At 40.8% G+C, this 57671-nt stretch carries 51 protein-coding genes (1 of these 51 only partly in view); 24 read left to right on the top strand and 27 right to left on the bottom strand.

What is annotated here, in order from left to right:
• Positions 1-576, top strand: partial view of a hypothetical protein gene (locus PQ461_RS14125; protein ID WP_274206171.1) — the 3' portion only. The gene continues 174 nt to the left of window position 1, outside the view; 576 of the gene's 750 nt are visible here — the last part of the coding sequence; the start codon falls outside the window, past its left edge; it ends in the stop codon at positions 574-576.
• 3 nt (positions 577-579) lie between these two features.
• On the opposite strand, the gene PQ461_RS14120 is transcribed toward PQ461_RS14125, so the two are convergent.
• Positions 580-1590, bottom strand: coding sequence for a chitinase (locus PQ461_RS14120; protein ID WP_274206170.1), 1011 nt, complete (start codon positions 1588-1590; stop codon positions 580-582).
• A gap of 123 nt (positions 1591-1713) precedes the next feature.
• Between PQ461_RS14120 and PQ461_RS14115 the strand changes: the two genes are divergently transcribed.
• The 3 genes from PQ461_RS14115 to PQ461_RS14105 all read left to right on the top strand — a co-directional run bounded on the left by PQ461_RS14115 (position 1714) and on the right by PQ461_RS14105 (position 2835).
• Entirely contained in the window at positions 1714-2262 is a 549-nt protein-coding gene (locus PQ461_RS14115) for a cob(I)yrinic acid a,c-diamide adenosyltransferase (RefSeq protein WP_274206169.1), read from the top strand.
• A gap of 85 nt (positions 2263-2347) precedes the next feature.
• Positions 2348-2569, top strand: coding sequence for a DUF2795 domain-containing protein (locus PQ461_RS14110; RefSeq protein WP_002996718.1), 222 nt, complete (start codon positions 2348-2350; stop codon positions 2567-2569).
• Between the two features lie 119 nt (positions 2570-2688).
• Complete coding sequence (locus tag PQ461_RS14105; protein ID WP_274206168.1) at positions 2689-2835, top strand: lmo0937 family membrane protein; 147 nt, start codon at positions 2689-2691, stop codon at positions 2833-2835.
• 28 nt (positions 2836-2863) lie between these two features.
• Here PQ461_RS14105 and PQ461_RS14100 read toward each other — a convergent pair whose 3' ends face one another.
• The gene (locus PQ461_RS14100) at positions 2864-3556 is read right to left on the bottom strand and encodes a 2-C-methyl-D-erythritol 4-phosphate cytidylyltransferase (protein WP_274206167.1); all 693 of its coding nucleotides are present in this window, start codon (positions 3554-3556) and stop codon (positions 2864-2866) included.
• A gap of 291 nt (positions 3557-3847) precedes the next feature.
• Positions 3848-4897, bottom strand: coding sequence for a tRNA preQ1(34) S-adenosylmethionine ribosyltransferase-isomerase QueA (gene queA / locus PQ461_RS14095; RefSeq protein ID WP_274206166.1), 1050 nt, complete (start codon positions 4895-4897; stop codon positions 3848-3850).
• Positions 4898-5046: 149 nt separating this feature from the next.
• Here queA and PQ461_RS14090 point away from each other — a divergent pair, with 149 nt between their 5' ends.
• Positions 5047-6294 carry an ABC transporter permease gene (locus PQ461_RS14090; protein ID WP_274206165.1) on the top strand — a complete coding sequence of 416 codons (1248 nt, stop codon included), beginning with the start codon at positions 5047-5049 and terminating at the stop codon, positions 6292-6294.
• A gap of 245 nt (positions 6295-6539) precedes the next feature.
• On the top strand, positions 6540-7826 hold the full coding sequence (locus tag PQ461_RS14085; RefSeq protein ID WP_274206164.1) for a citrate synthase: 1287 nt from the start codon (positions 6540-6542) through the stop codon (positions 7824-7826).
• Positions 7827-7954: 128 nt separating this feature from the next.
• On the opposite strand, the gene PQ461_RS14080 is transcribed toward PQ461_RS14085, so the two are convergent.
• From PQ461_RS14080 to PQ461_RS14070, 3 genes are read right to left on the bottom strand one after another with little or no spacing between them, the layout of a single operon-like run.
• Positions 7955-9022 carry a SusE domain-containing protein gene (locus PQ461_RS14080; RefSeq protein WP_274206163.1) on the bottom strand — a complete coding sequence of 356 codons (1068 nt, stop codon included), beginning with the start codon at positions 9020-9022 and terminating at the stop codon, positions 7955-7957.
• A 14-nt stretch (positions 9023-9036) separates the two neighbouring features.
• Positions 9037-10626 carry a RagB/SusD family nutrient uptake outer membrane protein gene (locus tag PQ461_RS14075; RefSeq protein WP_274206162.1) on the bottom strand — a complete coding sequence of 530 codons (1590 nt, stop codon included), beginning with the start codon at positions 10624-10626 and terminating at the stop codon, positions 9037-9039.
• 26 nt (positions 10627-10652) lie between these two features.
• Positions 10653-13640 (bottom strand): SusC/RagA family TonB-linked outer membrane protein, encoded by a 2988-nt coding sequence (locus tag PQ461_RS14070; RefSeq protein ID WP_274206161.1) that lies wholly within the window; start codon positions 13638-13640, stop codon positions 10653-10655.
• A gap of 546 nt (positions 13641-14186) precedes the next feature.
• On the opposite strand from PQ461_RS14070, the gene PQ461_RS14065 reads away from it, so the two are divergent.
• The 3 genes from PQ461_RS14065 (at position 14187) to PQ461_RS14055 (ending at position 17847) form a co-directional block, all read left to right on the top strand.
• Positions 14187-16079: a RecQ family ATP-dependent DNA helicase gene (locus PQ461_RS14065; RefSeq protein WP_274206160.1), complete on the top strand. Its 1893-nt coding sequence runs from the start codon at positions 14187-14189 to the stop codon at positions 16077-16079.
• Between the two features lie 326 nt (positions 16080-16405).
• On the top strand, positions 16406-17008 hold the full coding sequence (locus tag PQ461_RS14060; RefSeq protein WP_274206159.1) for a GIN domain-containing protein: 603 nt from the start codon (positions 16406-16408) through the stop codon (positions 17006-17008).
• A gap of 119 nt (positions 17009-17127) precedes the next feature.
• Entirely contained in the window at positions 17128-17847 is a 720-nt protein-coding gene (locus PQ461_RS14055) for a head GIN domain-containing protein (protein ID WP_274206158.1), read from the top strand.
• 158 nt (positions 17848-18005) lie between these two features.
• Here the strand turns inward: PQ461_RS14055 and PQ461_RS14050 are convergent, their stop codons facing one another.
• Together PQ461_RS14050 and PQ461_RS14045 are read right to left on the bottom strand one after the other, a co-directional pair.
• Positions 18006-18242 (bottom strand): hypothetical protein, encoded by a 237-nt coding sequence (locus PQ461_RS14050; RefSeq protein ID WP_274206157.1) that lies wholly within the window; start codon positions 18240-18242, stop codon positions 18006-18008.
• A gap of 47 nt (positions 18243-18289) precedes the next feature.
• Positions 18290-19132: an NAD-dependent epimerase/dehydratase family protein gene (locus PQ461_RS14045; protein WP_274206156.1), complete on the bottom strand. Its 843-nt coding sequence runs from the start codon at positions 19130-19132 to the stop codon at positions 18290-18292.
• Between the two features lie 160 nt (positions 19133-19292).
• Here PQ461_RS14045 and tig point away from each other — a divergent pair, with 160 nt between their 5' ends.
• From tig to PQ461_RS14015, 6 genes are all read left to right on the top strand, one after another.
• Positions 19293-20645: a trigger factor gene (gene tig, locus PQ461_RS14040; RefSeq protein WP_274206155.1), complete on the top strand. Its 1353-nt coding sequence runs from the start codon at positions 19293-19295 to the stop codon at positions 20643-20645.
• 71 nt (positions 20646-20716) lie between these two features.
• Complete coding sequence (locus PQ461_RS14035) at positions 20717-21082, top strand: four helix bundle protein (RefSeq protein WP_274206154.1); 366 nt, start codon at positions 20717-20719, stop codon at positions 21080-21082.
• Between the two features lie 97 nt (positions 21083-21179).
• Entirely contained in the window at positions 21180-21899 is a 720-nt protein-coding gene (clpP, locus tag PQ461_RS14030; protein WP_274206153.1) for an ATP-dependent Clp endopeptidase proteolytic subunit ClpP, read from the top strand.
• A 106-nt stretch (positions 21900-22005) separates the two neighbouring features.
• Positions 22006-23244 carry an ATP-dependent Clp protease ATP-binding subunit ClpX gene (clpX, locus tag PQ461_RS14025; RefSeq protein WP_274206152.1) on the top strand — a complete coding sequence of 413 codons (1239 nt, stop codon included), beginning with the start codon at positions 22006-22008 and terminating at the stop codon, positions 23242-23244.
• 174 nt (positions 23245-23418) lie between these two features.
• Entirely contained in the window at positions 23419-24282 is an 864-nt protein-coding gene (locus tag PQ461_RS14020) for an AMP nucleosidase (RefSeq protein ID WP_274206151.1), read from the top strand.
• An 80-nt stretch (positions 24283-24362) separates the two neighbouring features.
• Positions 24363-25724: a pyridoxal-phosphate dependent enzyme gene (locus tag PQ461_RS14015; RefSeq protein WP_274206150.1), complete on the top strand. Its 1362-nt coding sequence runs from the start codon at positions 24363-24365 to the stop codon at positions 25722-25724.
• A gap of 71 nt (positions 25725-25795) precedes the next feature.
• Here the strand turns inward: PQ461_RS14015 and PQ461_RS14010 are convergent, their stop codons facing one another.
• Positions 25796-27349, bottom strand: a complete 1554-nt coding sequence (locus PQ461_RS14010) for an ArnT family glycosyltransferase (RefSeq protein WP_274206149.1) — start codon at positions 27347-27349, stop codon at positions 25796-25798.
• A gap of 115 nt (positions 27350-27464) precedes the next feature.
• On the opposite strand from PQ461_RS14010, the gene PQ461_RS14005 reads away from it, so the two are divergent.
• Together PQ461_RS14005 and PQ461_RS14000 are read left to right on the top strand one after the other, a co-directional pair.
• Positions 27465-27983, top strand: coding sequence for a helix-turn-helix domain-containing protein (locus tag PQ461_RS14005; RefSeq protein ID WP_274206148.1), 519 nt, complete (start codon positions 27465-27467; stop codon positions 27981-27983).
• A gap of 76 nt (positions 27984-28059) precedes the next feature.
• Entirely contained in the window at positions 28060-28797 is a 738-nt protein-coding gene (locus PQ461_RS14000) for a heavy-metal-associated domain-containing protein (RefSeq protein WP_274206147.1), read from the top strand.
• A 126-nt stretch (positions 28798-28923) separates the two neighbouring features.
• Here PQ461_RS14000 and murA read toward each other — a convergent pair whose 3' ends face one another.
• Together murA and PQ461_RS13990 are read right to left on the bottom strand one after the other, a co-directional pair.
• On the bottom strand, positions 28924-30231 hold the full coding sequence (gene murA / locus PQ461_RS13995; RefSeq protein ID WP_274206146.1) for a UDP-N-acetylglucosamine 1-carboxyvinyltransferase: 1308 nt from the start codon (positions 30229-30231) through the stop codon (positions 28924-28926).
• A gap of 121 nt (positions 30232-30352) precedes the next feature.
• Complete coding sequence (locus tag PQ461_RS13990) at positions 30353-31066, bottom strand: DUF4290 domain-containing protein (RefSeq protein ID WP_274206145.1); 714 nt, start codon at positions 31064-31066, stop codon at positions 30353-30355.
• Positions 31067-31253: 187 nt separating this feature from the next.
• Here PQ461_RS13990 and PQ461_RS13985 point away from each other — a divergent pair, with 187 nt between their 5' ends.
• Positions 31254-32372: a mandelate racemase/muconate lactonizing enzyme family protein gene (locus PQ461_RS13985; RefSeq protein WP_274206144.1), complete on the top strand. Its 1119-nt coding sequence runs from the start codon at positions 31254-31256 to the stop codon at positions 32370-32372.
• A 21-nt stretch (positions 32373-32393) separates the two neighbouring features.
• Here the strand turns inward: PQ461_RS13985 and PQ461_RS13980 are convergent, their stop codons facing one another.
• The 4 genes from PQ461_RS13980 to PQ461_RS13965 form a co-directional block, all read right to left on the bottom strand.
• Complete coding sequence (locus tag PQ461_RS13980) at positions 32394-33554, bottom strand: M23 family metallopeptidase (protein WP_274206143.1); 1161 nt, start codon at positions 33552-33554, stop codon at positions 32394-32396.
• Positions 33555-34212: 658 nt separating this feature from the next.
• On the bottom strand, positions 34213-34638 hold the full coding sequence (locus PQ461_RS13975) for a DUF3828 domain-containing protein (protein WP_274206142.1): 426 nt from the start codon (positions 34636-34638) through the stop codon (positions 34213-34215).
• A gap of 139 nt (positions 34639-34777) precedes the next feature.
• Positions 34778-34909, bottom strand: a complete 132-nt coding sequence (locus tag PQ461_RS13970; RefSeq protein ID WP_274206141.1) for a hypothetical protein — start codon at positions 34907-34909, stop codon at positions 34778-34780.
• A 64-nt stretch (positions 34910-34973) separates the two neighbouring features.
• Positions 34974-36344, bottom strand: coding sequence for a dipeptidase (locus PQ461_RS13965; protein ID WP_274206140.1), 1371 nt, complete (start codon positions 36342-36344; stop codon positions 34974-34976).
• Positions 36345-36662: 318 nt separating this feature from the next.
• On the opposite strand from PQ461_RS13965, the gene PQ461_RS13960 reads away from it, so the two are divergent.
• Positions 36663-37619, top strand: coding sequence for an SGNH/GDSL hydrolase family protein (locus tag PQ461_RS13960; RefSeq protein ID WP_274206139.1), 957 nt, complete (start codon positions 36663-36665; stop codon positions 37617-37619).
• 11 nt (positions 37620-37630) lie between these two features.
• Here the strand turns inward: PQ461_RS13960 and PQ461_RS13955 are convergent, their stop codons facing one another.
• Genes PQ461_RS13955 through PQ461_RS13940 form a run of 4 tightly spaced genes read right to left on the bottom strand, consistent with a single transcriptional unit; the run spans position 37631 to position 38627 of the window.
• Positions 37631-37798: a hypothetical protein gene (locus tag PQ461_RS13955; RefSeq protein WP_274206138.1), complete on the bottom strand. Its 168-nt coding sequence runs from the start codon at positions 37796-37798 to the stop codon at positions 37631-37633.
• A 30-nt stretch (positions 37799-37828) separates the two neighbouring features.
• Complete coding sequence (locus PQ461_RS13950; protein ID WP_274206137.1) at positions 37829-38092, bottom strand: hypothetical protein; 264 nt, start codon at positions 38090-38092, stop codon at positions 37829-37831.
• A gap of 45 nt (positions 38093-38137) precedes the next feature.
• A complete protein-coding gene (locus PQ461_RS13945; protein WP_274206136.1) occupies positions 38138-38395 on the bottom strand; it encodes a hypothetical protein in 258 nt (85 codons plus the stop codon).
• A gap of 46 nt (positions 38396-38441) precedes the next feature.
• Complete coding sequence (locus PQ461_RS13940; protein WP_274206135.1) at positions 38442-38627, bottom strand: hypothetical protein; 186 nt, start codon at positions 38625-38627, stop codon at positions 38442-38444.
• 176 nt (positions 38628-38803) lie between these two features.
• Between PQ461_RS13940 and PQ461_RS13935 the strand changes: the two genes are divergently transcribed.
• Positions 38804-40237, top strand: coding sequence for a tetratricopeptide repeat protein (locus PQ461_RS13935; protein WP_274206134.1), 1434 nt, complete (start codon positions 38804-38806; stop codon positions 40235-40237).
• A gap of 6 nt (positions 40238-40243) precedes the next feature.
• Here the strand turns inward: PQ461_RS13935 and PQ461_RS13930 are convergent, their stop codons facing one another.
• The 3 genes from PQ461_RS13930 to PQ461_RS13920 form a co-directional block, all read right to left on the bottom strand.
• A complete protein-coding gene (locus tag PQ461_RS13930; RefSeq protein WP_274206133.1) occupies positions 40244-40531 on the bottom strand; it encodes a hypothetical protein in 288 nt (95 codons plus the stop codon).
• A 221-nt stretch (positions 40532-40752) separates the two neighbouring features.
• On the bottom strand, positions 40753-41118 hold the full coding sequence (locus PQ461_RS13925) for a helix-turn-helix domain-containing protein (protein WP_274206132.1): 366 nt from the start codon (positions 41116-41118) through the stop codon (positions 40753-40755).
• Between the two features lie 136 nt (positions 41119-41254).
• Positions 41255-43540 (bottom strand): ATP-dependent helicase, encoded by a 2286-nt coding sequence (locus PQ461_RS13920; protein WP_274206131.1) that lies wholly within the window; start codon positions 43538-43540, stop codon positions 41255-41257.
• A 161-nt stretch (positions 43541-43701) separates the two neighbouring features.
• On the opposite strand from PQ461_RS13920, the gene PQ461_RS13915 reads away from it, so the two are divergent.
• Together PQ461_RS13915 and PQ461_RS13910 are read left to right on the top strand one after the other, a co-directional pair.
• Entirely contained in the window at positions 43702-45696 is a 1995-nt protein-coding gene (locus PQ461_RS13915) for a thioredoxin domain-containing protein (RefSeq protein WP_274206130.1), read from the top strand.
• A gap of 34 nt (positions 45697-45730) precedes the next feature.
• Positions 45731-46228, top strand: a complete 498-nt coding sequence (locus PQ461_RS13910; RefSeq protein ID WP_274206129.1) for an FKBP-type peptidyl-prolyl cis-trans isomerase — start codon at positions 45731-45733, stop codon at positions 46226-46228.
• Positions 46229-46267: 39 nt separating this feature from the next.
• Here PQ461_RS13910 and PQ461_RS13905 read toward each other — a convergent pair whose 3' ends face one another.
• Positions 46268-46954 carry a toxin-antitoxin system YwqK family antitoxin gene (locus PQ461_RS13905; RefSeq protein ID WP_274206128.1) on the bottom strand — a complete coding sequence of 229 codons (687 nt, stop codon included), beginning with the start codon at positions 46952-46954 and terminating at the stop codon, positions 46268-46270.
• A gap of 19 nt (positions 46955-46973) precedes the next feature.
• A complete protein-coding gene (locus PQ461_RS13900) occupies positions 46974-47390 on the bottom strand; it encodes a PH domain-containing protein (protein WP_274206127.1) in 417 nt (138 codons plus the stop codon).
• Positions 47391-47433: 43 nt separating this feature from the next.
• On the opposite strand from PQ461_RS13900, the gene PQ461_RS13895 reads away from it, so the two are divergent.
• The gene (locus PQ461_RS13895; RefSeq protein WP_274206126.1) at positions 47434-48000 is read left to right on the top strand and encodes an acyl-CoA thioesterase; all 567 of its coding nucleotides are present in this window, start codon (positions 47434-47436) and stop codon (positions 47998-48000) included.
• A gap of 152 nt (positions 48001-48152) precedes the next feature.
• Entirely contained in the window at positions 48153-49214 is a 1062-nt protein-coding gene (locus PQ461_RS13890; protein WP_274206125.1) for a fatty acid desaturase, read from the top strand.
• A gap of 110 nt (positions 49215-49324) precedes the next feature.
• Here PQ461_RS13890 and treY read toward each other — a convergent pair whose 3' ends face one another.
• The 3 genes from treY to glgX are packed head-to-tail and all read right to left on the bottom strand — an operon-like array spanning position 49325 to position 57501.
• Complete coding sequence (gene treY, locus PQ461_RS13885) at positions 49325-53524, bottom strand: malto-oligosyltrehalose synthase (RefSeq protein ID WP_274206124.1); 4200 nt, start codon at positions 53522-53524, stop codon at positions 49325-49327.
• 11 nt (positions 53525-53535) lie between these two features.
• Positions 53536-55368, bottom strand: coding sequence for a malto-oligosyltrehalose trehalohydrolase (gene treZ / locus PQ461_RS13880; RefSeq protein ID WP_274206123.1), 1833 nt, complete (start codon positions 55366-55368; stop codon positions 53536-53538).
• A 3-nt stretch (positions 55369-55371) separates the two neighbouring features.
• On the bottom strand, positions 55372-57501 hold the full coding sequence (glgX, locus tag PQ461_RS13875; RefSeq protein WP_274206122.1) for a glycogen debranching protein GlgX: 2130 nt from the start codon (positions 57499-57501) through the stop codon (positions 55372-55374).
• Between the last annotated feature and the right edge of the window lie 170 nt (positions 57502-57671).

The following is a 57671-nucleotide window of genomic DNA, read 5'->3' as shown; positions in this document are numbered from 1 at the left end:
GGCACTGATACCATTCGTAAAAAGGCAACCCGCGGCGGTAGTTTCTTCAGCATTTCTTTAGACGGCCTTAAAACGCAGACCTATCAAATCCAGAACCGAATTTATACAGCTGCAGACAGTAGCGGAGCTAAGCACATGTGGTATTATCAAACATCGGTTAAAGCCAGTGCAGACGCCACTTTAACGGGGCCAACAAATAACCAGTTTAATACCTGGCTCGAAAATTATTTTTACCACAACGATGAATACAACATTACTTTTGTAATGGCAAAGTTTCCGAACAGCCCTTACTTTGAATTGAATGTCCCCAAATCCTCAAACATACCTTACAAATACATTTTTATAGACCGTAATCTTTACAAAACCGTTGATAAGGTTAAGTATGGTATTGGTTATGCTAATTTGCTTTTAAAAACAGCCGACTATCGCGGTAACCATATAGATATCAAATCATTCGCCAGCTTTGCAAATAGCTCTGCCAGCCAAAGTTTTAATGCAGCTGATTTTTCCCTTCAGCTGTATAATGAAACCAATAACGATTATAAGGTATTGGTGAAGCAAGATATTAAATTTTGATCACTAATATTGATATGGCTTCATTGATCCGCATGAACATGCACAGTTAGGATCAGATACGCCAAGTTTCTTTAAAAAGTATTGATAAAAGCCTATACGGTCGGTCATGTTATACATGTTTTCGCCGTGGTTGCACTCTACTTCGCCATTTATAATGTTTATCGTCATACCGAAACCCGGTTTGCGGCCTTTGGCTATATCAGCAGCGGTAGGCTGCCACTTACCCGTCATCACATCATGCGCAGAAGGTTTTTTGGTTTGTGAGGTCATCCAGAAATAAATGGCAGTTTTAAAGGCCACAACCGGATCAGTTTCAACCAGCGACGGCTTGTTTAACAGTACTTTTTCATCGCCAAAGATACAGTCAGACGCATAACCATAATTGCCGTTGTAGCTGATCTGCATGGGGCCGCGGCCATAATATTTTTGCCCTTTTACAGGTGGGTATTCATCGTTTTCAGCTATGTAGGGTAAACTGGTGTTGTTTTCATGGATCAGCATCAGGCCGTCGTTATAAGCGCCGTTTTCTCCGTGGCGTGTTTCATGTGCTATCTGGGCAAAAAAGGCTGCCAGCTCTTTTTTATTAGTAGTGGCATCCTTTTCGGTGCAAAACTGCCCGTAGTCAATAGTATAAGTGCTATCTGGTTTCTGCTTTGCCCAGTCTTCGTTCCAATCCGCATCCTGACGCACAATGGTAGTTTTTCCTGTCGACTTATCAGTACGCGTAAGCTGGTATACGGAAACAGAGCGGCGAATAACCTTTACTTTAATATTTGCCAGCTCGTCGGCTGCTCTAATAAAAGCCGCATAGCTATAAAATTTATCTCTTTGAGGAAAAAGATCGTTAAATTGTTTTTCAGTTAAAATACGGGATACCGACTTTTTTTCGGATTGGACGTTAGTAGCTGCTGCTACTGTATTTTTTTTACCGGTATTGCCACAGCTTACTAATATAATCAGTAAGGATCCTAAAACTAACGAATTAAACTTAACGGCTAAAGCAAATGGTTTCATCACTTAAAATTTGTTCTTAAAGTATGGCGAAGCTATTTATGTTTTGTTTAAGAACGTAAACATTTAAATAAATTATTCACATCTGCTAAAAACAAATGCAAAATTATTTAATTGCGCCTGCTTATGAAGATTTATACCAAAACCGGAGATAAAGGCTATACATCGCTTATTGGCGGTACGCGTGTACCCAAATATGATATCCGTATCGATAGCTACGGCACTGTAGATGAATTGAACTCTTATATCGGGTTGATCCGTGATCAGGAAATTACTGAACATGATAAGAGTGTATTGAAAGAAATACAAGATCGTTTGTTTACCATAGGCTCATCTTTAGCTGCCGATCCTGAACGGTCGAGAATGCAAATACCCGACCTGCACCAGGGAGATGTTGAACTGCTTGAGCAGGAGATGGATAAAATGAATGAAATTTTACCAGAACTAAAACATTTTATATTGCCCGGGGGTAATAACACCATCTCGTATTGCCATATTGCGCGTTGTGTATGCCGGCGTGCAGAGCGCCTGGTTGTACACCTTGCGCAGGAAAGCCAGGTAGACGAGAAGGTGATTATTTACCTGAACAGGCTTAGCGATTACCTGTTCACCCTTGCCAGGAAAGTAGGGTATGAACAGCAAATAGCTGAAAATCAATGGATACCAAGGGTTTAAAACTTTGATAAAAAATATTTGATAATCAATTTAGAATTATTATACTTTTGCGAAAAAATTAAATTTGGAAATTAAAATATAAAATATGTACTGGACACTCGAACTTGCATCGCATCTTGAAGATGCTCCATGGCCTGCAACCAAAGACGAATTAATTGACTATGCAATACGCTCTGGCGCTCCTGTTGAAGTTATTGAGAATCTGCAGGCGCTTGAAGATGACGGCGAACCGTATGAAAACATAGAAGAAATATGGCCAGATTACCCTACAAAAGACGATTTCTTTTTTAACGAAGACGAGTACTAAAAAGACTTTAAAATAAAAGCCCTGCAAAATGCAGGGTTTTTTATTTTTATGACAACCTTTTGGAATGGTTTTGGTTATTGACTGAAATAACATTTATCATTAACTAAAACATTCAACTCATGAGAGGCTTACTTTACATTATTGCCGTTATTCTGATCATAGGATGGGCATTAGGCGTATTCGTTTATTCAGCTACAGGCTTAATCCACGTATTATTAGTAATTGCAATTATTGCTTTGTTACTTGGCATTATCCGCCGGGCATAAAGCAAATTGGAGATTAATATGAAGCTGCCTATTTATCAGGTAGCTTTTTTTGTATCAGTGCGGCAATGGCAATATCTTCCGGATAAGTAATTTTAATATTTTCCTGGCTGCCTTCTACCAAATTGATGTCTACTCCGCTATGCTCAACCACGCTGGCATCATCAGTAAAGGTGGCCATATATGATGCATCATAAGCATTTTTGAGCACTGGCATTAAGAACGTCTGCGGCGTTTGTACCAGGTAAATCTCGCTGCGGTCCAGATGTTGTGATACACCGTTTTTTAATTGCCTTACTGAGTCGCGGCTTTGTATAGCCACAACTGCATTTCCCTTTTCAATAGCCTTGCTGTAAGCATTATCAATTACTTCGATGGGGGTAAGCGGCCTAACGGCATCTTGTATGGCTACAACGGCATTTAATTCTTTAACAGCCGATAGCCCGTTTCTTACAGAATGAAAGCGAGTTTCGCCACCCAGCACCAGTTGGTGTTCTGTGGTAAAGTTATATTCCTCACAAAGTGATTTCCAGTGGTCATGAAAATCCGGGTTCATGACTACAATAATGTCGGGCTGGTAGCTGCTGTTTTTAAATGCCGTTATGGTATGCATCATTACAGGTAAGCCATTAAGCAGCAAAAACTGCTTAGGTACTGTGCTTTGCATGCGTGTGCCTGTGCCGCCGGCAACAATTATAGCATAAGATTTTATTTGTGATTGCACAAAACGAAGGTAAGAATATGATACTTAATCACCCGGTGTATGTAAAATTTTATGGATGCTACTTGTCTTAACCACAAAGTAGCCAAAAGGCCAAGACAGCAAAAGGCTTCTTTGCCGCACAATCATCCCTACAAAGCCGTCCGATCGCGGAATCGCTGCATGGCCTTTGCCCGAGATCTCCCGTCTTTCATCCGAAGCTGCTTGCTGTCTATTTTCAGTAAGATATGATAAAACGCAAAAAAGCCACTGCATTGCAGCGGCTTTTATAGTAAGATTTGATGTCTGATATAATTAGATAATTAACATGGCGTCGCCATAGCTGTAGAAACGGTATTTTTCTTTAACAGCAATTTCGTAAGCATTCATTACGTTTTCATAACCGCCAAAAGCACAGATCATCATCAATAAAGTTGATTCCGGCGTATGGAAGTTGGTTACCATTGAATTGGCAATGCTGAAATCGTAAGGAGGGAAAATAAACTTACTGGTCCAGTCGTTAGCAGCTTTTAACGTTTTGTTAGCTGATACAGCCGATTCGATAGTACGCATTGAAGTAGTACCTACCGCGCAAACACGTTTTTTAGCTTCAATAGCCCTGTTTACAATATCAGCTTGTTTTTGCTCAATGATGAATTGCTCAGAGTCCATTTTATGTTTGGTTAAATCTTCAACCTCAACCGGGCGGAAGGTTCCTAAACCAACGTGCAAAGTAACCTCGGCAAATTCCACACCTTTAAGTTCAAGGCGTTTCATCAGCTCACGGCTAAAGTGTAAACCCGCAGTAGGGGCAGCAACCGCACCTTCATTTTTAGCAAAAATGGTTTGGTAACGCTCTTTATCTTCAGCAGTAGCCTTACGTTTAATATATTTTGGAAGCGGTGTTTCACCCAAAATTTCAATATTCTGGCGAAACTCTTCGTCGGTGCCGTCAAATAGGAAACGGATAGTACGGCCGCGTGATGTAGTGTTATCTACAACCTCGGCAACCAACAGGTCGTCATCACCAAAATAAAGTTTGTTGCCAACGCGTATTTTACGTGCAGGGTCAACTAATACGTCCCACAAACGCAGCTCTTTGTTAAGCTCGCGCAGTAAAAATACTTCGATGGTAGCACCGGTTTTCTCTTTGTTGCCATACATACGGGCAGGGAAAACTTTGGTATTGTTAAGGATCATTACGTCTTTATTGTCGAAATAATCCAGTACGTCTTTAAAAATTTTATGTTCGATTTTACCAGAATCACGATGTAGCACCATTAAACGTGCCTCATCACGAGCTTCAGCCGGAGTGTGAGCTATCAGTGAATCAGGCAAATTAAATTTAAACTGGGATAGTTTCATTATGGGTATAATTTAAGCGCGCAAATTTATGAAAATTTCAGTAATATTAAACGCATTAAAAATCAGATGGTTTGCAGATGCTGTTATGAAATTATTTTAGCAGAAATTGTAACCAAATACATAGGCCATAGTCTAATCAGCAAATCACTATGCTATTTTTAAAACTTTTCAGGGAAAGCTTTTTATTTGCTTTTGACGCGTTGCGCCAAAACAAGCTTCGTACGTTGCTCTCATTGCTGGGGGTAACCATCGGTATATTTACCATTATTGCGGTGTTCTCAGCCGTTGATACTTTGCGTAATAACCTGCAGCAAAGCGTTAATAAACTGGGGAGCAATAGTATTTATGTACAAAAGTGGCCCTGGATTGCCGGCGGCGATTACCCGTGGTGGAAATTTATGCAGCGCCCTGTACCAAACCTGCGCGACTTTGCGGAATTGCAACGCCGCAGCCAAACTGCCGATGGCATATCATACGAAGCAAGTGTGGATAACCGGACCATTAAATACGGCAGTAATACCATTAACGGTGTATCTATATATGCGGTAACGCAAGACCATGACAAAACCTGGAACTTTGATTTTTCTGAAGGCCGGTATTTTACCGATATGGAATCGAAAACCGGAGCGCCCGTTGCCAACATCGGCCACGATATTGCCGAGGCGCTATTTCCGGAAGGCAATGCCATAGGTAAGCAGATAAAGATCATGGGTCGTTATGTAACGGTAATAGGCGTGTTTAATAAAGAAGGAGATGACATTTTAGGTATATCAGACGACAAGGTGGTGCAAATACCGCTAAATTTTGCACGCAATGTTATTGATGTACAAAACGAAAAATATAATCCTCAGATTGTAGTAAAAGGCAAACCGGGCTTAAGCGACGTGGAAGTTGAAAGTGAGCTGAAGGGCTTAATGCGTAATATCCGCAGGCTGCAGCCAAGAGAGGATGATAATTTTGCTCTCAATAAAACTACTATTTTATCCAACCAGCTTGATAGCTTGTTTACAGTGGTAAACGTCGCAGGCCTAATCATAGGTGGTTTCTCGGTTGTTGTGGGCGGCTTTGGTATTGCCAACATTATGTTTGTATCCGTAAAGGAGCGTACGCCAATTATCGGTATACAAAAATCACTTGGCGCTAAAAATTACTTTATCATGCTTCAGTTCCTTGTCGAGGCGGTGGTATTGTGCCTTATGGGCGGTTTAATAGGCCTTTTCTTTGTTTACCTGGGCACGTTTGCCGTTAAAGCAGTTGCCGACCTTAATATTGTGCTTGATATGAAGAATATCATCGTGGGTATAGGTACTTCGGTAGCAATAGGCATAATTTCGGGCATTATACCGGCCTATTCCGCTTCAAAACTTGATCCGGTAGAGGCGATCAGGTCTAATTGATGTTATAATAAGCTTTCTGTTTCTGAGGTTTCGGTGCGGGTATAATATTGGATATCCGTTGTAACAAACAAATTTGCTAACGGGAACCAACTTATCATATTAACAGGAATAGTGTATTTGTGTCTCTGTGACACCGCCCCGTAATTTTTAACGAAAAAAACATGAACAATTTACAAACCACAGTTATATTTGACGGTTAACAATAGGCAGATTTATTACATTTGCCTGAATACAATTCAACTTCTATGTCAGAAACAGCACAACTAACCATAGGCGACAAGGTTATTGATCTTCCCGTTATTGAAGGTACCGAACACGAAAAAGCAGTAGATATTTCAAAATTGCGCGATCAGTCGGGCTATGTCACCTTAGATATTGGTTACAAAAATACCGGCGCTACTAAAAGTGCTATCACATTTCTCGACGGCGAGCAGGGGATACTTAAATACAGGGGATACCCAATTGAGCAATTAGCCGAAAAATCAACTTTTATTGAGGTTGCATACCTTTTAATATACGGCGATCTTCCTACAGAACAGCAGTTAAAAGATTTCCAGTATCAGATCAACCGCCACACACTGGTACACGAGGATATGAAGAAGTTTTTTGATGGTTTCCCGTCAAAATCACACCCAATGGGCCAACTGTCTTCTTTGATCGGTGCGCTTGCTGCATTTAATCCTGAATCATTAAAACAAGGTTTGAGCGCTGAAGAAGTAAACCTTGAGATTATCAGGCTGCTGGCTAAAATGAGCACGCTGGTATCATGGATCCATAAAAAGTCACTTGGCCATCCTGTGGTTTATCCGCAAAACAAGTACGACTATGTTACTAACTTTATGTACATGACCTTTGGTGAGCGTACAGAAGAGTATCAGATTGATCCGGTTGTGGTTGATGCCATGAACAAACTTTTGATCCTGCATGCTGATCACGAGCAAAACTGTTCTACCTCAACTGTGCGTATAGTAGGTTCATCTGATGCTAATCTTTATGCATCTATTTCGGCAGGTATATCTGCACTATGGGGCCCGCTGCATGGTGGCGCTAACCAGGCAGTGATAGAGATGCTGGAGAAGATCAAAAATGATGGCGGCGATACCGATAAATGGATTGCTAAAGCAAAAGATAAAAACGATCCTTTCAGATTAATGGGCTTTGGTCATCGCGTTTACAAAAACTTCGACCCGCGCGCCAAGATCATTAAAAAGGCTTGCGACGATATCCTTGAAAAATTAGGCGTACAAGATGAGGTGCTTGAAATTGCCAAGAAACTGGAAGAGCATGCCCTGAAAGACCCTTATTTTGTAGAGCGTAAGCTGTATCCAAACGTAGATTTCTATTCAGGTATCATTTACCGTGCATTAGGTTTCCCTACCGAAATGTTTACCGTATTGTTTGCCTTAGGCCGTTTACCTGGATGGATTGCTCAATGGAAAGAAATGAAAGAAAATAAAGAGCCTATTGGCCGTCCGCGCCAGATCTATACCGGTGTTGCAGACAGGGATTATACGCCAATAAATAATCGTTAAGATTTAAAATATCTATTACATAAACCCGCACATAGCGGGTTTTTTTATACTCCGATTTTTGCTCAAAAACAAAAACCCGCCTCTTTTCAGAGCGCGGGTTTCATCAATCAACTTAACCAATATAAAACCTACTGTTTTGTAAGCGTATAAGTAGCTTTTGTAGCATCCGTTGCATTAACAGCGAATGTTATTTTGTAAGTACCTGTGGCTGTAATCGCAATGTTACCACCATTAGCAGATGTAAGAGAAGCACCATCAGGAGTCGCTATAAGACCATAGCTGGTACCCCAGTCGTGGTTTTTGCGCACTTTAAATGCGCCACCAGCTGTTAAATTGGTAGTAACGGTCCACCACTCGTTGCCGTTATCATACTTCATATCAGTATCGCTTCCCCAGCCGCCGGCAGTAGCATCACCAATAATGCTGTAGTAAGCAGGAGCAGGCACCATAGTAATGGTATTAGCATTCAGGTCAAGCGTAATTAAGTATAAACCAGTTCCAGGCGCTTTAAGGTTGCCTCCGCTGGATGTGCTTACTTTTCCAGAACCTGCGTCTCCGTAAGAAACATCCCATTTCTTAGCAGGCGTAATTTTAAACTCAAGGTTTCCGGCGGTGAAATTAATTATACCGGTATATACACCGTTACCTGTAGCTGATTTTAAACTGTCAGCAGTAGAGGGGTTCCAGCCCTGATAAGCACCCGGTACATATACATAAGATGTAAGTGCAAACGGAGTAGCTGTTAACGTAAGTACGTTTGAATAAGCCAAAGGAGCTGTGGCGTTTGTTGAAATGGTATATTTCATACGCGCTTCAATTTGTCCTGCAACGCCTGTAGGCATGTTTAAACCTAAAAGGATATTATTAAAATCTTGAACGTTATAGCTTTGAGATACGTTTTTACCGGTTAATGCAACCTCTTTGGGAGCCGAAAAATTGGTGCCTTTTACAGCTATTTGCAGCGTTGATGTTACAGCTGCATTGTAGCCGAAATTAGCATTGGTTGAAGTAAAAGTAACTGCATTGCCAGTAAGCGTAGCTTTTGACAGGTTTATGGTTGTAGCTGATGCCGTTAAGGCACCGGCCGTAGGCGTGCTACTTGCAGTAACTAAATCTCCATCTTTTTTACAAGATGCAAATACCATCAGCAGCGCTGCACTGCATAAAAATAGTATTCGGGTAAATTTAAATTTCATAATGGTTTATATTTTTAATAACCTGTATTCTGTTTTAAATTAGGATTTGCAAGCAAATCTGTTGATGGAATAGGGTAGATGGTTCTATATGAATCCACTCCACGGCCTGCAATTAATCCACCTTTCCATGGCCATTTATAGCTGTCTGATGTAAATACGCCAAAACGGATCAGATCGGTACGTCTTTGAGCTTCGAAGTAAAACTCGCGGCCACGCTCATTTAAAATGTCATTTAAACCGATAGCTGCTGCATTTCCATTAGCATTACCATAAGCCCTGGTACGTACAAGGTTATAATATTGCAGTGCAGTTGCGGTACTTCCTGTACCACCTCTTAAAACAGCCTCCGCATAGGTTAAATACATTTCAGCCAAACGGAATATAGGAAAGTCTGTCGAAGCAAATACACCATTTGATGACGCACCTGCTGCACCTGTTGAGGTGATGTTTTTCCATTTGGTAACGGCTAAACCATCAGTAAAGGTCGACTCGTCATCGTTGGTAATTTTGCTGCCGGTAAACATGGCACGCTTATCAGTATTGCCGCTGTAATCGCCAAAAGTTTGTTGCGGAAGTGTGCTCACAGCACGGTTACCGCCCCAGCCACCACTTGGTACACCAAATGAGGTTGGGTTCATGCTACCATTAATACATGAGTTAATAATAAAAGTAGTACCACCATAATTCTGGCCGCTAATACCATCATAATTAATAGATAATATTACCTCAGGGTTGCTAACATTGTTATCGGCTAAAAACAGGTTACGGTAATTTGTAGCCAAAGTATAACCTGAATTAATTACTTTCTGAGCATAAGCAGCAGCATCTGTATAACGGCCTTTACCTGCGCCTAAATAAACTTCGGCATTAAGGTACATGCGTGATAGTAATGCCCATTCTGCTGCCTGGTCTGCACGGCCATATTCCGCAGTGTGTGCAGGCAATAAAGAGCCATCAATTGCTTTTAATTCAGATTCAACATAGGTAAACAAAGCGGCACGGCTGGTTTGAGTAGGGTAGGACTTTCCGATAGGGAAGTTCTCGTCAACAAATGGCGGGTTTGCAAACAGATCCATCAGCACCCAATACTGAAAAGCACGAAGGAAACGTGCTTCTGCACGGTAATGCCTTACATTATCAGCATCGGCACCGGTAATACCACGGCTGGCTAATTTATCATCAGTTGATTCTGCAATGAATGAATTAGCTACAGTGATCTGGTAAATAGACCGGGTGTACAAGCCTTGAAGGAATGTATTGCCAGCTGTCCAGTTCATGTCATGAAAGTCATGCAAACCCACGTCATTCCAGGCACAAATTGCCTCATCAGTTGGAAGCTCCTGTGCATTCCAGTATAAGCGAAGAAAATCAGAAGTACCGGCATCAATACCACCAAGGTCAGAACTGCCCGAACCACTGCTTCCGGTTAGCGCATATGCACCGTATACTTTAGCAAGGGCAGATTTATAACCAGTAGCCGAATTGTAAACCACATCAGCGGTAGCTGTGTTGATCGGGGTACGGTCCAGGTCTTTCTTACAGGAAGATAATCCTCCGGTAATTAAAGCTGCCAGTATAAAGGTTTTTATAAGATTATTTTTCATCTCTCTTAATTAATATCGTCAATAAATTATAGGCCCAGGTTAAATCCGATAGTGTAAGTACGAGGGCGTGGATAGAAACTGTTATCAATACCGCTAAATATTTCAGGATCTATGCCTTTGTATTTTGTTACAACGAATACATTTTGCACGTTGGCATTAAGGCGCAGGTTTACGTGTTTGGCAATTCGGCCAAAATTATATCCAAGGCCTAAGTTATCCATACGTAAAAAGGAAGCGTTCTGAACGTAGTAATCAGACAGATACTGATTGTTAGAGAACAAAGTGTTATAGTAATCAGTACTTGCGTTATTGATCGTGTTTTGTACCGTGATAATATTACGTGCTACACCAAGGTTTGATGCCGTGTTGTTATAAGCATAGTTACCTAAGTTAGCGCGTAGTACTGCGTTAAGGCTCCATTTTTTATAATCAAACTGTGTTGAAAAGCCCATAGTAACTTTAGGGAAAGGACTTTTATATAAATAACGGTCCTGATCATTAATTACACCATCACCGTTCAAGTCAGCATAAACACCTTCAAGCGGTTTGCCATTGGCACCATATACTTGTTTGTACACATAGAAAGAGTTCGGGGTTGAACCTACACTTTGTAACTCTACGTTTGTACCTGTAGCGCCACTGATACCGCCTGTTGGAACGGTTACCACTAAACCTTTGATTGCGCTTAGATTGGTGATGGTATTCTTGTTATATGCAACGTTATAATTCAATGTCCATGAGAAATCTTTGGTTTTAACAGGGATAGCATTAAGCGAGAACTCGATACCTTTTGTTTCGGTGTTACCTACGTTGGTGGTTAGTAAGTTGGTAAAGTTAGCACCTACCGGAAGATAAACAGTGCCTAATAAGTTCTTGGTTTTTTTGTAGTAAACATCAATTGCACCGCTTAAGCGTTGATCAAAAAATCCGTAGTCTAAGCCGGCATTATATGATGATGTTTGTTCCCACCTTAAGCTTGTATCGTATGCACTTGGCGTGTACATATTATAAAATGAATTGCCAAGCTGGTATTTTGATGTATTATCGCTCAGGTAGTAGCTCGGGATATAACCATAGTAACCTATACCGTCTTGCTGACCGGTGATACCATAGCTCAAGCGTAATTTAAGATCAGAAAGATCTTTAGAGTTTTTAAGGAAATCCTCGTCGCTCATTCTCCAGGTAAATGCTACTGATGGGAAGGTTGCATTACGAAGGTTAGGGGCGAATTTTGATGAACCATCACGACGGATTGAACCTGCAAGGATGTACTTAGAATCATAAGTGTAAATTAAACGGGCGTAATATGATTCAATCGTATAACGGCCTTCGCCATAAGGATAAAGAGGAGCAGAGTTAGCAACTAAAGCACCGCTTGCAGTATAGTTTGCATAATTACGGGTAACAGTTCTGAAATCATAGTAACCGTAACCGGCAGTAGCATTAATATTACTGTTGATAGATTTAAACGTGTTATTGTAGTTTAAATAAAACTCCCCTACAGTATTATAGTTCTTTTGGTGATACTCGGTATTAGCCCCACCTGTGTTGAACGAATTGGTAGAGTTGCCATTATTAAACGATTGCGCTGCATTTGCGGGAACAAAAACGCTGCCTCCGCCTTTTGATAAATCGTAGCCTAAATTTAAGTTAGCATGTAGTTGAGGCAAAAACCTGAAACGGTAATCTGTTTGTAGGTTGCCAAAGCTTCTGTAAGTATTACCTGTATTGTGGTAATCATTTAACATGCCTACAGGGTTACGCGGTGCATTTGGATTTAATGTGCCATCAGCGTTTAACCATTCGTAGTAGCCATTATATTTTGAACCGGCTGCGTATACTGCCTGTGTTGGATCAAAAGATGCAGCTGCACCTATTGCACCGGTATTGGCAAACTGGCTTTTTTGATAAGTACCGTTTAAATTTAAATCAAATTTCAAATCCTCGTTGAAAAACTTAGGGCTTAAACGGATAGCAGTGGTAGTACGGTTGATATGGTCGGTTTTTAAGATACCGTCCTGATCAAGGTTGCCTACTGAAACACGATAAGGCATATTTTTAGCCGAACCGCTAATGCTTACGTTATTATTGGTAGTAAATGCTTTTTGATAAATCTCGTCTTGCCAGTTAGTGCTTGCTTTACCCAAAAGTGCTTTTTGGGCAGCTGTACCATTTGCGTTTACATATTGGCGCACCTGGTCTGCTGAAAGCACGTCTAACCGGTTTGCTGTGGTCGCAACCGAATTTTGGCTGCTTACATTTACTGCAGGGGCACCGCTTTTGCCTTTTTTAGTGGTAATGATAATTACACCATTAGACGCCCTTGAGCCATAAATAGCTGTTGAAGCAGCATCTTTTAGTACTGTATAAGTTTCAATATCGTCAGGATTGATTAAGCTTAATGCATTACCTGCACCTGATATTCCATTAGGGCTTAATGGTACACCGTCAATTACAATAAGCGGATCGCTGCTGGCATTTAATGAAGCGCCCTGGCGGATACGGATCACACTGCCTGAGCCAGGCTGGCCACCGTTTGTAGTGATGGATACACCAGCAATTTTGCCTTGTATAAGCTGCTCAGGAGAGGTAATGGTACCTTTTTGAAAATCTTTGCTGCTTACAGTTGATATTGCACCGGTTACCTCTTTACGGGTTTGTGTACCGTAACCAATAACCACAACCTCATTCAAAGATTTGGTGCTTGGAAGAAGGCTGAAATCGGCTGACGTGGCGCCGCTAACGGTAACAGATTTTGTCAGTACGTCATAACCAATAAATTTTGCTGTTAAAGTATAGGTTCCTGCTTTAACGTTGCGGATGACATAGTTACCATTCGCATCTGCAGCTGCACCATTTGTTGTACCGTTAATGGTAACTGTGGCGCCAGGAAGGGGCTGATTTTTTTCATCCACAACCTTACCGCTGATACTTCCTGTCTGTGCAAATGCCATTACAGAAAGCATTAGCAAAGCAAATAGAAGCACATACTTTTTGGAGTAGTTTTTTCCCATTTAATTTAGAGTTTTTAGTTTAAAAATTAAGGCTTATTGAAGGCCAAAATTGGTTTGTTTTTGTTGCCTGATTGGCGTCCGACTAATTTAAAGCAAGAAGTAATATTTGCAAATTTTATGTATGAGATAATTATCAATAATTCTGGTAGTCTAAATTTAACTTTAAAGAAATATTGATTATTCGGATGATTGCAGCTTTCCAATTCAGTTTTCTTGTTTAAAATTATTCTGACCGCGTTTATACCGAATTAGGGTGTCAAACTTACACAATGATAAATTTTACTTTAATGCAAACGTTACCGGGAACGTTCCCGGTAAATTAAATGTCAGCCATACACTTGCTAAGCAGGAAATCAAAAATTTTCTGCGCGTTTTGCCATCTTGCAACAATTTTTTTGCTGAAAACAGGGCATGAAATGTCAGCCATAACTTTTACAATTTATTGTTGTTAACTGATTGCCTGCACTGTGTTTTAATAAGCGGCATTTTACCATAATTGATACCGGCTTAACTTGATAATTTTGATAGTTTTGAAGCAAGCGCTTAATGACCATACAAGAGATACTTAAAAACTATTGGGGACACCAGCAATTTCGCTCATTACAGAAGGAGATCATCACGTCTGTTTTGAACGGACAGGATACTTTGGTATTGCTTCCAACAGGCGGCGGAAAGTCGGTTTGTTTCCAAATACCGGCTTTGGCTAAGGATGGTATTTGTATAGTTGTATCGCCGCTTATTGCCTTAATGAAGGACCAGGTTGAAAACCTGCGCGAAAAGGGGATAGAAGCCACGGCTATAGTTTCAGGCATGGGTAAGCGAGAGATTGATATTGCACTCGACAATTGCATTTACGGACCTGTAAAATTCCTTTACCTGTCGCCTGAAAGGCTTTTGTCTGACCTTGTTAAAGAACGCATAAAATACATGCGTGTCAATCTTTTTGCCATTGACGAAGCGCATTGTATTTCGCAGTGGGGCTACGATTTCAGGCCGCCGTATCTGCACATTGCCGAGCTAAGGCAACTGCATCCTAAAGTGCCTGTACTTGCTCTTACTGCAACCGCAACTGAACAGGTAAGGGCTGATATAAAGGAAAAACTACAGTTAAAAAATGCAGCGGTATTTCAAAAAAGTTTCGAGCGTAAAAATATCAGCTACCTTGTTGAGCACGAAGAAAACAAGTTGCGGCGCATGTTGCAGGTTGCACGTGGCGCCAAAGGAAGTGGTATCATATATGTACGCAGCCGGAAGGATACCTTTGAGCTTTCGCGATTTTTAAACGAGAACGGTATCAGCGCCGATTATTACCATGCGGGCTTGCCCGGCGAAACACGATCAGCAAAGCAGGATGCCTGGAAAAAAAGCCATAGCGCCGTTATGGTGGCTACCAATGCCTTTGGTATGGGGATAGATAAACCCGATGTGCGTTTTGTGATTCACCGCGACCTGCCCGAAAGCCTTGAGGCGTACTACCAGGAAGCCGGCCGCGCAGGCAGGGACGAGCATCGCGCCTATGCTGTATTATTATATAATAGTACCGACCGCATTAAGCAAGAGAAAAAGTTTGAAGCCAGTTATCCATCGCTTGAAGAAATGAAGCAGATCTACCACTACCTGGCCAATTATTATCAGCTGGCGTACGGAACAGGCGAGGGGCTTAGTTTTGACTTTGATATTGCAGACTTTTGCAGCCGCTTTAAGATGGAGCCTATAAAGACGTTAAATGCGCTTAAATTTTTAGAGCAGAACGAATATCTGTCCGTCAACGAAAGCGTTTTTCTTCCATCGCGTTTCAGGTTTGAGGTGCAGAATGAAGAGCTTTATAATTTCCAGATCCAAAACCAGGCTTGGGACCCTTTTATAAAGGTATTGCTGCGGTCTTACGGTGGTGCGTTTGACCATTATGTGAACCTTCGCGAGTTTGACTTGGCCAAACGAACGGGTTTAACCGTGCAGTTGATTATCAGTAATTTAAACCAGCTGCAGGACTTTGGCATACTAACCTACTTGCAGCAGACCGATAAACCGCAGATCACCTACCTTAAACCACGGCAAACCAGCGCCAACCTGCTCATAAATATGCCTTTCATTACCGAACGTAAGCAGTTGTATTACGAAAAAATGGAAGCCGTATTAAATTATGCCGAACATCAGAAATGCCGCAGCCAGATGCTGCTTGCCTATTTTGATGAAGATGATGCCCCAAAATGCGGTATATGCGATGTTTGCTTGCAGGAGCGGAGGCAAAATAACCAAACCGAAATAGCTGAAAGGCTTACCAACGAAATACTGGAAGTGCTGCTACCCGCACCACTAACACTTGATGGATTAATCAACGGAACCAAAGGCGGCCATCAGAAAGAGAAGCTGGATGTGATCCGACAGTTGCTTGATGCCGGGCGTATTAAAACCAACGGTGAGGTTTATTATTTGTAGGGGAGTAATTTTTCTGATTGTATCATAAGTAACCCCTCCCTAACCCTCCTTGGGGAGGGAATTTGTTAAAATTAGTATCTATAATAAGATCTCAGCTCTGTTTATACATCTAATTACATTTATCTCGCTCAAAACCGTAAAAAATCTTAAAAATTTCGCCGATTATTTTGTGGCATTCGCCGATGTTTTCCTGCGTTTTGCATAAGAAATAGGCATATCTGCTGCTTTCATCAAAAACATGCTGTAACGTTTTCATTTTCATGTCGTCTTATTGATGTATTTAATTTAATAGTTAACAAATAATTGATAATCAAAATATTACTGATATGAAAACTACAATCTTCACCGTTATTGCACTTTTAGGTTTAAGCGTAGTAACCACCAAAACAACTCAAGCTGCAACAGTTAAAAATGACGTTAGCACAGTACTTACAGATGTAAAGAACATCAACAAAATTGAAGTTCGTGGCAACGTTCAATTATATGTATCTGATGGCGCTTATGACAATGTAAAAGTTTATAACAATTACTACAGCGAAAGTGCCCTGGTACAAAATCAAAATGGTGTGTTACGTATCTCATCTTACACAAAAGACAAACTGGTGGTTTGGGTAACAGCAGCAGATTTACGCAGCATTAAAGCTTACGACAATGCAGAAGTGAAATCATTCGGCAACCTGTCTGGCATTGATCTTAACGTAGAGCTTAATAACAATGCTATGGCCAGCTTAAATATTGATGCTTACAATGCTAACATCACCGTAAACGATAATGCAAAGGCTGATCTTAAAGGTAATGCTACACAATGTGCACTAACATACAACCAGTCTGCAACCGTTAACAGTAGCAAATTTGAAACAGGTAAAATGGTGCGTACAGTTAACAATACCTACAACAGAAAAAATACCGAGCAATTAGCCGGCCTGTAAGCAAGCACTTTCACAAAAAGTTCTATCATATATCTCTAAGCCATTATTTAATAATGGCTTTTTTAGTTTTTAATGTAACTTGGCTTCTCAATCAGTCGTCCTAAAACAAAACTTATAACATGAAAAAGTTACCCTTAATCATCACCTCTTTAGCTATAGCCTCAGTCAGTGTTTTATCTGCTTGTAAATTTAGCTGTATAAAAGGCTCGGGCCACACAGCAACAGATACGCGTAAGGTAGAGAAATTTACACGAATAGAGATTGAAGGCGGATACAAAGTAAACTTGAAACAAGACAGTTCGATGGCGGTTACTATAAATGCTGATGATAACCTGCTTAAATACATTAAAACCAGCGTAAGTGGTGGTACGTTGCATATCGAGTCTAAGAAAAGCTTTTGCAACGCCGGCGAATTAAGTGTTGATATAGGTATAGGCAAACTGGAGCAGTTAAAGATTTCGGGTGCGGCAGATGTAAGCGCAGCAGGAAAGCTTAATGTACAAGATTTGAAATTAGAACTCAAGGGTGCTAACAAAGTAGATTTAGATGTAAATGCTGCTAATTTAGTAACTGAAGGTAGTGGTTCAACCGAGTTACACTTAGCAGGTCAGGCAAGTTCGCATAAAATTGATTTTAGCGGAAGCGGTAAATTATATGCTTTTGATTTTGTGGTGGGTAACTACCGCATAAAAACATCCGGTGCAACAGAATGCGAGATCAATGTATTGCACGAATTAAGCATCGATTCAAGAGGAGCAACCTCAATTAAATATAAAGGCAGCCCATCTGTTATTCATAATGATAAATCAGGCGCAAGCAGCGTAGAAAAAGTGCAGTAGGTCTGGTTACAGGTTTTCAATGATAGAAGCAATTCCATTATGCAGTTTTTGTATAATTTGGGGTTGCTTCGTCGCTTATAGTCCCTCAAATACTTTGATTTATATTATTCTTATCCTGGTCTCTTGTTTCTGGTTTCTTCTCTCTCGCTTCTGAATAATTAAGGGTTAGGAGAAGGCGGATTTGGATTCGGATTCGGAATAGGGGCGGGAGACGGATCGGGGTATGGCCTTACACCAGGTGTACGCTTGGTAGTATCAGGCGTATTACTTGTACCTACCGGCGAACTGCGCTTAATTGCTACCTGTTTATTGCTTTTTTGCTTATGCAAAAAGCATCCGCTTAAACAATGAGCTGCTAATAATAAGGAAACGCATATAAGTGCCGGTCTTTTCATGATTGCATAACAAGCAGCGGTGATAAAGGTTTACTACTTACAACAGTTCAATTGTTTAGTAAATAATCAAATGTATATTTGGGCGAATAGCCTAACATTTCTTTAGCCTTATCGGTTACATAAACCCGGTCAATACTTTCAGAAAATACCCAGTTTCTTGACGCATAAATTGCTTCTGCTTCGGGATATAGGTTTAATATTACTTCTTTAGGATTATGCTTAAGTTTTACCATATCACTTTTTAAAAAAGGACTGGTGCTTGCAATATTAAATATCTCAAATTTATCGAACTGATGTTGCAGTGCCAGATAAAGCGCTTCTGCACCGTCACGCTCATCAAGTCCGCGGTATAAGCGGTGGTTGGCTTCCAGATTCGGACTCTCGGGCAAAAACCTTCCAACGCGATAAACGGATGTTTGCAATCCTTCCTTGTAAAAAAAATCCTTGCAAAGCTGTTCGGCGGTTTGTTTAGTAATGTCGTAAATATCCCTTGGCTGCTCGGTTAGTTCTTCGTTTACCCAAACAGCCTGGTCAGCATTTACCATTGCCGTTCCGTAGATTGAGGTTGTGCTTATATACAAAAACTGCTTCACATTATGCTTCACCGAAGCATTTAGCAGGTTTAAAGTGCCATAAATATTGGTATCAATAAACTCTTCCCTGGAGTAATTAAGATCATAATGCTTGCCATGTGTAGCTGCTGTATGGATAACTGCATCCATATTTTTGTAGGCATTGTTCAAATTGCCTCTGTTTTTAATGTCGAGGACAAGATCTGTAGTAGGGCTGGGCAGCAAATCAACCCCTGTTACACTGTAGTTGATTGATTTCAATTTCTCAACAACAGCCTTACCTAATTTACCGGCAGAGCCCGTTACCAATACCTTCATAAATAATTTAAAATAGGAACGGTAAATAAGTTATATCAATAGCTAAATAACTCAGTTACTAATAATAAGTGAGTTAAAAATAAAAAAAATCCTTATTTTTGCGCCTCAAATTTCTGCTGTGTGGCAGATATTAAGTAAACAATAAATTCCTTAAAATAAAATGAACATCTCACAGGAAAAAACAGGTAAGCTTAATGCAACCATTTCCATTAACCTTAATCCTGAAGATTACCAGCCACGTGTTGATAAAGCGATAAAAGAACAGGCTAAAAAAGCGAAAATCCCTGGCTTTCGTCCGGGTATGGTTCCGCCTGCTCATATTAAACGTATGTATGGTAAAAGCATACTGGTTGACGAAATCAATAACCTGTTATCAGATACTATCAACAATTATATTGAAGAGCAGCAGTTAGAGGTATTGGGCCAGCCGCTTCCAAAAATGGATGACGAAACTCAATATAACTGGGATTTCAACGATAATTTCAACTTTACTTACGAAGTTGGTTTAGCACCTGATTTTGCGATTGACTTTTCATCTGCTGATAAACTTGATCAGTATGTAATTAAAGTGGATGACGAAACGTTAGCATCTCGTATTAAAAACCTTCGTCGTAGCTATGGCAAAATGACAAACCCTGACGTATCGGCAGAAGATGACGTGCTTTGGTCAGAATTAACCCAGCTTTCGCCAGATGGTTCTGTTTTTGAAGGTGGAATTACTAAAACTGTATCAGTTCGTATAGATCAGGTACAGGACGAAGCGATCAAAAAATCGTTAGTTGGTTTAAAGAAAGACGACACTGTTGATTTCGATATTCAGAAAGCTTATAATAACGAAGCTGCCCGCATTGCAGGTGTATTGAAAATCGAAGAAGATGAAGCTGCCGATCTTAAATCAAACTTCCGTTTAACTGTCAAAAACGTTAACCGTTTAGAAGAAAGCGATCTTGATCAGGCGTTCTTTGATAAAATATTTGGTGAAGGTACAGATGTAACTACCGAAGAGCAATTTAAAGCTAAGATCACTGAAGAGTTAGAAGGCATGATGCAGCAGGACTCGGACCGCAAACTGCAAAATGACCTTTATGAATACAGTATTCAGAAAATTAACTTTGAATTGCCTGACGAGTTTTTAAGACGCTGGTTAAAAGCAACCAACGATAAGTTGAGCGACGAAGAGTTAGCTGGTGGTTATGATGATTTTGCTAAAAATCTTAAATGGACTTTGATTGCTAACAAAGTTGTTCGCGACCAGGACATTAAGATCGAATACAAAGAAGTATTTGAGCAGGCAAAACGCCAGTTAGATGCACAGTTCAGAATGTACAGCCCTCAGCCAATCAGCGAGGAGCAATTATCTCAGTATGCTGTTCAGTTTTTACAGAACAAAGAAAACGCAAACCGCATTTTCGAAGAAGTAAAAGCTATTAAAGTTTTTGAATACCTTAAAGGTATCATTACTTTAAATCAGAAAGAGATTTCTTACAAAGAGTTTGAAGAGCTGGCTAAGTAAGCTAAGATAGGCGGTTGGCACGAAGCGAAAGGCGTTAAAGTCTAATTGATGATATAGTACTATATTGTACTATGAATCAATTTAGATTTCAAAACCTTGAAATTTGGCAACTGTCCATTAATATAGGTAATCAGTTATGTGATATAGCTGACTTACTGGAAACAAAAAAGAAATACAGATTTGCAGAGCAGCTCAATGGGGCTGCTCTCAGTATTTCAAATAATATCGCAGAAGGGAGTGGTGCCAGCTCAAAAAAAGAGTTTTGCCGTTTTCTGGACTACGCTCATCGTTCGGTATTTGAAAATGCCAACATCTTACATCTTCTTCATCTTCGCCAGTTTATTTCCAATGAGCAATTAGTTTATTTTTTAGAAGAATTAAATAAATTAGCCCGCAAAATAAACAGCTTTCAGAAGTACCTTAGCAAAGAAGACTGATTTTAATAAATAGTCGCAATCAATTTTTTATAAATGGTGTTTGGATGTAACAACGCCCATCGCCTTGCGCCAAGCTAACTTTAAAACCCATTATACAATGAATAATATTAATAAAGACGAGTTCAGAAAATATGCCGTTAAGCACCACCGTATTAACAGCATCTACGTAGATAAATTTATATCAAGCGTTGAGCACAAAATGATGCCTACTGCTATTGCAAATCCAGTTGGCATGACTCCTTACATTATTGAGGAACGTCAGCTTAACGTAGCTCAAATGGACGTGTTTTCTCGTTTAATGATGGACCGTATCATCTTTTTAGGTGATGCCATTTATGAAAATATTGCTAACATCATCCAGGCGCAATTACTGTTCTTACAATCAGCCGATGCTAAACGTGACATCCAGATCTATATCAACTCACCTGGTGGTTCTGTTTATGCGGGCTTAGGTATCTATGATACCATGCAATTTGTAAGTAACGATGTTGCTACCATTTGTACAGGTATGGCTGCTTCAATGGCTGCTGTATTATTATGTGCCGGTGCCGATGGCAAACGCGCGGCTTTACCACACTCACGCGTAATGATTCACCAACCCCTGGGTGGTGCGCAAGGCCAGGCTTCTGATATCGAGATCACTGCCCGCGAGATTCAAAAGCTTAAAAAAGAGCTTTATGAGATCATCTCTAAACACAGCGGCACACCTTACGAGAAAGTTTGGGAAGCATCAGACCGCGACCATTGGATGATTGCTGATGAAGCAAAAGCATTCGGTATGGTTGATGAAGTTCTTCGCAGCGGAAGCGAGAAGTAAAAAATAAAAAATAACAGGAAACCACCGCGGCGGTTTCCTGTTATACCTTGAAGCGAGTTTGTGAGTTACGGGATATTTTACTAATTTTGATTAAAACCATTATCAGATGAATAAGAACAGCAAGGAAATCAGGTGTTCGTTTTGTGGCGCCGGTAAACAGGATTCCCTGATGCTGATAGCCGGGCTGGATGCGCACATCTGTGATAAATGTGTGAACCAGGCCAACGAGATATTAGCTGAAGAACTTAAGGTTCGTAAAGTTAAGTCGTCTCCATCTGCACCGACAATATTAAAGCCTGCCGAAATTAAAACACACCTTGACCAGTATGTAATTGGTCAGGATGATGCCAAGAAAATTCTTTCAGTAGCAGTATATAACCATTACAAGCGTTTAAACCAGCGTATTGAAAAAGATGAGGTAGAGATTGAAAAATCGAACATCATTATGGTAGGCGAAACCGGTACGGGTAAAACCTTACTGGCCAAAACCATTGCCAAAGTACTTAACGTACCCTTCTGTATCTGTGATGCTACAGTATTAACTGAAGCCGGTTACGTAGGCGAGGACGTTGAAAGCATATTAACACGATTACTGCAAGCTGCCGATTACGATGTAACCGCCGCAGAAAAAGGTATCGTTTACATTGACGAGGTGGATAAAATTGCACGCAAAAGCGACAATGCATCTATTACCCGCGATGTATCTGGCGAAGGTGTACAACAAGCCCTTTTGAAGATTTTAGAAGGTACTATGGTTAACGTACCACCTCAAGGCGGCCGTAAACACCCAGATCAGAAAATGATCACCGTTAATACCAGCAACATCCTGTTTATATGCGGTGGTGCGTTTGACGGTATAGAGAAGAAAATTGCAAGCCGTTTGCGTACGCAAACAGTTGGGTATAAATTAAAGAACGACGATAGCGAGGTTGATCTTAAAAACCTTTATAAGTATATCACTCCGCAGGATCTTAAGTCTTTCGGTTTGATACCAGAGCTGATCGGCCGTTTACCGGTACTTACTTACCTAAATCCGCTTGACCGCAGTGCATTGCACAGCATCCTTACCGAGCCTAAAAACTCGCTACTTAAACAGTACAAAAAACTGTTTGAATATGAAGGTGTTAAACTGGACTTTGAAGACGAAGTACTTGACTTTATTGTGGACAAAGCAATGGAGTTTAAACTTGGTGCCCGTGGTTTGCGCTCTATTTGCGAAGCCATTATGATTGATGCCATGTTTGATTTTCCATCGCAGAAAGATGTTAAGCGTTTAAACGTTACGCTTGACTATGCCCGTGAGAAATTTGAAAAATCGGACCTTAAAAAATTAAAAGTAGCTTAACAAACAGGTTATTTTCTAACACTTATATTTGTTAAGACACGCAACCCTGGTGAAACGCCGGGGTTTGTTGTATCTGATCCTTTCCTAAAAAGGAAATTAAGCCTCTTTCATACCGGAAGGGGCTAAGATGTTAAAAAGCCCTGGTAATGGTGCCAGGCAAGTTAAAAGAGGAATATGAACGAAGAAATCGAAATCAAAAAAGATCCCGCCATTGTTGAACAAGCTAAAAAAGTTAAGGAAATCCAATCGCCTGTAAAGTCGGGATTAAAAACCAAGGAGTCTATCGTTGACAACTGGTTGCCGCGTTATACAGGTCGTCCGCTTAGCGATTTTAGCCAATACATCATCCTGACCAATTTTTCTAAATACCTGCAGCTATTTTCTCAATGGAACGATAATGCACCTATTATGGGCCTTGATAAGCCTATGCAAAGTGTAACTGCCGACGGTATAACTATTATAAATTTCGGTATGGGCAGCCCGGTTGCAGCAACTGTAATGGATTTGCTTACTGCCATAAAACCTAAAGCCGTTATATTTTTAGGTAAATGCGGCGGCCTTAAAAAGAAGAACAATGTAGGCGACCTGATCCTGCCAATTGCGGCCATCAGGGGAGAAGGTACATCAAACGATTATCTGCCGCCAGAAGTGCCTGCACTACCGGCTTTCGCCCTTCAAAAAGCAATATCTACCACCATTCGTGATTTTAGCCGCGATTACTGGACCGGTACCTGCTACACTACCAACCGCAGGGTATGGGAGCATGATAAAGACTTTAAAAAATATCTTAAAACACTAAGGGCAATGGCTGTGGATATGGAAACAGCTACCATCTTCACCACCGGCTTTGCCAATAAGATCCCAACCGGTGCGTTATTGTTAGTATCAGATCAGCCGATGATACCGGAGGGTGTTAAAACTGCCGAAAGCGATTCGAAAGTTACCGAAAGCTATGTGGAAACACATTTAAAGATCGGTATACAGTCGCTTAAGCAATTAATTAACAACGGTTTAACGGTTAAGCATCTGATTTTTTAAGGTCAAAAGTCTATCATTTTAATAGATTAATTACAAACAGGCATGGATATTCCACTGCCTATTTGCAACTTTGCAATAATATGTGGTACAACAATATACTTGAAACCATTGGCGACACGCCCCTGGTAAAACTTAATAAAATAACTAAGGATATACCAGCAACGGTATTGGCCAAAATAGAAACTACCAACCCGGGCAACTCAATTAAAGACCGTATGGCTTTAAAAATGATTGAGGATGCAGAAAGAGACGGCCGTTTAAAACCAGGCGGTACCATCATAGAGGGTACATCTGGTAATACAGGTATGGGCCTTGCTATTGCGGCGGTTATCAAAGGCTACAAGTGTATTTTTACCAGTACCGATAAACAATCGAAAGAGAAATTTGATGCGTTGCGTGCCTTTGGTGCAGAAGTAATCGTTTGCCCTACCAACGTTGAGCCTGAAGACCCGCGCTCGTATTACTCTGTATCTTCGCGATTAGAGAGAGAGGTACCTAACTCATGGAAGCCAAACCAGTATGATAACCTTTCAAACTCGCAGGCGCATTACGAGCAAACCGGCCCCGAAATATGGGAGCAAACTGAAGGCAAGATCACTCACCTGGTAGTAGGCGTAGGTACCGGGGGTACTATTTCTGGTACAGCACGTTATTTAAAAGAAAAAAATCCTAACATCCAGGTGTTGGGCATTGATACTTACGGATCAGTATTTAAAAAATACAAAGAGACAGGCATCTTCGATAAAAACGAGATCTACCCTTATATCACAGAAGGTATAGGCGAAGACTTTTTACCGCAAAACGTTGACTTTAGCCTGATCGACCACTTTGAAAAGGTATCTGATAAGGATGCAGCTTTAATGACCCGCGAGATCGCTTTAAAAGAAGGTATTTTCGCAGGTAATTCAACCGGTTCTGCGGTGGCTGGTACACTGCAAATGAAAGACCGATTTAAAGAGGGTGATGTAGTGGTTATTATTTTTCCGGATCATGGTACCCGTTACCTGGGTAAAATGTATAACGAAGATTGGTTGCGCGAACGTGGTTTCCTGAAAGATGAAAAAATGACCGCCCGCGACATTATTCATAAGAAAGAGAAATCAGAGATCATTACCATTGATTCTGAAAAATCTGTTTTAGAGGCAATTAATACGATTAAGACACTTAATATTTCTCAGATTCCGGTTACTCAGCAAGGTATGGTTATCGGTAAGATCACAGAAAGTGACATTTTAGATCGATTGCTTGAAAATCCGGGTTTGAAGTCAGCTCCGGTAAGTACCATCACTACTAAGCCATTTCCTTTTGTTGATCTGAATACATCGATTGATAAAATATCTTCGATGATCAATAAAGACAATATTGCGGTGCTTGTTGAAGATGAGCAAGGAAAAATTGAGATTATTACTCAATACGATATCATCAACGCGATATCTGCATAAGAATATATAAGCCCATAAAAAAGGCGCTAAGCGATAAGCTTGGCGCCTTTTTAGTATAAGATCAAATCCGCTTACTCTAACAGCTTTTGTTGCAAATGCTGTTGATAGATTTTCCTTAGCTCCGGTTTAATTCCCTTGATTAAGAATACCGCTGTACCATACTCGCGCGCAAGCGGATTAGTTACTTCGCCTACTTTTACTATGCTTTCAGAAAATGGTATCAGGTCGCTTACATCGGCATCGTCGCTGATATAGATCAGGTTTTTTGCATTCAAGTCAGCAGGTGCCCATAATGCAAAGCTACTATCCATACTTATAAATTTAGGCTGTAGCTCAGGGGGAGCAAGGTGCATAAATGCTCCTGATTCGCCGTAATTATCAGCAAAGAATACAGTACCTGCCTGTTCACCGGGGTTAAGTTTGTTGTAAGCAGCTACAGATGCATTTACCATTTCATCCCAGCCAAGCATGTCGGCATAGTCTTGTGTAAGCGGGTGCTGTTTGTGGTCTTCCCAGGTTACCGCAAAACGAAAACCAGGTAACCGTTGCTTTAGTTTGTCGATATAAGCAACCGTAGTTTTAAGCGGTAAAAATGGCAGCGCTACAGGGAATAACAGCATATTAGGCACTGTAAATAGCAGGATAATTACAACACGCAATATGTTCCAGCTGGTTTTAACCCAGCGTTCTATCATGTATCCGCCTGCGGCAAACAACATTGGGAAGGCAGGGAAGAGATAGTAGGACTTACCATGCATTGCCAATAGGAAGGTAAACACCGCTACAAATGCTATAGCTAAAAAGGCATAGCGCCTTAGCTTGTACGATGCAAAAAAGCATACAAATCCAATCAACCAAACAAATAGCGCTACGCCATTTATCAGGAAGGTTTGCTTCACAAAATCTGTACGATCATTTCCATCCAGCTGATACTTTTGCAGTTTATGCATGTGTGTAAACACCGGTAAATGGTGAGTAGATTGCCAGATGATGTTGGGTAGAAAGATCAGCAATGCAATGAGCGCACTTAATAAAAAAGGTTTACTGATTAATAGCTTTCGGTGCTTGCTGCTTAATAGCCCTATCAACAATGCAGCTATAAAAAACAGCATGGTGTATTTTGTGAGTATACCAAGGCCTACTGCAACACCAAAAAGGTAAATAAACTTGTTCTCTTTGGTGTTTATAAACTTCACCAATAGCCAAACGCTGAGCACCCACCAAAACTGATCAAAGATAACCGGCTGAAAAAGATAACCGCTGCCAGAAAAGCCCGGAGAAAAGATGATGCTTAAGCAGGCAACTGCTATGGCGAAGCGCCTGCCACCAAACTCTACCACAAGCTTACCCACAAGCCATATTAAAGCGGCAGAAAAAATAGTAGGGAACAGTCGCGTAGCAAACATAGAACCGCCGAGTACATGCTTAACTATAAAGGCAAGCAAGGCAATAAATGGCGGTACTTCTTTATAACCCCAGCTTAAATGATCTGCTAAAGCTAAATGTAATAGCTCATCGCGGTGAAAGCCGTAATGACTGAAACAAAGCAGGTTAAAAAGTACTTTTAGTAATACAAACAGGAGTATATAATTGCCATAGCTTGGCTTGCGGTTTTTATAAGGCATTGTTGAAATTGGTTAAGCTAAGTTACTTAAATTTAGAAACTTCGGTAATTGTACATTTGATGTTGAAATTATGACTCTGTTACACATTAAAAACATGGTTTGTAAGCGCTGTGTTATGGCGGTTGAGAAAGTACTTACCGAAGGGGGATACCATATTAAACAAGTGGATCTGGGAGAAGCAGAAATTGCCGAAGAACCTACTAAAGATCAGCTTGATAAGCTGAATACCGAACTGCATAAGCTTGGCTTTGAACTGATTGACGACCGGAAAAGCAGGTTGATTGAAAAGATTAGAAACATTATTGTGGAGTTAGTACACCATAGTGATGAGCCATTACAAGTCAACCTTTCTGATTATCTGACCCAACAGCTGCCATACGATTATAAATATTTAAGCAATATCTTTTCAGAATCAACAGGAACAACCATCGAAAAGTATTATATCAGTCAAAAGATAGAAAAGATAAAAGAGCTGCTCACTTATGACGAGCTAAGCCTTAGCGAAATTGCTTACCGTATGGGTTACAGCAGTGCAGCATACCTGTCGAACCAATTTAAAAAACTGACGGGGCTTACGCCTGGCCATTTTAAAGAAATAGGCAGCGACAAACGCCGAAATATTGAAGAACTGTAAATCTTATAGTAACAACTGCCAATATTGTAAGCTTTGCGGCTAATTGCATCGTATTTTTGTGTTTCAGATTTTAATTATGGAACATACCTATGCAGTTACCGGCATGACCTGTGCCGGATGCCAATATAAAGTACAAACCTTACTGGGAAAGGTAAGCGGTGTTACCGATGTTGATATTGATTTAGATGCCGGTGAAGCGCATGTAAAAATGGATCATCATGTGCCAACAAGTGATTTGCAAAACGCTTTAAAAGAATATCCAAAATATCAGCTTAATGAAAAGCAGGTGAGCATGCCTGCGATGTCAGCTTTTGAGGAGCTGGCTGAAAAGAGCTGGGTGGAGACCTACAAGCCAATATTATTGATCTTTGGGTACATTTTTGTAGCCTCGATGATAGCCGGGGCAACGCCGATTGGCTTTAATGAAATGTTAGCTATGCGCATTTTTATGGCAGGCTTCTTTTTGGTCTTCTCTTTCTTTAAGCTACTTAACCTTGAAGGCTTTGCAGATAGTTATGCTATGTATGATGTTATCGCCCGGAAATTTAAGGGATGGGGGTATATCTATGCTTTTACAGAGTTGGCATTAGGTTTGGCTTATGCTACTAACTTTCAACCAGTAATTACTAATGCGGTAACATTTGTGGTAATGTCGGTAAGTATTGTAGGCGTTTTACAAACTGTTTTATCCAAAAAGACAATTCGTTGTGCTTGCCTGGGAGCAGTGTTTAACCTGCCGATGAGCACCGTTACCATTATTGAAGATGGCTTGATGATAGCCATGAGTGCGGTAATGCTGGTGATGTTGTTTTAGACCTTATTTACGTTCCCTCCCTGCGGGAGGGTAAGGGAGGGGTACTGGTAGTAGTTAAACCCCTCCCCGCTATTCCGCTATCCAACGCGCCCCTCCCGACGGGAGGGATATATAGACTGATAATATTTATATCCTTGTAATATCTGCACCTAAAGCCCTTAAGCGCTCGTCGATGTGCTGATAGCCACGTTCAATTTGTTCGATGTTGTAGATAGTCGACTGGCCTTGTGCTGATAATGCTGCAATCAGTAATGAAACTCCGGCGCGGATATCTGGCGAGGTCATTGAAATACCGCGTAGCTGCACGCGTTTATCTAAACCGATAACACTTGCACGATGCGGATCGCAAAGTATGATCTGGGCACCCATATCCAATAACTTATCAACGAAGAACAGGCGGCTCTCAAACATTTTCTGGTGAATAAGAACTGAGCCTTTAGCTTGCGTAGCTACGACCAGTACAATGCTCAACAGGTCGGGGGTGAAGCCTGGCCACGGGGCATCGGCAATGGTCATGGTAGAACCATCAATGAAAGTCTCGATCTCGTAATGGTCCTGAGCAGGGATGTAAATATCATCACCGCGACGCTCCAGCTTAATACCTAAACGCCTAAATGTATTGGGAATGATGCCTAACTCATCATAATGTACATCCTTGATGGTAATCTCTGAACCCGTCATGGCAGCAAGGCCGATGAACGAGCCAATTTCGATCATATCAGGCAGCATGCGGTGCTCTGTGCCTTTTAACTCGGTTACACCTTCAATAGTAAGCAGGTTTGAACCGATGCCACTGATTTTTGCACCCATACGATTCAGCATTTTACAAAGCTGCTGTAAATAAGGTTCGCAGGCGGCATTATAAATGGTGGTTGTACCTTTTGCTAAAACTGCAGCCATTACAATGTTTGCCGTACCAGTTACCGATGCTTCGTCCAAAAGGATATAGGTTCCTTTAAGATCACTGGCATCAACCTTATAAAACCCGGTTTCGGGGTTGTAGTCAAAACGTGCGCCTAATTTTTCAAAGCCTAAAAAGTGAGTATCCAAACGACGGCGGCCTATTTTATCACCACCCGGTTTGGGTATTGCTGCTTTACCATAGCGTGCCAGCAAAGGGCCAACAATCATGATAGAGCCACGTAAGCCACCACCTTTAGCTTTAAACTCCGGTGATTCGAAAAATTCGGGATCTATATTTTTAGCCTGGAAACGGTAAGTATCAGAAGCAAGGCGCTCTGTTTCTACGCCCATATCCTGCAATAATTCAATTAATTTATTTACATCTACAATATCAGGGATATTGCTAATGGTCATGGGTTCTGGAGTAAGCAATACCGCTGATAGTATCTGTAGCGCCTCATTTTTGGCGCCCTGTGGTATAATTTCACCTTTAAGCGGTTTGCCGCCCTGAATTACAAAAGCGTTTTTCATAAAGTTTTAAACGTATTTGTTCCGGTTTATGTGTTGGTTTATATAAAAAATATGCCCCCGAAACGGGGGCTAAGTTACATTAAAAGAAGTTGAAAAAAAGCAGCGCTCTTTTATCAATAGATTAATATTTTTTTCCGCGATTACGGTTATTCTGATTGTTGTTGCGCGGATTGTTGTTGCGGTTATTCTGGTTATTGTTACGCGGATTATTGTTATTTGTGCGGCCGCGGTTGTTGTTATTATTGTTGGTTGGGGTAACCCTGTACTCAACCCGGTTAAGGTTTACGTTTTCTTCAAGGCTAAGATCGCCTCCCGACATATCTTTTAGGTCAGAAATAATGCTTTCATCAGCAACCGAATCTTTATTCCATTGCACATAAGCCATCTTCATAAAATTGGCAATAGCTTGTACCATGTGCTGTTTACGCGCCGGATCTTCTATTGATTTGGCCTTATCCATCATTAACTCAACGGTTTTACCATAATGTTTGTATTTAATACGTTGATTAGGGTATTTAAGCGGAGCCGGCTTAGCATGTAATACTTCAGGCTCTGGCAATGGGTAGGGCGAATCTACATCAATTTTGAAATCAGAGATCAGATGCAGGTGATCCCATAACTTATGTTTAAAGTCGGCAACATCGCGTAGGTGAGGATTTAAAAAACCCATCAGGTCAATTACCACCTGTGCATAGCGGTTACGTTCTTCTTTTGTTGGTAAACCGCATATATATTTTACCATATTTTGTACGTTGCGGCCGTACTCGGTAAGTAATAATTTGCTCCTGGTTGAATTGTAATCAAATTCAGTTAAAGGCTTATTAGATTGGGCCATGTAATTTTAAAGCTTATAAAATGTACTTGGTGCACTTATAATTGCATAGGGCAACGGGCACAGTAAATGACAAGTGTAAATAAATTTATTGTAGTAACGCAAATATAGCTGAAATTGTGTTACAAGCAAATCTATAAAATTTGAAAATCGTTAAGCTAATGTAAATTAGCATTGTAAAACATCATATATGGCTACCGAAAAAACGCAACTTAAAATTACGCACATAGATATATACCGTTTCAGTATTGAAATGGAACCTTTTACCATTGCTACCGGCACCATGAACTATGCGCAGAACACCTTTATCCGTGTGCATACTGATGCAGGCTTCTATGGAGTAGGCGAGTGTTCTGCCTTCCCGATGATTGTGGGCGAAACCCAGGATACCTGCCTGATTATGGCGCGTGAGTTTGCTAAGCTTTGGACAGGTAAGGATGCGCTTGATATACCGGCCCGGCTGCAGCAGCTGCATGATTTTACAGCAGGCAACACTACCATAAAAAGTGGTTTTGATATGGCGCTGTATGATATTGCATCCAAACATGCGGGTTTGCCTTTATATCAGTACCTGGGTGGCAGCAAACGCGAAACAGAGAGCGATATTACAATTGGTATCAGTACGCCAGAGATTATGGCGCAAAAAGCTATAGCATTTAAAAATACCGGTGCGTATATATTAAAGGTAAAGTTGGGTAAGAATGCTTTGGAAGATGTGGAACGGATAAAGCAGATAAGGCATGCAGTTGGCAGCGACATGAAGATAAGGGTAGATGCTAACCAGGGATGGAGCTTAGACGATGCTGTTATTGCTTTAAACGGACTTGGCGAACTTGATGTGGAGTTTTGTGAACAACCCATGCGAACCTGGTATAACGACCGCCTGCCTGAATTGATGAAGTTATCACCGGTTAAAATTATGGCCGATGAAAGTGTGTACAACCATCACGATGCGCGCATGCAGATACAAAGCGGCTCTTGCCATTATATCAATATCAAACTGGCCAAATCCGGTGGCTTGTACGAAGCTAAAAAGATACACGATGTTGCTGCGGAGAACGGCGTAGCCTGTATGATGGGTGGTATGCTGGAAAGTCGTATTGCACTCAGCGCCAAATTGCATTTTGTTTACGCAAGTCCTAATATTCATTTTTATGATATGGACACCTGTATGCTGGGCCACCTCGAAGACCCATGTACAGGAGGTGTTACCTATGATGGATATAAATTGAATATAGACGATGCTATTGGCATAGGCGCTGATGCCGATGAAGCGTTTTTAGCTAAATGCGAAAGATGGACCGTGTAATTAGCGCATAAAATTTTCAGGTCATTTATCTTTTCCTTTTGCAAAGTCGACAACCTGATCTTGAGTTGGCAGTTCGTTTTTGTGGATAGGTGCAGGTTGATTTGATTTATTATGTAAGCGATAACTTTCTATTACGTAAGGTATGCCTTCCCCTTCAAGTAATTTGGGTGAGGAAGTAACCTCAAAATGCAAATGCGGTTCGCGGGCATCTCCGGAAGCGCCGATATTTGCCAGCAGTTGCCCTTTGTGAACATGGTCCCCGGCTTTAACTTTTAAACTACCGGCTTTTAAATGCATGTAATGCGCGTATTGGCCATTACCTACGTCAAGTACAATGTAATTGCCTGCAAGTCTGTCCAACGTTAGTGTCACCGCCGGATGAAACGCTTTCCCATGGCCCGGAACATTATCAGGCAAGCCATCTGTTGCTTTAATGATAACGCCATCTGCAACTGCATATACTTTTTCGCTGTAACAATAGTAGTCGTGGGCATCGCGCGCATTTCCAGAATAAGATGTGCTATCCACGAATTTTTTCCAGTCGATAGCATACCGGCGAGAATCTACAGACCGGCCGTTGAGGATAATAACACCTCGCCTGTGATGATTGTCCGGATCATTGCTTGGGCCATCCGCAGCCGTCCAGTTATTCCCTTCTAATGGGGGTGCCAGTACCTGTAATTTATTTTGCCGGGTCGAAATGATAGCCCCCTGCAGTGAATCTGTTTCGGTGAATACGCGGTGTAATACTTTAGCCGGAAAAGGCTTGTTTATATTTGATGTAGCTTCCATAAACACAATTGCCGACTGTCCGCTGCCGAGTGTTAATTTGTCGGTAGCATTGTCTGCCAGGGGTTTCAGCATGGTATTAAGTTGTACAGTATCAAATTTTAATATTGTACTGCCATCTTTCTTATCAGCATCAATCAGATCTATACGGCGCAATTTTACAGGCTCAGCACTGAAATTGGTAAGCTGTAATTCATAAAGCAAATGGTATCTTGAACCATTCGGAAAGGCAGTAGGCGCAAAGGGTACACGCATCTCTAATTGTAATGGAAAAGAGAAAGGCTTTTCTGTGATGGGCTTAACAGTTGCTGTTTGGGCTACCGATATTTGAGATTGTAAAGTTAACCAAAGCAAAAACGATATAATAAATAGTAAGCTGTTAGCTATTCGCATAGTTTAGATATTTCACCATTCGACGCAAAGGCGATTTAAAGGTTACAGCTTTGACAAAAATAAACCCTGACACACTCGCTGTGTCAGGGTTTTAACCTAAACCTTATCACAATAACAGATCATTGGAACGATCTGTGCTGCAATATTAAGGTGTAATTCTGAATAAATTCTGAAGATGAATTTTTAACTAGGTAGTTGCGTATCTATTATATAATAGATAAGGGCTTGTTCCCTGAGAAAATAAGTAATTATGTTACAGGCCTAAATTCTTTAGGCAAGACGCTTATCAGATGAAGATTAATGTGTGGAGATCAGCATTGAATCTTTAGAATATATACAGCAATAAAATAAAATGCGATATAAGCTAAAATCGGAGAAAAATTTGCACCGTTTTTTACTTTTGCAAGTGCCGCCTCCATCTGTTGTAAAGCGAACATTGTTTTACCTGATTGTGTCTCTAATATTATGAAATTAGTAAAACTTATTAGATCATGTTCTATCTAATTATTGTTCTGATGCTATTAGCGGTTTAAGGTATTTTGACGCTAATAACATGGCTGAAAAGCGATTGAACCGCCATTCTTCCCATAGGTAATCAAAATAGCAGCTTTCTTAAATTGGGGTTATTATTATTGTTTAAGGTTCAAAAAAGATTTGTTTACTCAATTGCAGCAATTTTATATAAACCATTTTGGTTGACTACGAGCAGATGGATAACGATTTTTTCATTGGTATCATTAATAGCTGTATAAGATACCGCGTAGATATTGCTTTTTTTCGGGTCTTTTTTAATGTGCAGGGTTTTTAGCCACTCTTTGTCACAATCCTGCGCTTTCAAAAATGGGTCTGCATCAGTTTTTACAGCTAATTTTTTAAATTGCTTTAAACAAGCTGGCGTACAGTTTTTTTGTCTTAATGAAGATAAGGTCTGATCAATAATCTTCAAATCTTTGTCGCTGGAAAGTTCTGACATGTATGCCGTATAAAATTTGTTTAGCATTGTAATTGCCTGTTCAGGTGAGCTGCTTTGCGCTTTAGATGTGATAGCGGTTGCTACAAGTAATAGCGTTAATATCAATTTCATAATGAGAGATTTATTAAATGTAGTTATTAATTACAAAAAAATGCCCATCCTTAATCAGAATGGGCATTTAAGTTTGTATAAACAAACTCCGCTAAGTCCGGTTGCCGATATCACATCGCGGACTCTATTTATTAGCAACTTATTTGCTGCTTTTCTTTTTGCTGCCGCTGCTCATCTCTTTTGCCGCTGCACTTTTTTCTTGTTTAGAAGCCTTTGGATCTCTCATCTCTTTTGAGGCTTCGCTTTTAGTTTTTGATTTTGTAGTTGCCATAGGTGTGAAAATTTATTAACTATATAATAAATCATGAACGGTAATTGTTTTTGTAAGAATTAAATTATTTACTTAATTCTGCAAAATATTTATGAAATAAAGGTAAGGTCTCAATTCCTTTGTAATAATTATAAATATCATACTTCTCATTAGGCGAGTGCAGGGCATCGCTGTCGAGACCAAATCCCATCAATACAGTTTTAATGCCTAACTCGGCTTCGAACAGGGCAACAATAGGTATACTACCGCCCCCGCGGGTAGGGATAGGTTCTTTGCCAAAAGATTCAGTAATAGCTTTTTGAGCTGCTTTATAAGCTACACTATCAGTAGGTGTAACTACCGGTTCGCCGCCATGATGCGGGGTAACCTTTACCTTAACGTTTTTAGGGGCAATTTTCAAAAAGTGATCCGTAAACAATTGGGTTATTTTTTCTGAGGTTTGATTAGGTACCAAACGCATCGAAATTTTGGCGTTAGCTTTTGACGGAAGCACGGTTTTAGCACCCTCGCCAATATATCCGCCCCATACACCGTTTACTTCAAGCGTAGGGCGGGTGCCGGTGCGCTCAAAGGTTGAGTAACCTTTTTCACCCCACAGTTCTTCAACGCCTAAGTCTTTTTTGTATTCTTCTTCGCTGTATGGCGCTGAGTTTAAAGCAGTTTTTTCATCAGCAGTCAATTCAACAACATCATCATAAAAACCGGGAATGGTAATGTGGTTGTTTTCGTCATGCAATGAGGCAATCATTTTAGCCAATATAGTTGCCGGATTAGCTACTGCACCACCGTATACCCCAGAGTGCAGGTCGCGGTTAGGGCCGGTCACTTCCACTTCCAGGTAAGACAGGCCACGCAACCCGGTTTCAAGCGATGGGTTTTCCATGCTGATCATTGATGTGTCGGAGATCAGCACAATATCAGCCTTTAATTTTTCTTTGTTCTCTTTAACAAAAATACCAAGGTTTGATGAGCCAACTTCTTCTTCGCCTTCTATCATAAACTTTACGTTGCATGCAAGCGTACCTGTTTGCATCATCAGTTCAAAAGCCTTAACGTGCATGTAAAACTGGCCTTTATCGTCACATGCACCACGTGCATAAATTTTACCGTCGCGCACGGTTGGTTCAAAAGGAGGGGTTACCCAAAGCTCCAACGGATCGGGTGGTTGTACGTCATAATGGCCATATACCAAAACCGTTGGTTTTGAAGGATCAATCATTTTTTCACCATATACGATAGGATAGCCTGCGGTTGGGCAAATCTCTACCTTATCGGCTCCTGCTTGCCTTAATTTTTCGGCAACATAATCTGCAGTTTTTAAAACCGAATCTTTATACTTAGGGTCGGCGCTTACCGAAGGGAAGCGTAGCAACTCGAAAAGCTCGTCCATAAACCGGTCGCGGTGCTGGTCGATATATTGTTTGATCTGTTCCATAACAATTTGTTTGCAGGCAAATATATCTGATGCCGTGGAATATTTTTCTTCCTATTCCACATAAAAAACGTTTACCACAAATTGCTATAAAATATGTAGATTTGAGTTTGATTATAAGTTTGTGCTAATCAACTTATAATCAGAATTTTAAAGTGATTATCCCCTTATTTAAACTGATTGCTAAGGCTGGTATCTGATTTGCCTGTATGCTACACATGTGCAGGCTTATTACTGATAAAGCATTAACGGTTGATTAAGCGATAACAAAGTGCAGATCAGAAAATGAAACTAAAGAGTTTAATACGCTCTGTAATCTTATTGAGTTTAATTAGATGCGGATCCGTATATGCACAACAGCAGCCTGCACCACAAAATCCTGTTATTTACGGTCAGCTTCCCAGCTGTAGTGCTGCTGCACGTTTTTATAGTAAAGACAGTATCAATATTACCACTTTTGGCGCCAGTACTGTACATGGTATGAATGGTAGCGATTTTCAAACTCCTTTGCAACAGGATTTTGAACATTGTTATAAAGGCAAGATTTTATCGGTAACAAACAACGGTATTCCCGGCGAAACTACAACACAAGGTTTAACAAGATTTCAAAATGCTATTGCCGGAAGGACAGGCTTTATCCTAATTTTAATGGGAGCCAACGATGCAACTGCCATGTTCAACAAGAAGATGAGAATTGCAGAAACGGAAAAAAATATGCGGTTTTACATTGAACAAAGTAAAAAGTATAACCTGATTCCTATAATTGGTACATTACAGTTTTTTAACGATACAAAAAACGAGTCCAACAGAACTATTAATTTATATATAAAGCAAATTAACGCCTTGTATAAACGTTTGGCACAGGAGTACAATATTGTATATGCAGATATTAACAGGGCGCTGGGCCGTAACTTTTCTTTATACTCTGATGATATTCATCCTAATGCTCAAGGTAATACATTAGTGGCCTATGTTTGGTTTGATGCCATAAATAAAGTAATTGAAAACCAGTTACTACTTATTGGTTTAAACCAAAACTACCCTAACCCAGTAAGGGATAATGCTAAAATTGGGTTCAGTTTATCTCAGGCCAGCCATGTGAAAATTCTGCTTTACAGTATGAACGGTGCAAATGTTAAAACTATTTATGACGATTATGATAGCGCCGGCTATCATGAATTTGGTGTCACCTTAAGCGATCTTGCACCGGGTGTTTATGTTTACGTAATGCAGGTAGGCGGCCAGCGCCTTAGTAAAAAAATGGTTATTGTAAGATGATAAGCCAGCTTTTAATCAGCGGTAGCAATATCATTTTTTGATATTCCGTAATGATCTGCGTTAAATTCAGCCTTATCAATTTTTACGGTATTTGTTTTTACTTCGGCGTTCTTGTTTAAAGAAAATGCGGTTAAGCCAAATACTGCTATTGCTGCTGTTGCGATTAATAACTTTTTCATTTTGTGTTACGATTAAATAATAAATAGAAATTAATTGCTGCTGCCATCAGCCTGGCCGATCTCATTCTTGGCACCATCTGCCTGGCCAATTTCATTCTTAGCGTTTTCAACACTCAGTTTTGTAGCGCCATCAGCTTGTCCAATCTCGTTTTTAGCGCCGTCAGCTTGCCCAATCTCGTTTTTAGCACCTAATGTTTTTGCTTTAACCGAAGTTGGCTGTACGCTGTTATCTTTAGTACAAGCGGTGAAAGATGCTGTTAATATTACTACTGCTGCTATGATTAATTTTTTCATGATGATCTGTTGTTAAGAGAGTTTAAATAATAGTTGATTAAGGAATTAGTTGCCGTCGGCTTGTCCGATCTCATTCTTAGCACCATCTGCCTGGCCAATTTCATTCTTAGCGTTTTCAACACTCAGTTTCTTAGCGCCGTCTGCCTGGCCAATTTCATTTTTGGCGCCGTCAGCTTGCCCAATCTCGTTTTTTGCACCTAATGTTTTTGCTTTAACCGAAGTTGGCTGTACGCTGTTATCTTTAGTACAAGCGGTGAAAGATGCTGTTAATATTACTACTGCTGCTATGATTAATTTTTTCATGATGATCTGTTGTTAAGAGAGTTTAAATAATAGTTGATTAAAGGAATTAGTTGCCGTCAGCTTGTCCGATCTCGTTTTTAGCACCGTCTGCCTGGCCTATTTCATTTTTGGCGTTCTCGATACTTACTTTTTTCACTTTAACTGAGGCTGGCTGTACGCTGTTGTCTTTAGTACATGCGGTGAACGAGCCTATAAGTGCAATAAGTAGTGAGGAGTAAACAAATTTTTTCATATATAATTATTATAACTATTTGACTATCAATTATTTAATGATACAAATGTAAATATGTTTTTCTAATTGACAAGAATTTTTTTTTATTTTTTTCAATTCCTTATTTGAGGCATTTTCAACATGTCATTGTGTTAATTTTTTTATAACTTTCAGCACATTTACGCGTATAATGCTTAATGAAAAAACTTATCGCTTTTTTGTTTTCAATCGTTTTTTCAACTGTTGTTTACGGGAATATATTTAAATATGTTGCTACCGATACGGCCGAAATATCGAAATTGAATAACGAAGGTTACAACCTTCGTCGTTCGGATCCGGATCAGACGATTGCTAAGGCAAGCAAAGCTCTTCAACTTGCAAAAAAATCAGGATATGGCTCACTCGTAGCCGAATCATACCGTGTAATAGGGGTAGGATATAGTTATAACGGCGAACCTGAAAAGGCTATCGAAAGTTATTTGTATGCCTTGTCTTACTTTCAGGCAGATAATAACCTTGCCGGCCAGGCTAAAGTTTATAATAACATTGGAAACCTGTACCGGGACAACGACTCAGAGCGTGCGCTTGAAAACATGCGCAAATCATTGCAAATAGCCGAAAAGATCAACGATAAAAATCTTATAGCATCCCTTTACCTTAACATTGGTAACGTTTATTACCGCCAGAAAGATTTTTATGAGGCATTAAATGATTACAAAAAAAGCAATGAGCTTTTTACCAAACTGGGTAACAAGGAGTATACGGTTATATGTATGCAAAATATCGGGGTAATATATTATAACCTTGGCCAATATAATGAAGCGGAAAAACTATTGGTTGCCACTAATGCAGATGCTAAAAAGAACAATCGCTACCAGCAAATTGCCAGTGTTGATATTACCCTGGCTGATCTTTACATTGCCAAAGGTGAATACAATAAGGCAGAAGCAGCATTGGAAGAAGGAAAGCAATATGCCGAGATATTAAAAAATAAATCGCTTTTGTCTGATTTTAAATATTCATCCTACAAACTTGAATTTAAGCGCAGGAATTATGAAAAAGCGCTTTATTACCTGCAGGATATTTATAAAAAAGATAGTACCTCATTTCAGGATGTAGTTTCGGCACGTATCAACTTATTACAAGTTAAGCACAAACAGGAAGAGCGCGAGCGGGAAAGCCAGCTTACTATTTTAAAGCAGCGCAACGAGCGTAACTTTTTTTGGGGGGTATCTGCTGTTGCTGTTTTATTGATCGTAGTAATTATTTTATTAGTTGGCAATGTAAGGCGTAAGGCAGAAACTAATAAAAGGCTTACTGACCTTAATAACGAGGTTTCAAAGCAAAAAGATAATCTCGACCGTATTAATCATCATCTGGAAGAAATTATTGACGAGCGTACCAAAGATCTTCAGATCAAAAACCGCAAGCTTGCAGATTATTCATCCTACTTATCGCATCAGATACGCGGCCCTATTGCAACGTTAAAAGGGCTGATCAACTTAGAAAAAGAAGGCCTTGTAAACAAGGCCGAATGCTTTAACATGATGGATAAATGCGTTTCAGAAATTGATAGTAAAATTATGGACATGAGCGATATGCTGCATGACCAGAAACGTACTACCAATTAATTTCGATTATCTCACAAAAGGTAATGAAGAGTGTATCTGCGCTTCGAGCAGGCCCAGGTAGATGCAATAACGCGAGATCATTTGCAGTATAAGCAACTTGCCATGCCTTTTATATCCCTGCGTTTCAAAGGCAAGTTTCTTTTGTCCTGCTGTTACAAAATATTGCACCTCTGACTTGTTAGGCTTAAAACCCGACTTTAAGTCAAATGCTTTTACCTTAAGCTTTGTGTCAGGATCATGAATGGTGCCCTTATCGGCAGTTTTTTCATGTGGTATTGATATCATGTAGTTCATAGTTTCGAGGTAGAACGTGTGTTATTAAAGACACAATTATTAAACCACTATGCCATTAGCTACTAAATTGACTGTTTATTTCTAAACAAGCAGATTTACAGCAACATCAAGATAAAAAAATATAGTAGGAGTGAAAGTATTTTCTTTGCGATTAAAAGCGAAATAAGATACTGTACTTAGAAGTGTCAGCTTTTTACAACACTTATAGTACAGTATTTTATTTAGGATGCAATAGAATTACGGGTATGCAGCTCTTCGTAAAGCTCAATAACCTTACGCTGTAATGAGGCAATTTCAGTTTCGCGCTCAGACAGTTTTTGCTGCATAGAATTGATTTGCAGTAGTTGAGGTTCAATAATGCTGTTATCAAGTGTCAGTAAATGCACAACACTTACTTCAAAGATTTTAGCAATTTGTTCCAGACGTGATAAATTAACATCAGTTACACCGGTTTCAATTTTTGAAAATGCCGGAATAGAGATTCCCAATCTTGTAGCTACATCCTCCTGGCTCCAGTTATTTTGAGTGCGCAGAATACGGATGTTTTTACCAACAGATAGGTTTGCTTTGCGTTTTGGATCGTTCATTTAGATAATTAATTATGGAGAAAGCGTATTAATTCGTAGCCAAAAAAAATGCCATATATTAAATGTACGTTAATTGTGTTTAAACGGATTGTTGAATATATGGCGTGTGGAGTAAATTCCCCAAATTTCCCGATGATTAATTTACAATCCTCAGTTTTGCAAACTTTAATAATAGTTGTTTTTGCCCTATTTCTTTGAAAAAAATAGTTGCTTTAATATCCGGCTGTTTGCCCTCCAGATTAATAACTTTTCCAAATCCAAAGCGTTCGTGTTCTACTTCCATGCCTGTTTGCAGGTTTGATGTATCAGATGGCGCAAAGTTTGCAGACGGCACGTGCGCTTTTGCTAATATAGATGTGGTTTTTACCTGTTGCGATGCAGGCTTTGGTTTAGAAAAGCTTTCATTACTGCCAGATGTATTGCGTGACCATGCTGTACGTTCATCATTAAACGGATTATTTGACGGCTGTGGCTTGGCTGTATAGTCAAGTTCAAGATATTGCGGGTCAATCTCATCAAGGAAACGACTTGGTTCGCAGCTGATAAGTGTGCCAAATTTAAAGCGAGAGGTAGCATAACTGATAGTTAGCTTAGATTCGGCACGTGTAACGGCTACATAAAACAGGCGGCGTTCTTCTTCAAGATCACTGCGCGAATTTAGTGACATTTGCGAAGGAAACAGGTTTTCTTCCAGGCCTACTACGTTCACTTGCTTAAACTCAAGCCCTTTGCTGCTGTGTATCGTCATTAAAGATACTGTATCGGCATCCTTATTCTTGTCGTTATCATCATTGGTCAGCAATGCCACATCCTGCATAAAAATATCAAGGCCTTTTTCCTCAATATCTTCACGCTCAGAAAACTCTTTTATACCATTCAGTAGCTCTTGTATGTTTTCGTAACGGTTAAGGCCCTCTACCGATTTATCTTCGTACAGATCCTTTAATAATCCCGAATGCTGGGCAATATGCAGTGCGGCATCATAAGCTGATAGGTTTTTAGTAATTACCTGAAAGCTCTGGATCATGGTGCCAAAATTCCCTACCGAGCCCGAACTGCGCCCGTCAAGGTATTGAGATGGGTTAATCACCACCTCGAATAAAGAAATATTATGCTGGTCGGCACTTAGTATGATACGGTCAACTGTTGTATCGCCAATGCCACGTTTCGGATAATTAATTACACGTTTAAGCGCTTCTTCATCATTAGGATTAAAAGTTAAACGGAAGTAGGCAATAAGATCTTTAATTTCTTTACGCTGGTAAAAGGAGAGGCCGCCATAAATCTTATAAGGAATGTTCAGCTTACGTAAAGCTTCCTCCATTGACCTCGACTGGGCATTGGTACGGTAAAGAATGGCAAAGTCGTTCCACTTTAAACCATTATTGGCACGATCCTGCAAAATACCTTCGGCAACCATTTTACCTTCCTCGTTATCGCTGAAAGCACGCATTACCTTAATTTTATCGCCGCTTTCCTTTTCGCTGAAAACGTTCTTTTTAAGCTGCTCTTTATTGTTAGCAATAATACTGTTGGCAACCTTTACAATGTTTTGGGTAGAGCGGTAATTCTGTTCCAGCTTATATACTTTCAGATCCGGATAATCTTTCTCGAAGTTAAGGATGTTCTGGATGTTGGCACCGCGAAAGGCATAGATACTCTGCGCATCATCACCAACCACGCAAAGGTTTTCATTCATGGCTGCCAGCTTTTTAACAATCAGGTACTGCGAGAAGTTGGTATCCTGATACTCGTCCACCATCAGGTATTTAAATTTCAGCTGATACTTGTACAGTACATCCGGGTGGTCTTTCAGCAACTCATTAGTTTTATACAAAAGATCGTCAAAATCCATGGCGCCGGAGCGATAGCAGCGTGTGGCATAAGTTTCGTAGATCTTACCCATTTGCCCGCGGCCCTGCGAAAAATCGTCGGCCTGTATCTGCTCATTTTGCTGATAAGCCTGCCAGCCAATCAGGTTGTTTTTTGCAGCCGAAATCCGGTTGTATACAATATTGGCACTGTATAGCTTATCGTCCAGGTTCATTTCTTTTAAAATAGCCCTGATAACGCTTTTGCTATCGTCGGTATCATAAATGGTAAAATTGCTTGGATAGCCTATTTTCTCTGCTTCGACACGTAAAATTTTAGCAAAAACAGAGTGGAAGGTACCCATCCAAAGGTTTTTAGCTTCGGTACCAACAACATGGGTAATACGCTCGCGCATCTCGCGTGCAGCCTTGTTGGTAAAAGTAAGTACCAATATATTAAACGAGTCGACACCCTTGCGGATAAGGTGTGCAACGCGGTAAGTAATAACACGTGTTTTGCCCGAACCCGCACCGGCAATAATCATAACCGGGCCTTCGGTTTGTAAAACAGCTGCCCGCTGCTCCGGATTTAATCCCTCTAAATACTCCAATTCTGCTCCTGTTTTTGGTTGGCAAAATTAAGGTTTTTAGTCCGTAAGTAGGTAAGTGCATCAAACATTAGCACAATCAAATACCCGTTTAACTTGTTGTAAAATTTAATCCGTTAGGTAATAAATATAATTAATCCGAAATTGCACCCATAATATACTATATGAATCGTCTGTCAACATCTGCTTCGCCATATCTTTTGCAACATGCCAACAATCCGGTCGACTGGTATCCGTGGGGGCCTGAAGCTTTTCAAAAAGCACGGGATGAAAATAAGCTGATCATTGTAAGTATTGGCTATTCTGCGTGCCATTGGTGCCATGTTATGGAGCACGAAAGCTTTGAGGATGAGCAGGTAGCAGAAGTGATGAATGACAATTTTGTTTGCATTAAAGTAGACAGGGAAGAACGGCCGGATATCGACCAGATATACATGAGCGCCGTGCAATTAATGACAGGACGTGGCGGATGGCCTTTAAATTGTATCTGCCTGCCAGATCAAAGGCCTGTTTACGGTGGAACTTACTTTCAAAAAAAGGATTGGATCAGCCTGCTGTTAAACCTGTCTGAATTTTACAGGGAGAAACTGGCTGATGCAGAAGATTATGCCGTGCGTTTAACGGAAGGCATACAACAATATGAGTCGGTTGATTTTGTAACCGAACAGCCGCAGTACAGTAAGAACGATTTACAGGTGATTGTTGACAACTGGCGCAAAAGCTTCGACATGGCCGAGGGGGGAACAGGCCGTGCGCCTAAATTCCCTATGCCTAATAACTGGCAGTTTTTAATGCGTTACAGCTATTTGATGAAGGATGAGGGTGTTGCAGATGTTGTAAAAATCACTTTGCACAAAATGGCTTTCGGTGGTATTTATGATCATGTTGGCGGCGGCTTTGCGCGTTATTCGGTTGATCATAAGTGGCACGTTCCGCATTTTGAAAAAATGTTGTATGACAATGCTCAGTTAATAAGCCTTTATGCCGAAGCTTTTACATGGCAGCCCAATGAATTATACAAACAGGTGGTTAATGAAACCATTGCCTTTGTTGAAAGTGAGCTGACATCGCCCGAAGGCGGTTTTTACTCCGCATTAGATGCCGACAGCGAAGGTGTGGAAGGTAAGTTTTACACTTTTACCAAGCAGGACATACAACAAATACTTGGTGACGAGGCAGACCTTTTTTGTATTTACTACAACATTACTGATAATGGAAACTGGGAAGAAGAGGAAACCAATGTACTGTTCAGGAAAGAGACTGATGCCGAACTGGCGCCGAAATTAGGCGTGGGGATTGAGCAACTGACTGAAAAAATAGGCGAACTGAAAGCAAAAGTTTTAGAAGCTCGCAGTACGCGCGTAAGACCGGGACTGGACTTTAAGATCATCGCCTCATGGAATGGATTAATGTTAAAGGGGCTTTGCGATGCATACCGCGCCTTTGGCAATGAAGACCATAAAACACTGGCATTAAAAAATGCACAATTTATCCTGCTTAACAAGATCAACGAAGGTAAGCTGACACGGATTTACCAGTCGCAAAGTAACATTGCTTTTTTGGATGATTATGCCAATATAATTGATGCTTTTATCGCCCTGTATGAAATTACTTTTAATATCATCTGGCTTAACCATGCAAAAACATTGACTGATGCAGCCATTGCAGAATACTACGATGAAGCCGAAGGTATGTTCTTTTACACCGCTGCTACTGATGAACAATTGATTGCACGTAAATGCGAAATTATGGATGGTGTTATACCGGCATCAAACTCGGTAATGGCACGTAACCTTAAAAAGCTGAGCCTGCTTTTTGATGATAGCAAATACGAAGAAATTTCTGCACAGCTTTTACGTAACCTGATGCCTTATATGGCCAAATATGGCTCGGTATATTCAAACTGGGCAATGCTGCTGCTTGAAGAGGTATTTGGCATTAACGAAATTGCCATAACCGGCGAAAATGCAGAGGATATGCGCCGCGAACTGGAATGCCATTACATTCCTAACAAAATAATGTTAGGAGGTATACAGGAGAACTTAGCCTTACTACAAAACAGAGTTAGTGATAGTACACGTATTTTTATCTGTAAAAATAAAGCCTGTGGCCTGCCGGCATACAATGTTACCGAGGCTTTAAAACAAATTAGCGCTTAAATACTTATTCTATTTATTATAAAAATAAACATAAATGAAAATCCAGCCGCAACACGTGGTGTCGTTAACTTACAACCTGTATGTTGACCAAGATGGCACCGAAAACCTGGTAGAAAAAACCACAGAAGAGCAACCATTAACTTTCTTATATGGTGCAGGGCAAATGCTGCCACGTTTTGAAGAAAATTTATCGACACTATCAACTGGTGATAACTTTGATTTTAAACTTGCAGCAGGCGATGCTTACGGTGAGTATGATGATGAAGCTGTAGCTAACCTGCCAAGAGAAATGTTCCAGGGAGCTGATATTCCGGAGATAGGCAGCATTTTGCCTTTACAAGACAACCAGGGCAACCGTTTTCAGGGCCAGGTAGTTTCTGTAGCTGAAGACTCTGTTATTGTAGATCTTAACCATCCTATGGCAGGTCAGGAATTGCATTTTACAGGTACTATTTTAAATGTACGCCCAGCAACACCTGAAGAGCAGGCACACGGCCACGCGCACGGCCCGGACGGGCATCACGACCACTAATAAAACAAAAGGCTCCGTCTAGTTACGGAGCCTTTTGTTTTACCATTCAATATCAATCTTCCCATTGTTTTGTAAAACGCAGCGGATAATGATCTGGCAGGTTACCGGGTTATCATTCAACGTTGCCGGTATAAACGTTTTATCTTCTTCACTTAACAAGTCGAGGTTGATGTGATATTTCTGATCAAAGCCCATCGCCTGTAAATGTACGGCATAATCGGCGAGGCGGCCGCCGGGGCTAACCAGTAACTCTACTACAGCCAGTACCGGGCCATAGCCGGTATTTTGCACATCATTAGGCAGCTTAAACAGCTTCAGATAGTTTACGTATCCATAATACCTGTCGCCAATGCGGATGGGCTTAGTCACCTTATCGCCCTCTTTAAGTGTATAATCAACCAGGTAACGGCAAAAGGAGGTAGTGTCCTCTATTCCCTCATAAATAAGTTCTTTGGTAGTGTAATTATATCGTTGCAGCAGGCTGTTATCAGGCGTATAAAAACTCCAGACACCCACTTTCGCATTATTTTGATACCGGCCTACAGCTATAGGCTGTTTTTTATCTAAAAATGCCTGATAAGGTCCTTCGCGGGTAACCTTGTCAGATTTTAATACAGTCACTTGTTCTGTTACGCGATTGGTTATTCTGTTTTTTTGAACAACAGTTTCCTGCGCCGAAGCACATAAGGGGAGAATGAATATTAAAGAATAAAGTAGATATTTCACAGGGCTTAAATTTAGCACGTTAATCTTCAATAACAACTGAAGGGTTAATTTGCTTAAGCGCAGCGCAAAAATCTTCGCGGTTATCAGGCGAAAGAACAATGCTGTCAAACTTATTGTAAAAAATCTCTATTCTGTCCATTGATAATGCAGGTGCGCTTAAAATGCTATCGGTTCGCTTTATTCTTTTAATGGTAGTGATGTCAATGGTTCTGTTAATAATTAGCCCACATCTTACCTTCAATACATTATCTGTAATTGTATAATTGGTGTTGAATAGCATAGGTAGGATAATGAGACCTGCCGAAACCGAAATTACTACAATGGGCATTACATCACCGTGTAAGGCAGATATAATTATAAAGGCGATAAACACTAACAGGATGGGTGCCCATAGGCCGTATGATATTTTAGAGGTATAACGTTGATAGGTTGGCATAAATTAAATATAGGCATTATTCATAAAGGTTTTAAATTTGTTTATGCAATCAACCACTGACTTTAAACCGGTAAGGCTTTCACAGGCTACCCTTACCGAGCTGATGATCCCATCTTACGCCAATTTTGGCGGAAAGATACACGGCGGTATCCTATTGTCACTAATGGATAAAATAGCTTATGTGTGTGCAGCAAAACATGCCAATAACTATTGTGTAACAGCTTCTATAGATGGAGTTGATTTTATGGAGCCTGTAGAGGTGGGGGAACTGGTGTCTTTACAGGCATCTGTTAATTATGTAGGTAATACATCATTAGTGGTAGGTATAAGAGTAACGTCTGAAAACGTTAAAACAAATGTGATTAAACACACCAACACCAGCTATTTTACAATGGTGGCCAAAGACGAAAGCAATCAACCTGCAAAAGTACCGGGCTTATTATTGGAAACCAGTGAGCAAGTGCGCAGGTTTATTGAGGCTAAGTTCAGAAAGGATTTAAAGCAGAGTTACAAGAAAAGCGCTGAGGATATTAAAGTACCCGAAGACCCTTCAGCATTGGTAGAACTGCTTAAAGGCGAGCGCTGCCATTTCGAAAAAGAGGCTTTTTAATATTAAACTATATATTTTTATACCAAAATGATTATTGGTACGTTTACTTAATATTATCATTTAGGTTTTGATCGTATTTTGGAATTTAATTGTTTATCTTTCCAAAGGTTACTCCCTTAATTAATCGCTATTAATCAATTAAATCCAAATAAATGTCGTTTTTAGACACCGTTTTAGAAGCCCCGGCCTACGGCTGGAAGGATGCCAATGGCCTGTTGGTAAAGCCTACTTCGGGCCAGATCGTAAAAGAATTTTTAAACAGGCTTAATGTGTTCAGCAACAAAAAGAACTGGCTTCCATTTTTCAGCTGGTTTACCGTTCTTATGCTTGTTCCGTTTTTCCTGTTATTTATTTTTAAGTACATGTCATTAACTACGGCTATCGCTGCCTTTCTTTACGGCATGATAGTAATGGGCACACATGGTACTATCTGGCACCACAGGTATTGTACCCATAATGCGTACCAGTTTAAAAATAAGTTTTGGCGGTTTGTTACCCGCAACCTTACACTGCGTATCATACCTGAAGAAATATATGTAGTATCACACCACGTGCATCATGCTAAATCAGACCAGCCGGGCGATCCTTACAATGCACAAGGCGGTTTCTTATATTGCTTTCTGGCAGACGTAAATCACCAGCCCATATCACGTACATTATGTGAAAACGGTTACAGCAAATGTGTTAACCTGATGAAACATACAGGCGTAGGTGTAAACTCTTATGAGCAGTATCAAAAATGGGGTTCACTGGCAAGGCCGTTCTATACTATAGCAGGTGTATTGCTTAACTGGGCTTTCTGGTATACCGTATTTTATCTGATTGGTGGCCATGCCATTGCATGTTCGTTATTTGCTGCTGCTGGTATCTGGGCAGTAGGTGTGCGTACCTTTAATTATGAAGGACACGGAAAGGGTGAAGACAAGCGCCGTGAAGGTGTTGACTATAATCGTGATGATATGTCAGTTAATCAATTATGGCCGGGCATTGTAGCAGGCGAGTGGCATAATAACCACCACTTATATCCTAAAAGTGCACGTTCGGGCTTTAAGCCGCATCAGGTAGATATGGCCTGGTATTATATTAAATTTATGCATACCATTGGTGCTGTAAAAAGCTACAACGACTCTAAGAAGCAATTTTATAAAGACTATATTAAGCTACAGGAAATCAAGGAAGTAGTGCCTGTAAAAGTTCTTGTTGAACAGGCATAGTCGTTTTTGATATCAATCTTATAAAGGCGCGGTGTTAGTCATACTATACCGCGCCTTTATCGTATTACAGCATCATGCTTGCAGCATTATTGCTCCTGATATTCTTACGATTATTGCCTGTTATACATTTTTACCAGCCGCAGCAAGTCTGCGGCTGTGTCCGGTTCTACCAGTTTGGGAAGCATTCGCCATTGCCAGTTATTACCTTGCTGCGATGGATTGTTCATTCGAGAGCGTTCGTCAAGTGCCAAAACATCCTGCATAGGTAAAATGGCAACCTTAGCAGTTGAAGCATAAGCCATCCTCATTAATATCTCGCCTATATTTTTTTGCTTAGGTGCAATGCCGGTGTATTGGCCGATCTGCTTGATGATATCTGTATTGACATCCTGATTAAACCAACCGATGGTTGTGTTATTGTCATGTGTACCGGTGTAAACGAAAAAGTTAGGCTGGTAGTTATGCGGAATATAAAGCGATTGCGGCATGGTATCACCAAAAGCAAATTGCAGAACCTTCATTCCGGGTAAGGCAAACTCATCGCGTAGCGTAAAAACAGGTTCATCAATATCGCCGAGGTCTTCGGCAACAAAAGGTAAGTTACCAAGTGCCTGTTTAACTGCATTGAAGAAATCACCGGCTGGGCCTTGTACCCATTTTCCGTTACGTGCAGTTGTTTCACCTGCAGGCACCTGCCAAAATGCGGAAAATGCACGGAAATGATCTAATCTCAACAGATCAAACAGTTCCATATTTTTTTGCAAACGGCTGATCCACCACTGGTAACCATTTTGCTTTAATATATCCCAACGGTAAACCGGCATTCCCCAGAGCTGGCCATCTTCGCTAAAATAATCTGGTGGTACCCCGGCAATGCCCGTCATGTTTCCTTGTCTGTCAAGCGCAAAGTATTGCTGGTTAGCCCACACGTCCGACGAATCATAGCTTACATAAAATGGCAGGTCGCCGAAAAGTTGGATGTTAAGCGTATGGCAATAATTTTTAAGCTGATGCCATTGCCTGAAAAACATAAACTGCAGCCATTTGAAATAGTTAATTTCTTTAGCGTAAAGTTTTTCGGCGCGTACAATTGCGTTGGCATTACGGCTTTTTAAATCTTTGGGCCATTGGTACCAGGGTTGCTCATTGTTAGCATGCTTTATTGCGCTATATAGGGCGTAATCATTCAGCCAAAAGGCTTCTTTTTCACAAAAAGCCTGGAAATTTTTATTTAAAGACTGAAACTTTCCCGATTTGAAATTTTGCCAGGCCTTAGCAAAAATTGCTTTCTTGTTTTCTTCAGCCTTTGTATAATCTACTTTATCAGTAACGGGAAGATGATACGCACTGAGTTCAGCTTCGGTAAGTAAGCCATCCTTAGCCAGTAATATCGGGCTTATCAATAAAGCATTTCCTGCCATGCTGCAACCTGAGCTGTAAGGGGAGTATTGCTGATCAGCACCTGTGGGATTTAAGGGTAGCAGCTGCCAATACTTTTGACCGGCAGTGCTTAAAAAGTTTGCAAATGTTTTTGCAGCAGGACCAACGTCGCCGATGCCAAACGCAGAAGGAAGCGAAGTAATATGCATCAGTATGCCAGAACCACGATCATTCTCTGGTTGCTCAAACATCAACAATGCCAGTGGCATTATCTCAAAAGCAGTGTTTACATCAATGCTTTCATTTTTAATACTGCCTGATTTTTGGGTTAACAGGTTTTGCCAATTATCAGGCGTTTCTGCCGGTAATATGATACGTGTGTCTTTCCAATCTATATTGATGGTGCTGATCTGTTCGCTTGTTATAGCAGCGGTATATAGCGGAGCAGCCACTATCAGCCATTGGTTTTTATACCGGCGAGCGAAAGCAATTACATTTTCTTTGTAAGCGCCTTTTATTTTCAACGGGATATATTCTCCGTTTGCAAACAGGTCGCTTTCCTGATCCCTGATCTTAAATAGTTGATGGGTAAGCCATAGCTTGATATGCCCGTCATACCGGTTTTCCCAAAGTTGAAGAAACTTTTCTTCGACATCAGCAGGCAATTGCTTACTTAAAAGCTGATTCCTAAGCTCATAATCTACCGGGCGGCGGTTATCCGGATCAACCATACTCAAATCCCAAAGTTCGCATCCCTGGTAAACATCAGGCACACCCGGACAGGTAAATTTAAGCAGTACCTGTGAGAGTGAATTGATGATACCATGATCTGCAATGGCGGGAAACAGGTTGTTAAACGACTGCCAGAAACTACCCTGCTGATCCAGTAACTTATTAGCGAAATTTAGAGTTGCCTGCTCGTAATCTTCATTAGGATCTGCCCAGTCTGAATTGGTTTTACCCTCACGCAAGGCTTTGGTGAGGTATTCGCCCAGCCGATTAGCAAAATCATCCTCGGGTTGACCGGGCATAGGATAGGCACCCAGTATGGTTTGATAAATAAAATAGCGGTCGCCGGGTGTTGGCGCATTTGCCCCCTGTGCCAATTGTTCCCACTCTTTTACAGCATCCAGCCAAAGTTCCGGAACGGCAGTCAACACATTTAACCGTGTACGTACATCTTCCCCGCGTTTGGTATCATGTGTGGAGGTACCGTTTAAAGCGAGCGGCCAAAGTTTCTGGCGCTGTTTCATCAGTTTATGAAAAGCCTTAGTATCCATACCAAAAGCATCAGGCGCGTCTCCAACCTCATTATGAGCCACAAAACGATTGTAGGTATACATTAAAGTATCCTCAACGCCTTTCGCCATTAACGGTCCCGAGAATTGCATCAGCCGTTGGTAAAAGCGCAGTATCTTATCGTTAAGCTTGCCGTTGCCTTCTTTTGGCTTTTCGAGCAGTAACGTCGCTAATGCATCAATCGCGGGTTTTAGCTCTTTGTGCTCCTTGATTACGGCAGTAAATATTTTTTCCAGCGCATCTGCTTCCTCTTTTACAAGCGGTAAGCTATTGCCATAAAAACGGTAAACCGGACAATGGATCAATACCTGGGCAATGGCGTTTTTAAAAATATTCTTGCCGATACCTTTTAATTCGCTATTCCCTGCAAGTTTAAGTTTAAACAGGTAATTGGTCAGGTTTTCCAACTCGCCCTGCATGTGCGTAAAAAGGATGTAAGCCTTCTTTTGCAATATCTGATCATACACCGGCATGGTGTCGCCTGTCAGCCTATTATAAAATGCAGTGAATTTCTTTTCTGACGATGAATCTGTAAGCAGGTTATTTAACTGTGCAAGGAAATCATAACCTGTAGTTCCCTGTATAGGCCAGCGGGAGGGAAGTTCTTCCCCTTGTTCCAATATCTTTTCGGCTACAATGTAGGTTTCATCTCCTGCCAGTTGACGAAGGTTTTGTAAATACTTTTCAGGATCATACAAGCCATCAATATGATCTATCCGCAGCCCCTGAAAGGTCCCGTCAGAAACCAGCTTTTTAATAAAGCTATGGTATTTAGTAAAGACCGCTTCATCCTGAATGTTAATACACATTAAAGTGTTAACCGTAAAAAAACGGCGGTAATTAATATTGGTATCTGTTTCCTGCCAGCTGCACAAACGGTAATATTGTAAACCGGCAAGTTCAGTTAAAAGCTCCTGGTTCTGATTTGCAGCTGCTATTGCTTCGTTTACAGCAGCAACCATTTCGGTATTTTTAGCCTGCGTATTCAGCCAGTTTTGCCAGTTAGTGCTTAAGCTTGCGGTATCTGTCGAACGCTGTAATTTATTAAGCGCCTTAACACCTTTTTGCACTGTTTCTGAAGCTAATCCATTTGAAAGCAGTTTTGAATAAGATTGAATATTCAGCGGCCAATAGTTGTCGTAATATTTAAATACAAGGCGTTTATTTTCATAAGCAAGTTGTAACTCATTATCTTTAATAACTTCATCCAGCGGTTTGCCGAGCGATGGCATCATAATTCGTACATCATTGTATAAATCGTTGGTTAAGCCTGTATCAAAAAAACTGGCGAATGCAGATTGTTTACCTTTTTCCAATACATCATTAAGCCATGCATTGTCAGCATGTACACCCATATGGTTGGGCACAATGTCCTGAAGCCAGCCGATATCCGCTTCTTTCAACTTTTTATTGATGACACTTAATTGGCGGTCGTTGCCAATTTCAGGATTGATCTGGGTAGGGTCGATACCATCATAACCATGTGTACTGCCGGGTACTGATTTAAAAACAGGCGATGCATATATGGTTTTTACGCCAAATTTTTGCAGATAACTGATGATCTGCTCAAAATCATTAAACGTAAATTCTTTATGAAATTGGAGGCGATAAGTAGCAACAGGGTTGTACATGTAAACCGTTATTATTTTAATGCGTAAATAATTGCCGACTGCGGTTGTAACTGAACCTTTTGTCCGCTTGTTAAGGTCATTGGTGCATCGGCAGGGCCGTTCCATTCTGGCGAGGCTGAATCTAAAACCTTATTCCAAGGGCGTTCAGAAACCGGCATGTTAGTTTCCTGTACCTCATCAGAAAAATTCATGATAGTGGTGAGGAAATCATTTTGGTACCAACGGCTGATTTTTAGTATCTGCTTTTGTTCGTCCACCTTAACCGTCATTTGATTACGATGCAGGAATTTTAATGCCGGCATGTATTTACGCAGATAGATTAATTTTTTGTAAAAGGCAAGCATAACAGCGTGTGGTTCATCTGTAAGCAGATCCCATTGTAACTTCGATTGATTGAAGGTTTCTTCTGCCATAGGGTCTGGCGCTTCGCCTTCTGCATGGAACGCCGCAAATTCTGCTTTGCGGCCTTTGCGTACAGCTTCGGCCAGTTCTGGGTCAGTATGGCTTACAAAGTATAAGAAAGGGTTAGGCTCGCCCCATTCTTCGCCCATAAACAACATAGGTATATATGGAGACGCGAATACGGCCACAGCCATCAGTTTCTGCATTTCAAAGGTGAATAACTGGCTGCTGCGTTCGCCCAGCATGCGGTTACCTACCTGGTCATGGTTTTGTGAAAATACAATAAACTGTTTGCCCGGGTGCCCGGTAGCAGGTATACCAAAATGCTTTTTACGGTGAGCAGAATACTGCCCGTCATATACATAAGCATCTTGATAGGCTTTAGCCAGATCTTTTATGCCATTAAAGTCTTCGTAGTAACCAGTGCGATCGCCGCCTGCAGTGATACGCAAAGCATGGTGAAACTCATCAACCCATTGCGAGTCCATGCCAAATGCATAATTGTTGTTCTGATCTATGTAGCGGGTATCGTTTAAGTCACACTCGATAATCAGATTGTATTTACGGCCGGTCTGCTTCATCAGCGCATCAACGTTCTCGCGTATTTCAGCCAAAATATGTTTCGGGCTGAAATCTTTGATCGCATGAACAGCATCCATACGCAAGGCATCGATATGAAAATCCCTGAACCACATCAATACATTCTCAATGTAATATTGCCTTACCGCATCGCACCAGGCATCATCAAAATTAATGGCGTTGCCCCAGGGCGTATTGTATTTATCTGTAAAGTAATTGCCAAAGGCATCAAAATAGTTTCCTTCAGGGCCTAAGTGGTTGTAGACAACATCAAGGACAACTGCAATACCTTTCTTGTGGCAGCTATCAACCAGTTGCTGTAAACCTTTTGGTCCGCCGTAACTGTTCTGTACTGCATAAGGAAAAACACCATCGTATCCCCAGTTGCGATCTCCGGGAAACTGTGCAACCGGCATAATTTCAATTGCATTGATGCCGAGGTTTTTCAAGTAATCAAGTTTGGCAATGATGCCATCAAAATTACCTTCGGTACTGAAAGTACCTGCATGTAATTCATAGATGATGTAATCCTCAAGTTCAGGATTATGCCACGACTGATCGCTCCATTTAAAAGCGTTTAAGTCGACCACCTGCGAGTGTCCGTGAACGCCTTCCGGCTGACTTAACGAGGCAGGTTCGGGTAAGAACTTTTCATCGTCCAATACAATGCGGTAAAGGTCGCCGTCTTTCAGCTTATCCGTTTGTAAACACCAATAGCCGTAATCCTGCTGTTGCATGGGGATATCTATACGCCCGTTACAGATACGCAGCTTTACATCTTTTGCTTTTGGTGCCCAGATAAGGGCATCAACACCACCACCTGCATTTACATTAACACCAACTGTACGCCTCTTTATCTCCATATCCTAATACACTATCGGGTGATGTAATGCCACCACAGAGCGGCCATCCACTTTAATTGTATCGCCTGAATTATATTTATCTGTATCCTTTATATAGTTACCACAAGTATCCAGTACTACCTGCCAGTCCTTCGCGTAATCTGAAGATGGAAGCTTATATTCCAAAGGTTCGTGGTGTGCATTAAAGATCACATAAAAGTTGTCGTCAATTACATTGGTGCCATCGCGGTGACGTGTGCGCAATGCACGGCCATTGATAAACACACCAAGTGATTTGGCAAAATCATGACCCCAGTTTTCTTCGCTCATTTGTTCGCCTTCAGGCAGGAACCAGGCAATATCTTCAACCTCCCCTGGTTTAACAGGTTCGCCTTTAAACCAGCGGCGGCGGCCAAAGGAAGGGTGTTCTTTGCGTAATTTTATTAGCTTACGGGTAAAGTCTAAAAGATCGGTATCTGCCTTCTCCCAGTCAACCCATGATATTTCATTATCCTGGCAATAGGCATTGTTATTACCTTGTTGTGTACGACTGATCTCGTCGCCCATTACCAGCATCGGTACGCCCTGCGATAAGAAAAGCGTAGTCAGGAAATTACGTTTTTGCCTTTCGCGCAGTTCATTGATCATGTTATCATCGGTTGGACCTTCGGCTCCGCAGTTCCATGAGCGGTTGTGGCTTTCACCGTCATTATTATCTTCACCGTTGGCATCGTTGTGCTTTTCATTATAGCTCACCAGGTCATTAAGTGTAAAACCATCATGAGCGGTAATAAAGTTAACGCTGGCCGTAGGGCGGCGGTAATCTTCCTGATAAAGGTCAGCACTACCTGTAAAACGTGATGCAAACTCAGCTAACGTACTGTCGGCACCGCGCCAGTAATCGCGAACGCAATCACGGTATTTGCCATTCCATTCGCCCCAGCCTGCAGGGAATTTACCTACCTGGTAGCCACCTTCGCCAATATCCCAAGGCTCTGCAATCAGTTTAACCTGTGATATGATCGGATCCTGGTGAATAATATCGAAAAATGCGCTCAATCGGTTTACTTCATGTAGTTCACGTGCAAGGGTAGCTGCAAGGTCAAAGCGGAAACCATCCACGTGCATTTCTGTAACCCAGTAACGCAAGCTGTCCATGATTAAACGCAGTACACTTGGCAAATAAGCATTTAACGTATTACCGGTACCGGTATAATCCATATAAAAGCGCGGATTATCTTCCATAAGGCGGTAATAGCCTTGATTATCAACACCACGGAATGAAATGGTTGGCCCCATCTGGTTGCCTTCGGCCGTGTGGTTGTAAACAACGTCTAATATTACCTCGATGCCTGCTTTGTGCAGTTCGCGTACCATCTCTTTAAATTCGATCACTTGCTCACCCATTACGCCTTTTGAAGCGTATTTTACTTCAGGGGCAAAGTAACCAATGGTATTATATCCCCAATAATTGGTAAGGCCGTTTTCTTTCAGGTGCCTGTCGGCAAGGAAATGCTGTACAGGCATCAGCTCAATGGCTGTGATGCCTAATTCTTTTAAGTAATTAATAGTTACCGGGTGGCTGATACCTGCATAAGTACCGCGTATCTCTTCCGGGATATCCGGATGCAATTGTGTGAAACCTTTCACGTGCGCCTCATAAATGATAGTATCAGTATATGGAGTACGCAAAGGCTTATCACCTTGCCAGTCGAAATTACAATCTACCACTACGCTTTTTGGTAAATAAGCCGCACTGTCAGTTTCGCTGAAGCTCAGGTCTTCCTGCTCGTCGCCCATTTTATAGCCAAACAGCGAGTCGTGCCATTCAATAGGGCCGGCAATGGCTTTGGCATAAGGGTCTATCAGTAATTTGTTAGGATTAAAGCGGTGCCCATTTTCCGGTTCGTATGGGCCATATACGCGATAACCATATAATTGCCCGGGTTGAAGGTCAGGCACGAAGGTATGCCATATCTCGTGCGTACGTTCGTGCATCTCAATTTTAGTATATTCTATTTCGTCTTTAGGTGTTTTAAATAAACAAACCTCAACTTTTGTAGCGTTGTAAGCATAAATTGCAAAATTTACTCCGTTATTTTTATATGTAGCACCGAGTGGGAACGGGTCTCCAGGTTGATTCTTTATATCCATATCCAATCAATGCAAACGGCGTAGAAATGTTTTTGGGAAATAGCTATTTGTGCTAAATATGACAAGAGGTGTAATTTGTACATTGTCATTATAGGTCAACATCTTGTCAATAGCGTTCAAAGCATTGTTTTATCCTCATTATGTGTAAAAATTGGTTTACAATTAGTGAA

It is taken from the genome of Mucilaginibacter sp. KACC 22063 (assembly GCF_028736115.1).
GTDB lineage: Bacteria > Bacteroidota > Bacteroidia > Sphingobacteriales > Sphingobacteriaceae > Mucilaginibacter.
Note: the sequence above shows the minus strand (reverse complement) of the source record. Positions and strands in the feature narration are given on the sequence as shown.

What these genes read in the sequence shown, in the direction of transcription:
- PQ461_RS14120 (WP_274206170.1), bottom strand. Translation starts at nt 1,590, where the DNA reads ATGAAACCATTTGCTTTAGCCGTTAAGTTTAATTCGTTAGTTTTAGGA.
- PQ461_RS14115 (WP_274206169.1), top strand. Translation starts at nt 1,714, where the DNA reads ATGAAGATTTATACCAAAACCGGAGATAAAGGCTATACATCGCTTATT.
- PQ461_RS14110 (WP_002996718.1), top strand. Translation starts at nt 2,348, where the DNA reads ATGTACTGGACACTCGAACTTGCATCGCATCTTGAAGATGCTCCATGG.
- PQ461_RS14105 (WP_274206168.1), top strand. Translation starts at nt 2,689, where the DNA reads ATGAGAGGCTTACTTTACATTATTGCCGTTATTCTGATCATAGGATGG.
- queA (WP_274206166.1), bottom strand. Translation starts at nt 4,897, where the DNA reads ATGAAACTATCCCAGTTTAAATTTAATTTGCCTGATTCACTGATAGCT.
- PQ461_RS14090 (WP_274206165.1), top strand. Translation starts at nt 5,047, where the DNA reads ATGCTATTTTTAAAACTTTTCAGGGAAAGCTTTTTATTTGCTTTTGAC.
- PQ461_RS14085 (WP_274206164.1), top strand. Translation starts at nt 6,540, where the DNA reads ATGTCAGAAACAGCACAACTAACCATAGGCGACAAGGTTATTGATCTT.
- PQ461_RS14080 (WP_274206163.1), bottom strand. Translation starts at nt 9,022, where the DNA reads ATGAAATTTAAATTTACCCGAATACTATTTTTATGCAGTGCAGCGCTG.
- PQ461_RS14075 (WP_274206162.1), bottom strand. Translation starts at nt 10,626, where the DNA reads ATGAAAAATAATCTTATAAAAACCTTTATACTGGCAGCTTTAATTACC.
- PQ461_RS14070 (WP_274206161.1), bottom strand. Translation starts at nt 13,640, where the DNA reads ATGGGAAAAAACTACTCCAAAAAGTATGTGCTTCTATTTGCTTTGCTA.
- PQ461_RS14065 (WP_274206160.1), top strand. Translation starts at nt 14,187, where the DNA reads ATGACCATACAAGAGATACTTAAAAACTATTGGGGACACCAGCAATTT.
- PQ461_RS14060 (WP_274206159.1), top strand. Translation starts at nt 16,406, where the DNA reads ATGAAAACTACAATCTTCACCGTTATTGCACTTTTAGGTTTAAGCGTA.
- PQ461_RS14055 (WP_274206158.1), top strand. Translation starts at nt 17,128, where the DNA reads ATGAAAAAGTTACCCTTAATCATCACCTCTTTAGCTATAGCCTCAGTC.
- PQ461_RS14050 (WP_274206157.1), bottom strand. Translation starts at nt 18,242, where the DNA reads ATGAAAAGACCGGCACTTATATGCGTTTCCTTATTATTAGCAGCTCAT.
- PQ461_RS14045 (WP_274206156.1), bottom strand. Translation starts at nt 19,132, where the DNA reads ATGAAGGTATTGGTAACGGGCTCTGCCGGTAAATTAGGTAAGGCTGTT.
- tig (WP_274206155.1), top strand. Translation starts at nt 19,293, where the DNA reads ATGAACATCTCACAGGAAAAAACAGGTAAGCTTAATGCAACCATTTCC.
- PQ461_RS14035 (WP_274206154.1), top strand. Translation starts at nt 20,717, where the DNA reads ATGAATCAATTTAGATTTCAAAACCTTGAAATTTGGCAACTGTCCATT.
- clpP (WP_274206153.1), top strand. Translation starts at nt 21,180, where the DNA reads ATGAATAATATTAATAAAGACGAGTTCAGAAAATATGCCGTTAAGCAC.
- clpX (WP_274206152.1), top strand. Translation starts at nt 22,006, where the DNA reads ATGAATAAGAACAGCAAGGAAATCAGGTGTTCGTTTTGTGGCGCCGGT.
- PQ461_RS14020 (WP_274206151.1), top strand. Translation starts at nt 23,419, where the DNA reads ATGAACGAAGAAATCGAAATCAAAAAAGATCCCGCCATTGTTGAACAA.
- PQ461_RS14015 (WP_274206150.1), top strand. Translation starts at nt 24,363, where the DNA reads ATGTGGTACAACAATATACTTGAAACCATTGGCGACACGCCCCTGGTA.
- PQ461_RS14010 (WP_274206149.1), bottom strand. Translation starts at nt 27,349, where the DNA reads ATGCCTTATAAAAACCGCAAGCCAAGCTATGGCAATTATATACTCCTG.
- PQ461_RS14005 (WP_274206148.1), top strand. Translation starts at nt 27,465, where the DNA reads ATGGCGGTTGAGAAAGTACTTACCGAAGGGGGATACCATATTAAACAA.
- PQ461_RS14000 (WP_274206147.1), top strand. Translation starts at nt 28,060, where the DNA reads ATGGAACATACCTATGCAGTTACCGGCATGACCTGTGCCGGATGCCAA.
- murA (WP_274206146.1), bottom strand. Translation starts at nt 30,231, where the DNA reads ATGAAAAACGCTTTTGTAATTCAGGGCGGCAAACCGCTTAAAGGTGAA.
- PQ461_RS13990 (WP_274206145.1), bottom strand. Translation starts at nt 31,066, where the DNA reads ATGGCCCAATCTAATAAGCCTTTAACTGAATTTGATTACAATTCAACC.
- PQ461_RS13985 (WP_274206144.1), top strand. Translation starts at nt 31,254, where the DNA reads ATGGCTACCGAAAAAACGCAACTTAAAATTACGCACATAGATATATAC.
- PQ461_RS13980 (WP_274206143.1), bottom strand. Translation starts at nt 33,554, where the DNA reads ATGCGAATAGCTAACAGCTTACTATTTATTATATCGTTTTTGCTTTGG.
- PQ461_RS13975 (WP_274206142.1), bottom strand. Translation starts at nt 34,638, where the DNA reads ATGAAATTGATATTAACGCTATTACTTGTAGCAACCGCTATCACATCT.
- PQ461_RS13970 (WP_274206141.1), bottom strand. Translation starts at nt 34,909, where the DNA reads ATGGCAACTACAAAATCAAAAACTAAAAGCGAAGCCTCAAAAGAGATG.
- PQ461_RS13965 (WP_274206140.1), bottom strand. Translation starts at nt 36,344, where the DNA reads ATGGAACAGATCAAACAATATATCGACCAGCACCGCGACCGGTTTATG.
- PQ461_RS13955 (WP_274206138.1), bottom strand. Translation starts at nt 37,798, where the DNA reads ATGAAAAAGTTATTAATCGCAACAGCAGCAATAGCAGTATTTGGCTTA.
- PQ461_RS13950 (WP_274206137.1), bottom strand. Translation starts at nt 38,092, where the DNA reads ATGAAAAAATTAATCATAGCAGCAGTAGTAATATTAACAGCATCTTTC.
- PQ461_RS13945 (WP_274206136.1), bottom strand. Translation starts at nt 38,395, where the DNA reads ATGAAAAAATTAATCATAGCAGCAGTAGTAATATTAACAGCATCTTTC.
- PQ461_RS13940 (WP_274206135.1), bottom strand. Translation starts at nt 38,627, where the DNA reads ATGAAAAAATTTGTTTACTCCTCACTACTTATTGCACTTATAGGCTCG.
- PQ461_RS13935 (WP_274206134.1), top strand. Translation starts at nt 38,804, where the DNA reads ATGAAAAAACTTATCGCTTTTTTGTTTTCAATCGTTTTTTCAACTGTT.
- PQ461_RS13930 (WP_274206133.1), bottom strand. Translation starts at nt 40,531, where the DNA reads ATGAACTACATGATATCAATACCACATGAAAAAACTGCCGATAAGGGC.
- PQ461_RS13925 (WP_274206132.1), bottom strand. Translation starts at nt 41,118, where the DNA reads ATGAACGATCCAAAACGCAAAGCAAACCTATCTGTTGGTAAAAACATC.
- PQ461_RS13915 (WP_274206130.1), top strand. Translation starts at nt 43,702, where the DNA reads ATGAATCGTCTGTCAACATCTGCTTCGCCATATCTTTTGCAACATGCC.
- PQ461_RS13910 (WP_274206129.1), top strand. Translation starts at nt 45,731, where the DNA reads ATGAAAATCCAGCCGCAACACGTGGTGTCGTTAACTTACAACCTGTAT.
- PQ461_RS13900 (WP_274206127.1), bottom strand. Translation starts at nt 47,390, where the DNA reads ATGCCAACCTATCAACGTTATACCTCTAAAATATCATACGGCCTATGG.
- PQ461_RS13895 (WP_274206126.1), top strand. Translation starts at nt 47,434, where the DNA reads ATGCAATCAACCACTGACTTTAAACCGGTAAGGCTTTCACAGGCTACC.
- PQ461_RS13890 (WP_274206125.1), top strand. Translation starts at nt 48,153, where the DNA reads ATGTCGTTTTTAGACACCGTTTTAGAAGCCCCGGCCTACGGCTGGAAG.
- treY (WP_274206124.1), bottom strand. Translation starts at nt 53,524, where the DNA reads ATGTACAACCCTGTTGCTACTTATCGCCTCCAATTTCATAAAGAATTT.
- treZ (WP_274206123.1), bottom strand. Translation starts at nt 55,368, where the DNA reads ATGGAGATAAAGAGGCGTACAGTTGGTGTTAATGTAAATGCAGGTGGT.
- glgX (WP_274206122.1), bottom strand. Translation starts at nt 57,501, where the DNA reads ATGGATATAAAGAATCAACCTGGAGACCCGTTCCCACTCGGTGCTACA.